Genomic DNA, 54217 nt, shown 5'->3' on the forward strand with positions numbered 1-54217 from the left:
TGGTCAGCCTGCCGGCCGCCTCGTCAGGCGGAACAACCGCCGACGGCAAGTCCGCCCCGATCCAGCTGGCCAGCGCCGTGGTGACGGCTTCGCCCGACAAGCCGGCCCTGGTCGCCGGCGGCATGGGCGGCCCGCTGGGTCCGGTGTCCGAGCCCGCCTCGGCCCCCGCCATGCACCCGGCCAAGACCTCGTCCCCGTCGGGCGACGCGGTCAAGGCTGCTGCAGGATCGGCCGCGAACGGAGCTGCTTCCTGAGCGCGCCCGGCATGTGGTTGCTGGCGAAGCGCATCTGCCGGGCCCGCTTACCGACGAAATAGTGCAGGTCCTTGCCGTGGACGGCGCGCCAGATCACCTCGGCGGCGTCCTCCACGGGATAGACCGGCAGGCCGCCGCTCCGCAGGGTGTCGGCCATGTTCTGGTTGCTGCCCGGCGCCCCGGCGTTGAGGATCGGCGTCTCGACGAACCACGGCATCACGCAGGCGACGCCGACGCCGTACGGCTTCCACTCGACGTCCAGCGCCTCCGACAGGCCCCGCACCGCGAACTTGGTGGCCGAATAGACCGCCAGGCTGGGCGAGCCGTACAGGCCCGCGCAGGACGAGATGTTGATCAGCCGCGAGCCCGGCGTGGCCTTCAGCCAGGGCAGGGCGGCGCGCGCCCCGCTGATCACGCCCTTGATGTTGATGTCCAGCTGCAGGTCGACGTCGACGTCCTCGTGGCTGTCGAACGGCCCGAACCGGGCCACCCCGGCGTTGTTGAGCAGCACGTTCAGCCGGCCGTCGGTCAGCTGGGCGAAGTCGGCCAGGGCCGCGGTCCAGGCCGCGCGGTCGCGCACGTCCAGCCGGAAGGTCGCGCCGTTGTCGGGGCCGATGGCGGCGAGGGCGGCGTTCAGGCCCGTGGTGTCGATGTCGGACAGGCCGACGAACCAGCCCTCGGCGGCGAAGCGCCTGGCGCTGGCCAGGCCGATGCCGCTGGCGGCCCCGGTGACGAAGACGGCCTTGCGGCCCCCTGCCTTCGCCTTGGCGTCGGTGGTCATGACGTCCCTCCCGTTCTTGTTTGTTATCGGTGATCAGACGCCGGGGAGGGCGGCGGGGTCAAGCGTGTGGGCGCGGAACCCCCTCCGGCCCTTCGGGCCGCCTCCCCCAGAGGGGAGAAGCTGGCTCCGCGCGGATGCTTCCCCTCTGGGGGAGCTGTCGCGAAGCGACTGAGGGGGCCGCGCCTGCGCGGACGGGCCTTAGTCCGTCTGGTCGTCGATCTCGGCGTCCGGGCCGTTCTTCTTGATCGACTCGATGGCGTTCTTGGCCGAGGCCTTCGAGGCGTAGCCCTCGGTCCAGAAGATGGTCTCGCTGTTGTAGACGAAATAGGCGACGAACTCGCCCGCCTTGTTCTTCTTGATCTGGAACTTGTGAGCCATGGTCGCTCCCTTGGAACTTTTGCTGTGTCGACGAGCCGACCCGGCAACCTCGCCCCAGCGGCGATGAGCGTCAATCGGTCAAGACTTCCTCCGGTTGCGGGAAGGCATAACTTTTACAAACCTTCACGGATGAGCGGCCCATGACCCCCGACCAACGCCTCGACCAGCTGTCACGCGACCTGCTGGCCACGCCCTACGTCCAGCTGACGGAGGTCAAGCGGAGCGTCATCGACCTGATCGCCGCCGAGGCCCCCACCGGCCTGAACAAGGCGCTGGTCGCCGACGACCGGACCTATTGGGACCGGCTGGCCGACACGGTGGCGGCGATCGGCGGCTCGTGGGCCTTCATCGGCGGCTTTTCCCTGTGCCTGGCCCTGTGGATCGCCCTGAACCTGGGCCTCAGGCCGCTGCACCTGGCCTTCGACCCCTATCCGTTCATCTTCCTCAACCTGATCCTGTCGACCGTGGCCGCGATCCAGGCCCCGGTGATCATGATGAGCCAGAACCGCCAGGCCACGAAAGACCGGCTGAACGCCGAGCACGACTATGTCGTCAACCTGCGCGCCGAGCTGGAGATCATGCGTCTGCACGACAAGCTGGACGCCCTGCGTGAGCAGGAGATGGTCGAGCTCCTGCGCTGCAACACCGAGACGCTGGAGATCCTCAAGACCCAGGTGGCGCGAATGGCGGCGGAGCGGGGCGGCGTGACGACCCCTCTCCCATAGGGGTTTGGGAGAGGGCGAATTTGGCGTTCCGCCGCAGCGCCTGGGGCGGCTGGCCGAACGTCCGCAGGAAAGCGCGGCGCATGCGTTCCGGGTCGCCGAAGCCGGTCTCCAGGGCCACGTCCTCGACCTGCAGGGGCTGGCTGTCGAGCAGGGCGCGGGCGGCCTCGACGCGCAGGCGCTCGATCGCCTTGGCGGGGGTGCTCCCGGTCTCGGCGGCGAACAGTCGGGCGAAGTTGCGCGGGCTCATCGCCGCCCGCTCGGCCAACTGGTCCACGGTCAAGGGCAGGGCCAGGTTCTCGCGCGCCCAGGCCAGCAGGGCGTCGAACCGCCCGCCCTGCATCTCCAGCAGGGCCGAGAACTGCGACTGGCCCCCCGGGCGCCGGTGATAGACCACCAACTGCTGGGCGGTGCGGCGGGCGACGTCCTCGCCCAGGTCCGCGCCGATCATCGCCAGGGCCATGTCGATGCCGGCGGTGATGCCGGCCGAGCTCCACAGCGAACCGTCCTGGACGAAGATCCGGTCGGGCTCCAGCCGAACGGCCGGATAGCGGCGCTGGAAGTCCCGCGACCGCTGCCAGTGCGTCGTGGCCCGACGGCCGTCCAGCAGGCCGGCGGCGGCCAGCACATAGGTTCCCGAACAGACGCTGGCCGTGCGGCGGGCGGTGCGGAACGCGGCGCGGGCGAAGGCCAGGGTCGCCTCGCAGATCGCCGGGGTGCGCGTGCCCTCGCCGCCGGAGACGATCAGGGTGTCCAGCGGCGGGGCCGCGTCGAACGCCTGGGCGGTCATGGCCACGCCCGAGGAGCTGGCCACCGCGCCGGCCTCGCGGGCCAGGACATGCAGGCGATAGGCGCCGGGCACGAACCGGCCGGCGATCTCGAACGCCGCGATCGGCCCGGCCGCGTCCAGCAGCTGGAAGTCCGGGAAGATCAGGAAGCCGATGTCGCGGGTCATGCGCTCCGGGGCCCTTCTTTGGCGGATTTCGAGGGAACTATGTCATTTCAGTCAGACGCTAGGCGCGCGATGCTGCGGCGTCAACAGGAGGCCCGCCCATGCCCAAACCCCCGCCGTTCCACATCGTGTTCGCCCTGTTCCCCGATGTCACCCACCTGGACTTCACCGGCCCGCACCAGATCCTCAGCCGCCTGCCCGGCGCCCGGGTGGTGATCGCCAGCGAGGCGGGCGGCGAGATCGAGGCCGAGGGCCTGGTGTTCGCCCGGGTGGCGCGGCTGGCCGACCTCGAGCGCTGCGACCTGCTGTGCGTGCCCGGCGGCTTCGGCGTGACCCAGGCGATGGCCGACGAGGCCTTCCTGGCCCAGCTCCGGCGGCTGGCGGCCGGGGCGCGCTACGTGACCTCGGTCTGCACCGGCTCGCTGCTGCTGGGCGCGGCCGGCCTGCTGAAGGGCCGGCGGGCGGCCTGCCACTGGGCCTGGCGCGACCAACTGGCCCTGTTCGGCGCGACGCCCGACCCGGCCCGGGTGGCGCGCGACGGCCATGTCTTCACCGGCGGCGGGGTGACGGCGGGCATCGACTTCGCCCTGACCGTCGTGGCCGAGATCGCCGGCGACGAGACGGCCCAGGCCATCCAGCTGGCGGTGGAGTACGCCCCCGACCCGCCGTTCCACGCCGGCCGTCCCGAGACCGCCCCGCCCGCCGTGCTGGAGCGGATCCAGGCGGTCTACGGCCGCGGCATGGACGAACGCCGGGCGGCGGCGCGCAAGGCGGGGGAAGCGCTGCTGGCCCTCTGATTTCCGCTCATCCCGGCGAACGCCGGGACCCAGATGGACTGGCCTTGGGACTGACGCCAGGAGCGCCGAGCCCTTCCAATCCTCCACGCCGCTCGAGGATCTGGGTCCCGGCGTTCGCCGGGATGAGCGGAGGCTGGAGAGCCGCCCCGACTTGATCCCGACGCAAACCTGCCCCAAAACGTTCTGGGTGCTGGAGAAATCGCGCATGCGTCGGATCAAGTCGCTTCTCGTCGTGCTGACCGCGGTCGCCGGGCTGGCGGCCGTTTCGCCGGCCGTGGCCCAGGACGGCTTTACCTACGGCGTCTGGCGCAATCCCAAGAACAGCGTCCATGTCGAGATCAAGCCCTGCGGCGGCGGGCGCGCCTGCGGCTTCGTGGTCTGGGCCAATGACGAGGCCAAGGCCGACGCCAAAAAGGGCGGCACGCCCGACCTGGTCGGCCTGCAGCTGCTGCGCGATTTCAACCTGCAAAAGAACGGCAGCTGGAAGGGCAAGGTGTTCGTGCCCGACCTCAACATGACTTTCAACGGCACGGCCGACTTCCCCGACGCCACCACCATGAAGGCCAAAGGCTGCCTGATCGGCGGCTTCCTGTGCAAGTCGCAGACCTGGCGCCGGGTGGACGTGGCGGCGGGCGCCTCGCCGTCGAGCTGAGGTTCAGGCGGCCCAACGGCTGTCGTCCCGGACAAGCGAAGCGCAGATCCGGGACCGCCGCAAACTCTGAGTTCACGCCCCGGTCCCGGATCTTCGCGCTGCGCGCTTCGTCCGGGATGACAACGGATTTGGTTCAGAGCCGACTAGGCCGGAACCAACACCGGATGATGCCGGTGCATCCCCTTGGCCCTCACCCCACCCGCACGCTGGTCATCGAGATCGCCGCGAAGACGTCGTCGGTGAAGAACGACACCGGCTCGCCCGGCGTCTGGGCGCCCAGCACGTAGAGCAGCGGCAGGTAGTGCTCGGCGCTGTTGATCGCCGCCTCGGCGTCGGGGCCCAGGCCGCGCCAGTCGATCAGCGGCGCGTGGTCGCCGGCCGCGATCAGGGCCTTGGCCGTCTCGTTGAAGCGCGGAGCCCAGTCGGGAGTCTCGCCGGTGCGGAAGTTCACGGCCCGCAGGTTGTGGACGATGTCGCCGCTGCCGATGATCAGCACGCCCTCGTCGCGCAGGGCGGCCAGGCGGCGGCCCGCCTCGTAGTGCCAGCGATCGGGGCGGCCGCGGTCCAGGCTCAGCTGCACCACCGGCACGTCAGCGTCCGGATACATCGGCCGCAGCACGCCCCAGGCCCCGTGGTCCAGCCCTCGGGTCGGATGCTGCACGACGGGATCGGGCGACAGCAGCTCGGCCACGCGCCGGGCCAGGGCCGGGTCGCCGGGCGCGTCGTAGCGCACGTCGAACAGCGCCTGGGGGAAGCCGCCGAAATCGTGGATGGTCTCGGGACGCGCCGAAGCGCTGACCGCGCTGGCCCCGCGCGTCTCCCAGTGGGCGCTGACCATCAGCACCGCCTTGGGGCGCGGCAGCTCGGCCCCCAGGGCCGCCCAAGCGCGGCTCCAGGCGTTGTCCTCGATGGCGTTCATCGGCGAGCCGTGGCCGAGGAACAGGACGGGCAGGCGGGCGGTCATGGGGCGGGGTCCGATTAGATACTGATGGAGTTACAGATGGGGTGTGGGGAAATGTTCTTCAACGGTGAAGCGTCGGTTCGTGTCCCCAAAGCCTGTCATCCCGGACGTAGCGAAGCGGAGATCTGGGACCGCCAGAAGCGCCGCGTTCAGGCGTCGGTCCCGGATCGGCGCGCTGCGCGCTTGTCCGGGATGACAGCGGAAAGGACAGGGCGGCCATTTGGCCACAGCCGGCCGGCCGCGTCGCGACGTCGCGGATTCACGCGCCAAGCGTGCTTTCGCGGGGGGCGCGGCTTTGTTAAGCCACGGACGCTGTGAACGTACCCGTCCTTTCCCCCGTGACGCCCGACGAGGCGACGCCCGCCCCCGTCGACCAGCGCCTGATCCGGATCGCCACGCGCGGCGGCGCGCTGGATCTGCTGCGGCTGCTCGCCTCGCTGCTGATCGTCGTCTACCATTTCGGGGCGGAGGGTCCGATGCGCATCGAGCGCTTCGGCCAGGTGTTCTCGCGCGGCTTCCTGGCGACCGACTTCTTCCTGATGCTGTCGGGCTACGTGCTGGGCCGGGCCTATGGCGCCTCGACCCTGACCGGGCGGATCAGCCACGGCCGCTTCTGGGTGCGCCGGGTGGGACGGGTCTGGCCGGGACACCTGATCGTGCTGGCGATGATGGCCGCCCTGGTGCTGGCGCTGAACGCCTTGGGCACCGACGCCCACAAGCCCTCGCGCTTCGCCTGGGACCAGCTGCCGGTCCAGGCCCTGCTGGTCCACGCCTGGGGCTTCAACAGCGACGGCTGGAACCTGCCCAGCTGGTCGCTGTCGGCCCTGATCGTCTGCTATGCGGTGTTCCCCTGGCTGTGGCGGGCCGTCGACAAGGTGCGCCGTCCCTGGATCCTGCCGATGATCGGGGTGCTGGCCTTCGCGGCCTGCGAGGTGCTGGCCCGGACGGTGTTCGACCACGCCCTGTCGGACCTGCAGTTCCGCTTCGGCGTCGTGCGGGCCCTGCCGCTGTTCATCCTGGGCGTCTGCCTGGCGCGGGCGGTCGAGATGAACTGGCCGTCGGAGCGGGCCGCCAAGGCCCTGCTGGTCGTCGGCTGCGTCGTGCTGTTCGCCATGCAGCCGCTGGACCGCTATGCCCTGCCCGACGAGCTGATCTTCGACGCGCCCTGCCTGGCCGCCATCGCCGCCATCGTGCTGGGCGCGGGCCGGCTGCCGGTCCGCCATCCCCAGGCCTGGATCGAGGAGGGGGCCAAGCTGTCGTTCGCCCTGTTCATCACCCACATCTTCGTGGGGGTGATCTATTGGAGCGCGGTGCACAAGCTGATCGAGACCGTGCCGATCGGCATCGGCTGGCAATGGCTGATGTGGCTGGCCTCGTTCCCGATCGCCATGGGCGCGGCCTACCTGTTCCACACCTATGTCGACCAGCCGCTGCAGGACCGCCTGGCGCCGTGGCTGCGGGGCAAGCGGTAGCCCCACCGTCGTCATCCCGGAAAGCGCGCGGGCCTCAGCCCTGCGCCTTGCCCTCGCCGCGCTGCTTTTCCAGCACGCTGGCCAGGCCCTGCAGGATGGGGGCCTGGAGGGCGGGGTTGTCGGGCGCGCGGTGCAGCAGCTTGATCGAGGCGACGTGCACCTTGACACCGGCCAGGGCCGAGGGGCTCAGGCCGTCGGCCTCGTCCAGCAGGTCGCACAGCGAGCGGGCGGCGACCTGGACGGCCGTGCTGCGCTCGGCGCCGCTGAGGCTGACGATGTCGCCGGACCGGGCGTACAGCGCCTCGATCAGGGCGGCGTCGTCCAGGCCCGAGGCCAGCAGGGCGTCCAGCGCGGCGATGTAGGCGTCGATGCCGGTCAGCGACGGTTCGCGCAGGGTCTCCAGCGTTGCGTCGGCGCGCTTGAGGGCCTCGGCCACGTACATGCCGCCCTTCTGGGTCATCAACTGACCCAGGCGCGGCTTCATGCGGCTTTTCTTGACCTCGCTCATGCGATCGACCTCATCGGCTTGATGAGGGCGTCCAGCTCATCCTGGGACATGTTCTGGCCTCCGGCCTCACCCAGCTCGATGGACTGATCGTCGCGGCGCCGGCCGTCCGGGAACTCCACGGGCGGGCCCAGGTTGCGCCAGCGGCGGTCGGGACCGACATAGGCTTCGCATTCGATGAACAGGCGATCGCCCTTGGCGACCCAGAGAATGCGCTCCAGCATCACCGCCGGCGACACCGGCTTGGTGACGATGAAGTTGGCGCCGCAGTCGCGGGCCTTCTCGACCAGGCTGCGGCGGGTGTGGGAGGTGAGGAGGATCACCGGCGTCATGCGGTTGGCCTCGTCAGCCTCGCGACGCAGCCAGCGGGTCAGGTCGTAGCCGTCCAGGTCCGGCAAGGCGCCGTTGGCCAGGACCAGGTCGAAGCTCTGGTATTTCAGCTCGTCCTGGGCCTCCAGGCCGCCGGCCTTGCGCACGACGTTGCGCAGGCCGAAGCTGGTCAGCACGCCGACGATGATGTCCTGCGACTGGGGGTTATCGTCGACGATCAACGCCCGAGCCTTGTCGAGATTGATGTACTGGCTTGGCTGCAAGACCCCGACACGCTCCGGCCGCCCCGCGACGCGACGGGACCCTCACCCTATAGCTGAACACCGTTAAGAAACCGCTGTCGCGCGAAGGGGCGGGGCGGAGTGTCGCGGGGCGGGATGAGCGGAGTTTTAGAGCTGGATTGCGGGGCGCCTGCCCCTCACACCGCGTCCAGGCCAATGTCCAGGTTGAGGGCCGAGTGGGTCAGGGCGCCGACGCTGATCACGTCGACCCCGGTCTCGGCGATGGCCCGCACGGTGGTCAGGTTGACGCCGCCCGAGGCCTCCAGCACCGCCCGGCCCTTGGCGAGGGCGACGGCGGTCTTCAGGTCGTCGAGGCTGAAATTGTCGAGCATGACCACGTCGGGGCCGTGCTTCAGGGCGTCCTCCAGCTGGTCCAGCCCGTCGACCTCCACCTCGACCTTGACCAGGTGGCCGGCGAAGGCGCGGGCCCGGCGGACGGCCTCGCCCACCCCGCCGCAGGCGGCGACGTGGTTGTCCTTGATCAGGATGGCGTCGTCCAGGCCGAATCGGTGGTTGATCCCGCCGCCGCAGCGCACGGCGTACTTCTCCAGGGCGCGCAGGCCGGGCGTGGTCTTGCGGGTGTCGACGATGGTCGCCTTCGTGCCCTCGACCAGGCGGACATAGGCGCGGGTCAGGGTGGCGACGCCCGACAGCTTGCCCAGCAGGTTCAGGCCCGTGCGCTCGGCGGCCAGCACGGCGCGGGCGTTCCCCTCGGCCCGGGCCAGGATCGCGCCGGGGTGCGCGTCGGCGCCGTCGGGGGTGACGACCTCGAACGACGCCGTCGGGTCGAGGGCGGCCAGGGCCAGGCGGGCGCAGGACAGGCCGGCCACCCGGCCGTCCTGCCGCGCGGCCCAGACCACCGACAGCCGCGCGCCGGCGTCGATGCAGGCCAGGGCGGTGATGTCCCCGGCCCGGCCCAGGTCCTCGGCCAGGGCCATGTCGATGATCGGGCGGACCAGGAGGTCGGGGAGGGGCGTGACGGGCTTGCTCATTCCGCGGCGTAACGGACCGCGCGGCCCGGTTCCTGATCCTGGAGGGTGACGAAGGTGCGTTCCGGCAGGGCCATGGCGGGGAAGTCGGCGCGGAAATGGCCGCCCCGGCTTTCCTGGCGGGCCAGGGCGGCGCGGGCGATCAGCTGGGCGGCGACCAAGGTCGGCGCGAGGCCGTGCGCGGCCTCAAGGGCGTCCAGGACGGCGACCAGACGGGCCAGGCCCTCGGCGTCGCGGATGACCCCGGCGTCGCGGCTCATCGCCTGGCGCAGGGCCTGCAGCGCGGCGTCCGGCAGGTCCGGCGTCGGGGCGGCCGACAGCGGCGATTCACCGCCGATGGCGAGGTCCCGGGCCGCACGGCCGGCCCTGGCCCCGAACACGGCCGCCTCCAGCAGGCTGTTGGAGGCCAGGCGGTTGGCGCCGTGCACGCCCGTGCTGGCGCATTCGCCGGCGGCCAGCAGGCCCGGCAGGCTGGTGCGGCCGTCCAGGTCGGTGGCTGCCCCGCCCATGTGGTAGTGCACGGCCGGGGTCACGGGGATCGGCTGGACGCGCGGGTCGACGCCCGCGCCCATGCAGGCGGCGAACACGGCCGGGAACTCGTGCGGAAAGTGCGCCCCCACGGCGGTCGTCGCGTCCAGGAACGCGCCGCGGCCGGCCGCGCGCTCGGCGTGGATGGCGCGAGCCACCACGTCGCGCGGGGCCAGTTCCTTGGCGGGATGATAGTCGGCCATGAAGGCGCGGCCGTCCTTGTTCCGCAGGATCGCCCCCTCGCCGCGCAGGGCCTCGGTGGCCAGGGGGGCGGGGTCCCTGCCGATGTCGATGGCCGTGGGGTGGAACTGCACGAATTCCGGATCGGCGATCTCGGCGCCGGCCAGGGCGGCCAGGCCCACCCCTTCGCCGCGCACCTGGGCCGGGGTGGTGGTGACGGCGTAGAGGCCGCCCACCCCGCCGGTGGCCAGGATCACGGCGGGGGCGACGATCTCGACCAGCGCGCCGTCGATCTCGGCCAGCACCCCGACGACGCGGCCGGTCGCGTCCTGGAGCAGCCGCCGGGCGCGGGCGTTTTCGCGAATCTCGACGGTCGGCGCGGCGCGGACGGCGGCGATGACCGCGGCCATGATCGCCGCCCCGGCCCCGTCGCCGCCGACCCGGGCCACCCGGGCCTTGGCGTGGGCGGCCTCGAGGCTGAGCACGAACCCGCCGTCGGCCTGGCGGTCGAACGGCGCGCCCAGCATGGCCAGGGCGCGGACCGCGGCGGGCCCTTCGGTGGTCAGCAGTTCGACGGCGGCCGGGTCGCACAGGCCGGCGCCGGCCGCGATGGTGTCGGCGGCGTGCAGGGCGGGGGCGTCCTCGTCCGACAGGGCCGCGGCCATGCCGCCCTGGGCCCAGGCGCTGGAGCAGCCGGTGGCCAGCGGCGTGGGTGACAGCACCAGGGCCTTGCGCGGCGCGGCGGCCAGGGCGGCCGTGAGGCCCGCCAGGCCCGCCCCGACGATCACGGGGCCGTCGAAGGTGATGCGGTCAAGCATGGCTCAACTCCAGGGCCGCGCGATGCCGCTCGGCCGACGCTTCGTCGAAGCAGCAGAAGATTACTTCGGCCGGATTGGCCTCCTGGAAGGCCGCGACGGTGGTCACGGCGATCCGGGCCGCCCGGTCGGCGGGAAAGCGGTAGATCCCGGTCGAGATGGCCGGGAAGGCGATGGTTTCGAAACCCTTGGCGGCCGCGATCTCCAGCGACCGGCGATAGCAGCTGGCCAGCAGTTCGGGCTCGCCCTGGTCGCCGCCGTTCCAGACCGGACCGACGGTGTGGATCACCCAGCGGGCCGGCAGGCGGAAGCCTTCGGTCAGCTTGGCGTCGCCGGTCTTGCAGCCGCCCAGCATCCGCCCCGCCAGGGCCAGCTCCGGCCCGGCCTTGCGATGGATGGCGCCGTCCACGCCGCCGCCGCCCAGCAGGCTGGAGTTGGCGGCGTTGACGATGGCGTCGACGTCCAGGATCGTGATGTCGGCCTGGATGACGCTCATCTGGGCCATGGTCAGATCAGCTCCACGTCCACGTGGTGCCTGGCCTTCACCAGGTCGTAGCGGGCCGGAACCGTCGGCGGCGGCAGGTCGATCATCCGCTGCACGGCCAGCTTGGCGCGCAGGGCCACCGACGGATCCACCGTCACCTCGAACCGGTCGTGGACCAGGGCGTCGTGGATGTTCTGCAGGCTGATCCGCTTCATGTGCGGGCACAGGTTGCAGGGGCCGATGAACTGGGTGCCCGGGCTCTCGGCCTGGACGTTGGAGGCCATCGAGCACTCGGTGATCAGCACCACCTGCTTGGGCTTGCGCAGCGCCACATAGTCGTTCATCGCCGCGGTCGAGCCGGCGAAGTCGGCCGCCTCCAGGATCTCGGCTGGGCACTCCGGGTGGGCCAGGATCTCCGCTTCCGGCCAGGCGAAGCGCATGTCGGCGATGTCCTGGGCGGTGAAGCGCTCGTGCACCTCGCAGCGGCCGGCCCAGGCGATGATCTTCACCGAAGTCTGGCGGGCGACGTTGCGGGCCAGGAACTCGTCGGGGATCAGGATCACCTTGTCGACGCCCCACTCGCGGGCCGCCCACTCCACCACCTGCACGGCGTTGGCGCTGGTGCAGCAGATGTCGGTCTCGGCCTTCACGTCGGCGGTGGTGTTGACATAGGTGACCACCGGCACGCCCGGATGGCGCTGCTTGATCAGCCGCACGTCGGCGCCGGTGATCGAGGAGGCCAGGCTGCAGCCGGCCCGCAGGTCGGGGATCAGCACACGCTTCTCGGGGGCCAGCACCTTGCTGGTCTCGGCCATGAAGTGCACGCCGGCCTGGACGATCACGGCGGCGTCGCACTTGGCCGCCTCGCGGGCCAGGGCCAGGCTGTCGCCGACGAAGTCGCCCACGCCGTGGAAGATCTCGGGCGTCATGTAGTTGTGGGCCAGGATGACGGCGTTCTTCTCGCGCTTCAGCCGGTTGATCTCGGCGATCAGCGGCGCGTGGATTCGCCACTCCAGCGGGGTCACATGATGCTTGACCTTGTCCCAGGTCGCGGCGGTCTGGGCCTCGACGTCGGGCGTGAAGGCGAGGGGCGCCGGAGGGGGCGTGAAACCGTCAGCCACGAAACCGTCAGCCATGTGAACCTCACTTATGCTCAATCTGAGCATTTCAAGGGCCTCAAAAAACGCCGGAAACGGAGGATTTTCCATCTCGGCGTCGCCCCTTATGCTGAAATTGAGCAAAAGGGATGAAAGACATATAGACCCTTCGGGGCCGATTGCAAAGGGAGGGCGTGAAAATCCGTGTTCGGCGGGAGGCGGGGGCGGCCGGAGGCCACGCCCGGCTTGTCACCGGCGCCGCCCCTGGCTCCAGGACAGGCTGCTGGCCTACGCCTTCGCCTTCCCGCCCTTCCTCGCCGTCGCCGTCGCCGTCATCGTCTTGGCGGGCACGTGCTTGTCCCAGGCGTCGGCCATCGCCTGGGCCAGGGCGTCCAGGGCGTAGGGCTTGCGCAGCAGCGGCCAGGGGGTGTCGTGGGCGCGGACCAGTTCCTGGCCGGTGTAGCCCGAGCTGAGCAGGACCGGCAGCTCGGGCCGTTCCTGCGACAGGGTGACGGCCAGGTCGACCCCGCTCTTGCCGCCCGGCATGATCACGTCGGTGATCACCAGGCCCACGGTCGGGTCGTGGCGGGCGATGGCCAGGGCCTCGTCGGCGGTGGCGGCGCGGCTGACCATGTGGCCCAGCTCGTCGATCATCGCCGCGATCAGGTCGCCCACCTCGCCGTCGTCCTCGACCAGCAGCACGTGGGCGGTGGCGCGAGTGGCCGGCGGCCGGACGGCCAGCACCTCGATCGGCGAGAAGGCCTCGCGCACCGGCAGCATCATGGCCACGGTCGTGCCTTGGCCCCGTTCAGACTCGATGCTGACCTCGCCGCCGCTCTGGCGCACGAAGCCGTAGACCTGGGACAGGCCCAGGCCCGTGCCCTTGCCGACCGGCTTGGTGGTGTAGAAAGGCTCGAAGGCCCGCTCCAGGGTCTGGGCGTCCATGCCCTCGCCGGTGTCGCGCACGGCCACGCGCAGATAGCGCCCGGCCGGCAGGTCGCCCAGGGGCTCGGCCAGGTCGACGCCCTGCGAGGCGACGGTGATCCTGCCGCCGGGCGGGGTGGCGTCGCGGGCGTTGACCACCAGGTTCAGCAGGGCCGCCTCGAACTGGCCGGAGTCGGTCAGGGTGGTGCGGCCGCCGGCCTTCAGCTCCAGGACCAGGTCGACGCCTTCCCCGACCGCGCGGCGCAGCAGGCTCTCGCTCTCGGCGATCATCGCGTCGATCCGGCAGATCTCCGGGTTCAGCGGCTGGCGGCGGGCGAAGGCCAGCAGGTGCTGGGTCAGCTTCTCGCCGCGCCGGGCCGCCGACTGGGCCGCGTTCAGCATGCGCTCGCGCCGCTTGTCGTCCTCGGGATTGCGCTGCAGCACGTCCAGGGCGCCGATGATCACGGTCAGCAGGTTGTTGAAGTCGTGCGCCACCCCGCCGGTCAGCTGGCCGATGGCCTCCAGCTTCTGCGACTGGGTCAGGGCGGCCTGGGCGGCGTCGCGCTCGGCCAGGGCCTCCTGCACGCGGTCGGCCAGCAGCTCGTTCAGGCCGGTCAGCTTGGCCTCGGCCTCCTTGGCCTCGGTGACGTCGAAGGCGATGCCGATGAAGCCGATGAACTCGCCGCCCGGCCCCAGGCGCGGCTGCGAGAACGACTTGAGCCAGCGCCACTGGCCGTCGGCCCGGCGGTAGCGGCCCTCCAGGCTGAACGGCCGGCGCGAGGCCTCGCCGGCGATCTGGGCCTTGAGGATGGCGGGCAGGTCGTCGGCGTGCAGGCGCGAGCGCCAGTCCAGCACCAGGGCCTCGTCATAGGTCACGCCCGCGAAGTCGACATAGGCGGCGTTGACGAACACCCGCAGGCCGTCGTCGCCGCTGATCCACATCAGGGCCGGGGCGCTGTCGGCCAGGGCGCGGAAGCGGGCCTCGCTCTCGCGCAGGCTCTCCTCGGCCCGGCGGCGCGTGGTGACCTCGAAATTGACGCCCAGGACGCGCAGGGCGCGGCCAGCCTCGTCGCGCACCACCTCGCCGCGGCCGTGGATCCAGCGTTCGCCGTCCGGGTGGTCGGCCAGCCGGTATTCGACCTCGTAGTGCCCGCCCTTGACCGCCTCGCGCAGCCGGTCCCGGACCAGGGCGCGGTCATCGGGGTGGACCACCTCGACCAGGTTGTCCAGGTCGATCGGGCCCTCCAGCGGCAGGCCCAGGTTCCGGCGCGCGGTGCGCGACAGGTCCAGGACGTTGTTCTGGACGTCCCACTCCCAGGGGCCGACCCCGGCGGAGGTCTGGGTGACCTGCAGGCGGGCTTCGGCCTCGGACTGCCGCCGGCGGGCCTCGGCCAGCTTGACCAGGCTGGCGCGCAGGGCCGCGGCCACGGCGGCGGTGATCAGCGACGACAGCACGAACAGCGCCAGGGCGGCGACCTGGCTGCGGCTCAAGGCCTCGCCCCGCAGGCCGCCCTGCAGCCAGCTGGCGAACAGCACCCCCGCCGCGATCGGCGCTAGGCCCCAGCGCCAGCCGGCGTAGAGGGTGACCAGGATGGTGGCCGGGAAAAAGGTCTGGGTCGCGCCGACCCCGGCGGTCAGGCCCAGCAGCGCCAGCCTCAGGCCGATCGCCGCCAGGATCGCCGCCCCGGTCGCCAGGGCCGCCCGCCAGGCCGGCGGCGGGATCTCCGGGATGAGCCACGCGCTTATCGTGTCGGGCCAGGCGCGGCCGCGAGCTTTCGCGTGCGGTTCTTCAATCTTCATGGGACTCGATGCGCGCATGACGGCTTGCCTGGAGCATGGACACGCTTACCTAGGACGCGCAACACGGGAGATCATGATGGCTGCGCACCTGAACACTGGCTTCACCGCGAAACAGCGCGCCGACGTCGTGGCCGGCCTGAACAGGGTCCTGGCCGACAGCTACGCGCTGTATCTGAAGACCCACGGCTATCACTGGAACGTGCGCGGCGCCAACTTTCAGGCGCTGCACGTGCTGCTGGAAGGCCAGTACACCGAGCAGTGGACGGCGCTGGACGCCATCGCCGAGCGCATCCGGGCCCTGGGCGAACTGGCGCCGATGGGGTATGGCGCGTTCGGTAACCTTTCCAGCATCAAGGACGGCGACGCCGAGAAGGAGTGGGAGGCCATGTTCAGGGAATTGCAGAGCGACAACGAGACCGTGATCGCCACCCTGCGCGACGCCTTCGCGGCCGCCGACGCGGCGGGCGACGAGGCCACCGCCGACCTCTACACCCAGCGCCTGGCCGCCCACGAGAAGCACGCCTGGATGATCCGCTCCACGCTCGGCGGAAAGTGACCGCCCTGAAGCCTCCGTGCCAGCGCTAGGCCGACATTCGGTGCTGAGGGCCGCCGGGACGCTGGTCGTCCTCGGCGGCCTTTGCGCGTGCGCGGCCGGCGAGCTCCCGGTCGGGTCGGACCGAGCGGCCGGTCTGGCGACCGTCGCCGGGTCGCTGTCGGACGCCGGCCTGGCGCGCTACGCCGCCGACATGGATCCGGCCATGCTGGCCCTGGCCCGCCGGCACGATCCCCGGCCGCACAAGGACTATTGGGGCCGGGTGCGGGGCTGGGAGAAGCTGGACCTGCGCGTGATCCCGCGCCTGGGCGACCGGGAGCCGGACTTCGAGGAGGCGAGAGCGATCAACGACTTCAAGGCCGCCTCGCCCCTGGCCGTGGAGCCGTCGCGGCCGTTCGTGCTGTCCGGCGCTCCGTCGGTGCGGAGCCAGGCCCTGCACTGCCTGACCCAGGCGGTCTATTTCGAGGCCGGCTTCGAGCCGGTCGAGGGCCAGCGGGCCGTGGCCCAGACCGTGATCAACAGGATGCGCCATCCCGGCTATCCCAAGTCGATCTGCGGCGTGATCTACGAGGGCGCGGCGCGAGGGACCGGCTGCCAGTTCAGCTTCACCTGCGACGGCTCGCTGCAGCGGGCGATCAGCCCGGCCGTCTGGACCAACGCCGAGATCGTCGCCAAGCGGGCCCTGGCCGGCTTCGTGATGAAGGACATCGGAACCGCCACCCACTACCACGCGGCCTATGTCTATCCGTACTGGGCGCCGACCCTGGTCAAGCTGCGGACGGTGGGCACGCACGTCTTCTATCGCTGGACCGGCCCGTCCGGCGAGCAGGCGGCGTTCCGGGGCCGCTATTCGGGCGACGAGACGGTGTCGGCCGACATCCTGATGGGCGCCGACCCGCGCACCCTGGAGGCGGCCCCGCCGGGATCGCTGGCCGCCCTGGCGGCGGGGGGCGCGGGCCTGATCCCCGTGGCGACCGGCGAGCCGGCCAAGATCGTCAGCCCCGAGGGAGTGGTCGAGATCCTGCCGCCGATGACCGGCGATCCGGCCGCGGCCATGCGCGGCGGCCGTCGCCTGCCGACGCCGGAAGAGATCGAGAAGATCAACAAGGCCCTGGGCGCGCTGGAGGCGCCGGTGGTCGACACCACGGTCAAGCCCGCGGAAACCGCGCCGCCGCCTGCACCGGAACCGCCCAAGCCGAAAGCGCGGCCGCCCAGCCTGGTCAATCGGCTGAACTAGCGGGACCCCCTCAGTCGCTTCGCGACAGCTCCCCCGGAGGGGGAGCATCTGCTCGGCGTAGATCCTCCCCCTTTGGGGGAGGTGGCCCGGAGGGCCGGAGGGGGGTCACCAGACCCCGATCTTCTCCGCCTCGTGGTGGCTGATCGGGTGGTGGGCCTTCCGGTGGTCTTCCTCGGCCAGGAAGCGCACGGCCTCCAGGGCGGCCATGCAGCCCATGCCGGCGGCGGTGACGGCCTGGCGGTAGACGTCGTCGGTGACGTCGCCGGCCGCGTAGACGCCGGCCACGGCGGTCGAGGTCGTGCCCGGCTTGACCTTCAGATAGCCGCCCGGGCCGGTCTCCAGCTGGCCCTTGAACAGCTCAGACGACGGGGCGTGGCCGATGGCGATGAACACGCCGTCGCAGGGGACGGTCTGGGTCTCGCCGGTCTTGACGTTCTTCAGCCGCACGCCGGTGACCCCCATCGGGTCGGAGTCGCCGAGGACCTCGTCGATGGCGCTGTCCCAGATCACCTCGATCTTGGGATGGGCCAGCAGGCGCTCCTGCAGGATCATCTCGGCCCGCAGCTCGTCCTTGCGGTGCACCAGGGTCACCTTGCTGGCGAAGCTGGTCAGGAACAGGGCCTCCTCCACGGCGGTGTTGCCGCCGCCGACCACGACCACTTCCTTGTTGCGGTAGAAGAAGCCGTCGCAGGTGGCGCAGGCGCTGACGCCGAAGCCCTGGAACTTGCTCTCGCTGTCCAGGCCCAGCCACTTGGCCTGGGCGCCGGTGGCGATGATCAGGGTCTCGGCGAACCAGTCCTGGCCGCTGTCGGTGGTGATGTGGAACGGGCGCTTGGAGAGGTCGGCGCTCAGCACGATGTCGCTGACGAACTCGGTTCCGACATGCTCGGCCTGGGCCTTCATCTGGTCCATCAGCCACGGCCCCTGGATGACGTCGGCGAAGCCCGGATAGTTCTCGACGTCGGTGGTGATGGTCAGCTGGCCGCCGGGCTGGATGCCGGCGATCAGCACGGGCTTGAGCAGCGCGCGGGCGGCGTAGATGGCGGCGGTGTAGCCGGCGGGACCCGATCCGATGATCAGGCAGCGGGTGTGGCGGGGTTCGGGAGTCGACATAGGCGCAGATATAGGGCCGATTCCGGTTTGGTGCGATGGGGCGGCGCGGATTCTGGGGATCGGCACGATGATCGGGTTCAAGGGGGCGCCGACAGGGATCCTTGTCGGCCTGGCGTTCGCGGGCCTGGCCTGGTTCATCACGGGCATGGCCAGCGCGGCCCTGATCTTCGGCGTGGTGTTCGGCGGCGTGATCTACGCCGTCACGCGGTATCGGGCGCTCTACGGCAAGCCGGCCGTCGACGGTTTCGGCGGTTCCAGCGACGACATGACCTGGGACGACGACACTAGTTCATGGAGCGCCTCCAGCCCGTCGAGCGACCCGACGTCCGGCGACACCAGCTGCGACGACAGCGGATCCGACAGCGGAAGCTGCGACAGCGGCGGTGGCGGCGGAGACTAGCCGATCTCCCCCTCTGGGGGAGGTGGCCCAGAGGGCCGGAGGGGGCGCGGCGTCGGCCGTGGGAGACCCCCTCAGTCGGCTTCGCCGACAGCTCTCCCAGAGGGGGAGCATCTCAACGCCTCGTCCACGATTTCAGGGTTAATATGGGCCAAAGTCCCACGAGCCCCCGCCCATGACCGCCCCCTATATCGAGATCGCCGGCCGCCGGATCGGCGCCGATCATCCGCCCTATCTGATCTGTGAACTCTCGGGCAATCACAACGGCAGCCTGGAGCGGGCGCTCGAGATGGTCGACGCGGCGGCCGACACCGGCGCCGACGCCATAAAGCTGCAGACCTACACCGCCGACACCATCACGCTGGACGTCGACCGGCCCGAGTTCAAGATCCACGGCGGCCTGTGGGACGGGCGCAGCCTGCATGAGCTCTACCAGGAGGCCCAGACCCCCTACGAGTGGCATGGCCCGATCTTCGAGCGGGCCCGCCGGCGCGGCGTGACCATCTTCTCCAGCCCGTTCGACGAGACCGCCGTCGACCTGCTGGCGGGGCTGGACGCCCCGGCCTACAAGATCGCCTCGTTCGAGGCCGTCGACCTGCCGCTGATCCGCTACGCCGCCCGCCAGGGCAAGCCGCTGATCATCTCGACCGGCATGGCCAACCTGCAGGAGATGCGGACGGCCCTGGACACCGCCCTGGAGGCCGGCGCGGCGGGCGTGCTGCTGCTGCACTGCGTGTCCAGCTATCCGGCCAGCTTCGAGGACGCCAATGTCCGCACCGTGGTCGACATGGCCCAGCGGTTCGGCTGCCCGATCGGCCTGTCGGACCACACCCCGGGCACGGCGGCCTCGGTGGCGGCGGTGTCGCTGGGCGCCTGCGCGGTCGAGAAGCACTTCACCCTGGCCCGGGCCGACGGCGGCCCCGACGCCGCCTTCAGCCTGGAGCCGGCCGAGTTCCGCGCCCTGTGCGACGACACCCGCAACGCCTGGAAGGCCCTGGGCGGCGTCAATTACGACCTGCTGGGCAGCGAGCGCGGCAACCGCCAGTTCCGCCGCTCGCTGTACGTCACCGCCGACGTCGCGGCCGGCGAGCTCCTGACCCGGGCCAATGTCCGCTCGGTCCGCCCGGGCGAGGGCCTGCCCCCCGCCGACTACGAGGCCGTGCTGGGCCGCCCGGCCGCCCGGGCCCTGAAGCGCGGCGAGCCCCTGGCCTGGGACATGGTGGGGTAGGAAGCGTCAGGTTTGGACCTCGACATGCGCCTCTGCGTCCATGGCCAGGAGCAGGCGGCCCGCCGCCTTCAGGGTCATGTTGCGCGGGTCCGACAGCCATTCGTGAATCTGGGACCGTGAGACGCCTAGCGCCGCCGCCAGGTCGGCCTGGCGGAGCCCTTCGGCCGTCTTGAGGTGTTCGAAGCGCGCGACCACGCCGCACCACATCGCCGCCTGCGCCCTGCCGATGGCCTGGGCCTGCTCCTCGGGACCGAAACGCCGCACACGCCGTTCCAATCGGGACTCCGTCGCCAGACGCGGCGTCACGGGCCGACCCGTGACGCCGTTCCGTCAGAACTTGGCGCTTAGCACCAGGCGCACGTCGCGGCCCGGCATCACGACCGAATCCTTGTTGAGCGCCGTGGCGTTGCGGATCGTCTCGTCGGCCAGGTTGTGGCCGACCAGCAGCAGCTGGAGCCCCGGCTTGGCCTTGAACGGCTTCCAACGCACCTGGGCGTCGACGGAGGTATAGCCGTCGGTCGCCGGATCGGCCACGCCGACATGGTCCTGCGAGGACACCGCCAGCACCAGGAAGCTGGCGTCGATGGTCCCGTTGTCCCAGTCCAGGCCGCCGCCGAAGCGTCCGGGCTGGATGCGCGGCACGTCGCCGCCGCCGCCGGTGAACTTGGCGCGGACATAGTCGCCCAGCACCTGGCCCGACAGCTTGCCGCCGCCCACTGCGGTCAGCGGGAAGAAGGCCTTGGCCTCCGCGCCCCAGAAGCTGGCGTCCCGCTGGCCGTAGTTCAGCTCCTTCAGGTCGCCGGCGCCGCCGACTGCGCAGACGCCGTCCTCCTCGCACAGGCGCCCGGTCAGCGCGCCGTAGATGTAGTTGTCGAACCGCGCGCCCCAGACCGAGGCCTCGATGCGGCCTTCCGAGCCGATCTTGTAGCGCGCCGTCGCCTCCAGGGAATTGGCCCGCTCGATCTTCAGGCTCGGGTCGCCGGTCTCGAACGTCGCCGGTCCGTCGTGTGGTCCGATGGCGAAAAGTTCGGTCTGGGCCGGGGCCCGGGCGGCCGAAGCGGCGGTCAGGCCCAGGCGCAGGGCGTCGGACGCTTCGTAGGTGAAACCTGCCGAGACGCTGACCGGCGTGAAGTTGCGCCGCGTCTCGACGCCCGAAGCCGGCGTGCCGTTGATCCGGATCTGTTCCACGCGCGCCGCGCCCTGGAACTGCAGAGGGCCGACCGGCGCCTCCACGAACACGAAGCCTGCGGCGCTCTGGGTGTGCGTCGGCAGCAGATAGTCGGCCCCCTCGCCCAGGGCGCTGAACTTGCGGTCCTGGAACTGGACGCCCAGGGCCGAAGCCGACAGCGGACCCGTCGCGCCGAACAGCGCCTCGGCGCGGCCGTCCCATTCCTTGTTGTTGAACGTCGAGAGGACCACGTTGCCTTCCGGGTCGATCTCGCTGTGGGTGTAGTCGGCGTAGCCGGCGTCGACATTGATGCGTTGCAGGGCGCCCTGGTCGAGCTTGATCGAAGAGCCGAACGCGCCCTTGTCCTGCTTCATGCGGATGAAGGTGTCGTCGGACGGGATGCCGTATTTGGCTTCGTAATGCGTGCCGCTGGCGCCGACGCGGCTGTCGTCGCCGAAGAAGTAGGACGCTCCGCCCGAATAGCCGTTGCCGCGGAACCACGAATTGGGCTGCCGGCCGTCGGGCGTGTCGTAGTCGCTGGCCCGCCGTCCGAAGCCGTCCAGGTGGGCGGCGAAGGGGCCCTGGCCCGCATCGACGCTGAGCGTGCCCTCGCCGGTCCGGGCGCTGGACGAATAGGCGGTGGTGGCCTCGCCCTCGATCCCGTCGACGGGCTTGAGCGGGATGCGGTTGTTGATCACGTTGACCACCCCGCCGATCGCCTGGCTGCCATAGCGCAGGGTGGCCGCGCCGCGCACCACCTCGATGTCCTGGGCGGCCAGCGGATCGATTGGCACGCCGTGGTCGGGGCCGACATCCGAGACGTCCGAACTGGACAGGCCGTTCTCGGCCAGCTTGACGCGCTGGGCGTCCATGCCGCGGATCACCGGGCGGCTGGCGCCGGCGGCGAAGCCGGTGCCTGCGACGCCGGGGACGTTGCGCAGCGCGTCGGCGATGCTGGCGCCGCCATTGCTCAGCACCTGGTCGCGGCTCACCTGCTCGACGATCGTCGCGAAACGGTCCGGATCGCCGCTGAGCGGCGAGGCGGTGACCACCACCTCGGACACGGCGGCATGGCCCAGATCCTGGGCCTGGGCGGCCGAGGCGCAGGCCAGGAGGATCCCGGCGCTGGACGCCGTCAACAACATCGAACGCAGCCGCATAAGGCTCTCCAAAAAAAGCGAACCTCGGCTCTTTATGTTATATCATAACGTACGCCAAGCGGATCGTTGGCGAGGAGGCGTGAAGATCGGCTGGGTGATGCATTTTGGCCATGTCGCCGACGGATTGGATCGGCGACCAGACGAGCCGCGCCTAGCCTGAATCGACATTCAGCTCTTGGGGGGTGGCGAAAATCTCGTCCTTCGACAAGCGCAGGATGAGGTTTTCGATTGACTGGGCCTATCCATGGTCCGCTCTAGAGCATTTTCGAGGGAAGCGGACACCGGTTCGCGTGAAGAAAGTGCGTTAAAACAAAGGCCTAGAGCCGGATTGATGCAATCAGGTCGGGGTTCTAGTCCGGCAGCAACCCCAGCCGCTTCCCCACGATCCGGTCCAGCGTCCGCTTGGGCAGGAGGTCGGCCATCAGCATCTGCATCGGCTGGGGAGTGATCGTGTAGCGGACCTTGGGCCTGGCGACGGTCAGGGCGGCGTGCACCGCCTGGCCGATCCGCTCGGGCGGCAGGCCCGACTTGCCGATCGACAGCATGTAGGCGCGCAGCCGGTCCAGGGCCGGGGCGTAGACGGTGCCGGCGTAGGCGCTGGTGTCGGTCTCGTCGGCCTTGTCCCAGATCGGCGTGGCCACCGCGCCGGGGGCGATCACCACCACGTCGACGCCGAACGGCAAGAGCTCGCGGCGCAAGGATTCCGACAGGCCCTCCAGCCCGAACTTGCTGGTGCAGTAGGGGCCCATGAACGGATTGGCGTTGCGGCCGCCGACCGAGCCAATGTTGACGATCCGTCCCGGGGTTCCGCCGGCCGGCTTGCGGGCCCCGACCAGCGGCGCGAAGGCCTGGGTGGCGATCACCACCCCGGTCAGGTTGACCTCCAGCTGTCGGCGCCATTCGTCGATCGGCAGGTGCAGCAGCGGGCCGGCCACGGCGATGCCGGCGTTGTTGACCAGCCCGGCCAGGGTCCGGCCGCCCAGCGCCGTCTCGACTTGCGCGGCGGCCGCGCGCACGGCGGCCTCGTCGGTGACGTCGAACAGCAGGGGCGTGACGGCCTGGCCGAACGCCGCGGCCAGCCGCTCGGCGTCGGCCGGCTTGCGCACGCTGCCGAACACGTGGAAGCCGCGCTGGGTCAGCACCTGGGCCACGGCCCAGCCGATGCCGGTCGAGGCGCCGGTGACGACGACGGATGGGCTGTTCATGCGCTCGCTCCCCTGGGTCATGGCCAGGATGGGATAGGTGAACGGCGTTATCCAGCCCGTTTCCGCGCGATCACCTCCAGAAAGTGCGCCGCGACCCGCGCCGCCCCGCGCCCGTCGCAGACCGCGGCCGAGGCGGCCGACAGGCGGTCGCGCAGGGACGGGTCGCCCAGCAGGCGGGAGAGCTGGGCCGCGAAGGCCGCCTCGAAGTCCGGATCGGCGACGTCCAGGGTCAGGACCGCGTCGGCCCGAGCCAGGGCCTGGCTGGCCTCGCCCTGGTTGGCGGCCAGCACCAGCAGCAGGGTCGGCAGGGCCAGGACGCAGCGCTCCCAGGTGCTGGAGCCGCCGGCCCCGACGGCCAGGTCGGCTTCCAGGGTCAGGCGCGGCATGTCCTGGCTGTCGATGTGCAGGACCAGGCGGGGGTCGCGGGCGGCCAGGGCGCGCAGGCGCGGCAGGCTGGGCGCGCCCGAGCCCAGCACCACGTCCAGCACGGTCTGGCCCGCGCCGTTCTTTTTCAGGCGCGGCAGGATCAGGTCCACGACCTGGGCAGTGATCCCGCCCACGTCGGTCAGGCCCAGCGACACCAGGATACGCCGCACCGGCGGGGCGCCGGCCCGACGGGCCAGGGCCTCGCGGCGCAGGGCGGCGAAGGCGGGCCGGACGGGGGCGTGGTTGGGACCCAGCAGCAGCTCGACCTGGGCCGGGACCAGGCCGTCATAGTCGGCCGCCGCGCGGGCCGGGCCGGAGTCCAGCACCAGGTCGGCGGCCAGGGGGCGGTCGGCCAGGTCGTCGATGACCAGGGCGGGCCGGCCGGCGGCGATCGCCCGGTGATCGGGGGCGGACAGGCCGTAGTGGTCGATGACCACGGCGTCGTAGGTCCCGGTCGCGTTCGCGGCGGCCTCGACCAGCGCCGCCGGCGTGTCCGCGCCGGTCTCGATCCGCGCGACGCCGGCCCCGAAGGCGTCCAGCAGCGCCGCCGCGGCAGGCGGGGCGACGAAGGCGCAGGTCGCGCCGGCGTCCTCCAGCGCCCGCGCCAGGGTCAGGCTGCGCATCACGTGGCCGCCGCCCACGCGGGGGCCGGCGTCGGCGACGAACAGGATGCGGGGAAAGGGAGTCATGCCGGGCCGCCCCCTTCGGTCCGCTGATGGGAGGGAGGGCGAGCAGGCGTCCTCACAGCCGCCTCACGCCCCCGAACGTCGCCAGGTCCGGGCGCTGTTCCAGCAGTCGCCGCACGTCGGCCGAGGTGAAGGCGCGGTTGGCCGGGTAAAGGGCGTCATAGACCGCCGCCACGAAGGCGTAGTCGGCCGGACCCTCGACGGCCCATCGCACCGCGCCCTGGTCGGGCTGGGCCAGCAGGGCCAGGGACGACCAGCGGACGGGCGGCGGCGGGGCCGCCGGGGCGTCGCCGGCGTGCAGCCGCAACGCCGCGCTCTCGGCGGCCAGCCGGCGCAGGCCGTCGGCGGTGATCACCTCCACCCCCTGGCCGGCCGGAAAGGCCGCGCCGGGCGAGCGGTTGGTGGTGTGGTCGGCGTGCTCGGCCAGGTGCAGCGCGACCGTCGCGTCGATCAGGTCGGGGTCGATCAGCGGGCTGTCGTCGCCGATCCGCACGACGTGGTCGGCCGGATGGGCCGCCAGGGCCCCGGCCAGCCGGGCCAGCTCGTCCTGGGGCGGACCGCGATGGACGGCGATGGCCTCGCGCCGGACCACGGCCTCCAGGACGTCGTCTGCCGGGTCGGTCGTGGTCGAGACCACGATCCGGTCTACGCGCCGGGCCCGCGCCATCCGCTCGATCTGCCGCACGATCATCGGCGCCCGGGCCAGCGGCATCGACGGCCGGCCCGGCAGGCGTTCGGAACCCATGCGGGCCTGGAGGACGGCGAGGATCAAGAACGCGCTTCCCGTAACTCAGGGGGCGGCATGATCGCCCGGTCGGGCGGGCGACGCAACGCGGCCTATTCGCTGGTCAACAGCCGCGCCGCCGTGGCCTTGGGCTGGGCCAGGAGCGCGAGACGACGAGACATGAAACCTCCGGAACCACTCACGGCCAAGCTAGTGGGGGCCGGGGAACGAGGCTAGGGGCCGTGCGCTCGAAGCACCGCCCTATGACGTCCTCGCCGCCCGCGCGTCCATCCGCGCCACCACCTCGGCCGCCGCCCGGCCGGTCTCGTCGACCGGCTCGTAGGTCCAGCCGTGGAAGGCCCCGCCATAGGGGCGGGCCGCGCCCATGCCTTCCAGCTCCTGGTGGAACAGGCGGAACTTCAGGCTCTGGCCGTCCATCTTCAGGATGAACACCGGCTTGCCCGTCGAGGCCGCCTCGGTGGCCATGTTGGTGGAGTCCTCGGTGACCAGGATGTAGTCGGCCGCCGCCAGGAAGGCGAAATAGGGATTGGGTCCCTGGCCGTCCCAGATGATCCCCGGCAGGTGGCGCAGGCGGGCCGTCAGCAGGGCCTGGGCCGGTTCGGGCGTGCGCCGCGAGAAGGTCATCAGCAGGCTGCCGCCCTCCTGCTCCAGCGGCAGCTGGATCTGGTGGGCCATCTCGGCGGCGCGCACCGCCGACAGGTCGAAGGCCTTGGACTTGCCGCCCAGCAGCACCGCCACGCGTGGACGGGGCAGGGCCTCGATCTGGTCCTCGAACTTCTCGTATTCGCTGGCGAGCCGCGCGGCCGTGACCCGGTGCGGCGAGCCGGTGATCGGCAGGACGTTGTCGCCGCTCAGCCGGTCGTGCTTGGGGGGGATCACCAGGTCGAACATGTGGGCCGGGACGCGCGGGTCCTGGATCTGCACAACATAGGTCTTGCCGCCCGACCAGCGCCGGGCGCGGATCGACAGGGGCAGGGTGGCGCGGCCGGCGGCGATCCACAGGTCGGGCCAGGGCGGCTGGATCTCGCTTTCGGGCGTCAGCCAGCGGCGCGGCAGCCAGTTGGCCCACCAGGGCAGGCGGCCGGTGCGGCCGCTCCAGCCCACGCGCTTGACGACGATCTTGGCCGGAACCTGGCGGGCCACGGCCTCGGCCAGGCCCACGGCCTGGGCCTCGATGCCGGCCCGGCCGTCCGAGAGCGCCCAGATGACGATCGGGTCGCGGGCGGGGGCCGCGGGGACGATCGGCGCGGCGGGTTCGGGCGCCGGGGTCTCGGCGGCCTTGCGCGGGGCGGGCTTGGGTCTGGGCGCGGGGACCGAACCAGGCTCGGGCGCCGTCTCGACGACAGGCGCGGCCTCGGCCTCGACAGAACCCGGGCGCGATTTCGGCCGGGCCGCGGCGCGCGGCTTGGGCGCCGCTTCGGCCTTGGCCGAAGCCTCGACCTTGGCCGTCTTCGGGCGCTTGGAGGCCGGCGGCTTGGCGGCCTTCGCGGCGGCGGTCGTCCCGGCCGGCGCCTTGCGCGTCCTGGCGGCCTTCGGCTCCGCCGCTTCGGTGCTCTTCTTTTCAACCACGTCGGTGATCCCGGCCATAGCAAAGCGACGCGCCGGCCAAGCTGGAGCGGCCGGCGCGTCGCACGCCAATGTCCCTGGAATGGGGCTTAAGCTAGACCCACTCGACCTTGAGGATCTCGTAGGCCTTCACGCCGCCGGGCGTGTTGACCTCGACCACCTCGCCGACTTCCTTGCCGATCATGGCGCGCGACAGCGGCGAGCTCAGCGAGATGCGGCCCGACTTCACGTCGGCCTCGTGCTCGCCGACGATCTGGTAGCGAGCCTCCTCCTCGGTGTCCTCGTCGACGACGCTGACCGTCGCGCCGAACTTCACCTGCTTGCCCGACAGTTTCGAGACGTCGATGACCTGGGCCCGGGCGATCTTGTCCTCGATCTCGGCGATGCGGCCTTCGATCCAGCCCTGGCGTTCCTTGGCCGCGTGATACTCGGCGTTTTCCGACAGGTCGCCATGCGACCGCGCCTCGGAAATCGCGGCGATCACCGCCGGCCGTTCGATCGTCTTCAAACGCTTCAGTTCTTCGTCGAGGGTTTGGTAACCCCCGGCGGTCATCGGCACTTTTTCCATTGCGGATTTTAGCTCGGTTCGCCCAAAGGGAGGAAGACTCCCGGACGTTGGCGCGGACGACCGGGGGCTAAGAGGATAGGCGCCGCGCTGGCGATAAGCAAGTGCCCGCCCATAAAGCGAAGCTTGTCCCCATTGGCGGCCAGGATCAAGCGCGCTGGCGGGGGCGTGGTTCCACGGGGCGTTTCGAGTGCGATGCGGCTGGGGACAGGCCCATGGGCCTGTCCCCAATCCGGGCAGGGCGTCCTCAGCTTGCGTAATCGTACGGCCCGCCGCGCTCCAGGGCCGCGCGATAGGCGGGACGGGCGTGGATGCGGTCCAGGAACGCCTTGATCCTCGGGCGCGAGGCGGCCCCGGCCCGGGCGGCGCCGGCCTCCAGCGGGAAGCTCATCATGATGTCGGCGGCGGTGAAGTCCGGGCCGGCGAACCAGGCGCTCTTGCCCAGCTCGGCGTCCCAGTAGTCGATGTGGCTCTTCAGCTGCGGATCGACGAAGCCGCTCTGGGCCTTGGCGGCGACGGCCTTGACCAGGCCCTTCAGCAGGCCGGGCGCGCGGGCCGGCAGGGCGGTGAACACCAGCTTCAGCAGCAGCGGCGTCATGGCCGAGCCCTCGGCGTAGTGCAGCCAGTAGGTCCAGCGCAGGCGTTCCGGCGTTCCGGCGGCCGGGACCAGCCGGCCCTGGCCGTAGGTCTCGACCAGGTATTCGACGATCGCCCCGGTCTCGGCGATGGTCTTGTCGCCGTCGGTGATCCCATCATCTGTAAGAATTGGCGACTTGCCCAGCGGGTGGACGGCCAGCAGCTCCGGCGGGGCCAGCATGGTCCTGGCGTCGCGTTCGTAGCGCCTGACCTCGTAGGGGACGCCCAGCTCCTCCAGCAGCCACAGCACCCGCTGGCTGCGCGAGTTGTTCAGGTGATGGACGACGATCATGGCGGGCTCCCGGGGGCTGGGGCGCACGGTGGCATGGGGGTGGGCGCGTTCGTCAAGGATGAACGGCCGCCCCAGGGGCTTTGCGCGCCGTGACCGCCCGCGCGGGTGGTTCGCGCTACTGGGCCGTCGGCTTCAGGAACAAGGCGGCCACCGCCTTGGCGGCGACCAAGCCCATGCCTTGAGCGACGGCGTAGTCCTTGGTCCCGCACACCATGGACAAGGCCTCCCGGCCCAGCGTGCCGGGCTTTTCCGCCTGAAAGTCCGAGGCGGAGGTGTTCTCGTTGCTGATCACCGCGTCGGTCTCGTCGAAGACGACGATGCGGTCGATCTTCGAGGCCAGGCCCGAGCAGTCGAATTCATAGGCCAGAATCGTATAGGCCTCCTTCGGGTCGAAGCGCCGGTCCCTGCTGAACATCAGGGCGCGCGCCGATCGGATGCGGCCGTCGTCCTTCACGGTCGAGCGATCGATCAGCATGACCGCCTGATCGGTCTTGCCTACGAACCCGTAGTCGGCGCTGGCGGCCGGGCCGGCCGTGGCCAGCAGGCCGGTCGCGGCCAGGCCCAAGATCATGGTCTTTCGTCCCAACGGTCATCCCCCATCGCGCATGGACGCGCTGTCGTGGCGACTGGACGCGCGAGCGTCAAGCGCCGGCCAAGCTTTTGCGCCACATCGCCAGCCCGACCACCAGGGCCGCGACCTGCGCGAACAGGATCAGCGTCAGCCAGGCCGAGAACGGCTGCTTGCGGGTCTTGTGGCGGAACACCGGGCGGGCCAGCAGGGCGCCGGGGCCGCCGCCCAGGGCGGCCAGGGCCAGCAGGGCGCGCTCGGACACGCGCGAGCGCTTGTCGACGGCGGCGGCCTTGTCGAAACCGAAGACCGCGAAGGTCAGGAGGTTCAGCACGGCCAGATAGACGGTCGCGAAGACGATCACGCCGGCGTCTCGACGGGAGGGCCGACCGGGGCCTCCAGCGGCCGCAGGTCCGGCTCGACCCAGCCGCGCCGGGCCGCGACGCTGAACAGCCGCTCGCGCGACCAGAAGCCCAGCGGCCAAGCCTTGTCGCCCATCGGCGTGGCCAGCAGACGGGCGGCGGCCTCGCTGTCGGAGGTTCCGGCCGGCAGGGTCGCGACGAAGGCGCGGATGGCGGCCAGATAGGCCTGGGTGATGGTCTCGTGATAGCCGTTGTGGTCGTCGTTCACCCCGCCGACCGCGACGTTGTAGGTCTGGATGATGCGCGGCATGTCGCGCTCCAGGCCATCGTTCCGTGTACGGACGAGGCGCAGGGTGGCGGTCAGGTGCGCGGCGTGGGTCCACTGGTCCTTGGGCAGGCTGTGGTCGAGCAGGCGGCGGGCCAGGTCGGCGATTTCGGCGTCGGTATAGGGGGTCATGCGGCAAGGCTTAGCCCTTGCCGGGACGGGGCTCAATTGGGGCTGAAGCTGTAGTTCCGTTTTCGAGCCGTTGCGGACTCTTCGAGCGCCGTGCGTGCTTCGAGGCCCGCCTGGAGCGCCGTCGCCAAGGTCAGCTTTCTGGTAGTGACCACAGAGGCGCTTTCGACCCTAAGCGGAAGTTCGGAAGGTCCGTTGCTGATCGCCATGGCAAGGCTCTAAAGTGCAGCAAGGGCGTGCTTTTCAGAGCTGCATTTTTGAGAATTTCAGGCTCATGGAAAATCAGGCGGGCTATCGCAAACCGCTGCTCAGCGTGAGATTTGCCTCCAGACTCTGGCCGTTGCTGGCGATTGCATGGCTGGTTCTGTGGATTTGGTTGATGTCGCGAGCGTCGAGCCTCCCTTGGGTTCAGGCGCTCGCTGCCCCCTTCTACGTAGTGGGCGGAGTTATGCTGCTAAAAGCAGTGTTCAAGTGTCCCGCCTGCGGCGCGGTCACCTTCACGACGTCTGGCAGTATTTGGGGAGGATATATGTGGTTCCGGGTCCCGCGCAGCTGTCCCAAGTGCCATGCGGACTTCACTACAACAGAGTTCAAGCCAGGCCTTGGGCATCGCGCCGACGGCGTCCGATAACCACGGTGGGCTCAACCGAGACATTGAGGGCGTATAAAAAAGGTGCACGTTATTCGAGCTGCACGGCGCGGTTCAGGTGCAGGAAAGACGCCACAATGTTTCGGACTGCCGCTATTAGTCTTCTCGGCTTTGGACTTTTTGCTTCAGCCGGTCAGGCAGCGGACATGTCCACCTGGGAAGCGGCCGTAAGCGCGAACTGCCCAACTCGCCATTTGGAGTGGACGTGTGACGGTTGCTGGGATGATTTCCTGGCCGATTTTGAGAGTACGCTCCCAGAATCTACGCAAAGTCGAATTATTGAGTTAGCTGACTATCGTCGCAAATGTCCGAACGAAGTCGCCGGATTTTCATGTGAAATGTCTGCGCACGTAGATGCGATGAGCAAATTGGGCCTTCTAGAGCGCTTCGTCGTCTATGGATGTGCGCACTATAGCTGCGAGGAAGCAGCGATCTGCACTCGGTCGCCACCTCAAAAAAGATAGGTCCGCAACCCACCTTCTCGGAAATTCCGAAGGTCCGCTTGGCGCAAGCCCCCATCCGCCCCGGATGGGGCCGCGCCTTAAAGCCTTGGTGGATCGGAGCTCTGGCGTCTGGCCGAGTCAAGGACGACGCGCCGCGTCGCCGCGACGCGGCCGCCAGAGGCGGTCCTTGACTCGGCCGGACGCCAGAGCAGGCTCGCCATCGAGGTTTTAAGGCGCGGCCTCGCCGTGGCGGAGGACGTCAGGGCGGAAAGGCCCTCCCTTCCCACGGTGGGAGGATGATCCTCACAGCCGCCCGCGTCGGCCGCCCTTGAGCTTGTCCAGCGCGCGGCGGGTATGTTCGGCTTGGGCGGCCGCTGGGGCGGCCACTGGGGCGGCCACGGGGGCCGCAGGGTCGGCCGTCGGCCGCGAGGCCATGATCATCGCGCTCACGTTCGCCACGCCTTGGGCGGCGTGCAGGCCCGCGGCGGCCGTTTCGGTCAGCGGCGGCTTGCCGCGGGGCGTCGGCACGATCAGGGCGACCTTGCGGGCCATGGCGGCCAGTTCGCCGACGGCTTTCGCCTTGTCGCGGGCCTGGCGGATGACGGCGGGATCGGTGGCGGCCTCGATGGTCTTCCAGGCCGCGTCGAGGGCGGCCATCAGCTTGAGCTGGAAGGCGGCGCACCAGGTGGGGGTGTCTTGAGCTTGGGTCATGCCCCTAGTGTGCGGCCGTCCTGGAGGGTGGGGATCGGAAACATGCGTTTTTGTATAGGGCGTTGGATTCGTTGAGGTCGTCTTCGGCAATTGCGGGGATAGAGCGTAAAATCCTCCCCCTGTGGGGAGGTGGCCCGGAGGGCCGGAGGGGGCGGCACGGCGCTCGCCGGAAGGCCCCCTCAGTCGCTCCGCGACAGCTCCCCCAGAGGGGGAGCAGCCATCGCAGGCCTGTGGATAACTTCACGCGTCGCCCAAACGAAAACCGCCGCGACCGGCCTTTCGGCGGATCGCGGCGGTTCTGTCTTTCGACCCCTCATCCGGCGGCTGCGCCGCCACCTTCTCCCGCAAGGGGAGAAGGGAAGGGACTTACTGGTAGCTCTGCAGCGGCCGCACTTCCAGCGCCTCGGCGGGGGCCGAGGAGATGGCCTGGGCCGCCGCCAGGGCGCCGGCCGAGGTGGTGTAGTAGGGCACCTTCATCATCAGGGCCGTGCGGCGGATCTCGAAGCTGTCCTCCAGGGCCTGCTTGCCCTCGGTGGTGTTGAACACCAGCTGCACGTCGCCGTTCTTCATCACGTCGACGATGTGCGGACGGCCTTCCAGCACCTTCTTGACCAGCTCGACCTCGATGCCCTGCTCGGCCAGGTAGCCGCGGGTGCCGACGGTGGAGATCACCTTGAAGCCAGCCGCCTGCAGCAGGCGCACCGGCTCGACGATCCACGGGCGGTCGCTTTCCTTGACCGAGACGAAGGCGGTGCCGGAGGTCGGCAGGCTGACGCCGCCGCCCAGCTGGCTCTTGGCGAAGGCGCGGGCGAAGGCCGGGGCCAGGGTCGTCTCGCCCTCGCGGATCCAGTCCAGGCCCATGACCTCGCCGGTCGAGCGCATTTCCGGGCCCAGGATGGTGTCGACGCCGGCGAAGCGGGCGAACGGGAACACCGCTTCCTTGACCGCGATGTGGTCGTAGGGGACGTCCTTCAGGCCGAAGCTCGCCAGGGTCTCGCCGGCCATCACCTTGGCGGCGATGGCGGCCACCGGCTGGCCGATGGTCTTGGCCACGAACGGCACGGTGCGCGAGGCGCGCGGATTGACCTCCAGCACATAGATGCGCGGATTGGCCGAGTGCGGCTCCTCGATGGCGAACTGCACGTTCATCAGGCCACGGACGTTCAGGGCCAGGGCCATCTTGACGGTCTGGCGCTTCAGCTCCTCGACCGTGGCGGCCGACAGCGAGAAGGGCGGCATCGAGCAGGCGCTGTCGCCCGAGTGGACGCCGGCTTCCTCGATGTGCTCCAGCACCCCGGCCACGAACACGTCGGTCCCGTCGCACAGAGCGTCGACGTCCACCTCGGTGGCGCGGCTCAGATAGTGGTCCAGCAGGATCGGGTGCTCGAACGAGATCTCGCCGGCGTTGGCGATGTAGCGCTCCAGGTGCTCGTGGTCGCGAATGATCTCCATGCCCCGGCCGCCCAGCACGTAGGACGGACGCATCACGAACGGGAAGCCGATCTTGTCGCCCTCGGCCCGGGCCTCGTCCCAGGTGCGGGCGATGGCGTTCTCGGGCTGGGCGATGTCGAGGCCGTTCAGCAGCTGCTGGAAGCGCTCGCGGTCCTCGGCCAGGTCGATGGCGTCGGGGCTGGTGCCCAGGATCGGGATGCCCGCGTCCTGCAGCGCCTGGGCCAGCTTCAGCGGCGTCTGGCCGCCGAACTGGACGATGACGCCGGCCAGCTGGCCCTTGCTCATCTCGACGTGCAGCAGTTCCAGCACGTCCTCGGCCGTCAGCGGCTCGAAGTACAGGCGGTCGGAGGTGTCGTAGTCGGTCGAGACGGTCTCGGGGTTGCAGTTGACCATGATCGACTCGACGCCGATCTGGTCGAGAGCAAACGCGGCGTGGCAGCAGCAGTAGTCGAACTCGATGCCCTGGCCGATCCGGTTGGGGCCGCCGCCCAGGATCACCGCCTTCTTACGGTCGCTGGGCAGGCTCTCGCACTCGGGAACCTGGCCCAGGGCGCCGGTTTCGTAGGTCGAGTACATGTAGGGGGTGGTGGCCGCGAACTCGCCGGCGCAGCTGTCGATGCGCTTGAACACCGGGCGGACGTCCAGGGCCTGGCGGGCCTTGCGGACGGCGGCCTCGGTCGCGCCGGTCAGCTTGGCCAGGCGGGCGTCGGAGAAGCCCTGGGCCTTCAGCGCGCGGAAGCCTTGCGCGTCGGTCGGCAGGCCGCCGGCCCGGACCCAGCCCTCCTGGCGGATCAGCTCGGCGATCTGGCGCAGGAACCACGGCTCGTAGGAGCAGGCGGCGTTGACCTCCTCGACGGTCAGGCCGTGGCGGAAGGCCTGGGCGATCACCCGCAGGCGGTCGGGGGTGGGGGTGCCCAGAGCGCGGATCACCGCCGCGCGGCCGGTGTCCGGGTCGTCGGCGCCGTGGATCTCGACCTCGTCGAAGCCGGCCAGGCCGGTCTCCAGGCCGCGCAGGGCCTTCTGGACGCTTTCCTTGAAGGTGCGGCCGATGGCCATCACCTCGCCGACCGACTTCATGGCGGTGGTCAGCAGGGGCTCGCTGCCCGGATACTTCTCGAAGGCGAAGCGCGGGATCTTGGTGACCACGTAGTCGATGCTGGGCTCGAACGAGGCCGGGGTCGCGCCACCGGTGATGTCGTTCTTCAGCTCGTCGAGGGTGTAGCCGACGGCCAGGCGGGCGGCGACCTTGGCGATCGGGAAGCCGGTGGCCTTCGAGGCGAGCGCGGAAGAGCGCGACACCCGCGGGTTCATCTCGATCACGACCATTCGGCCGTCCTTCGGATTGACCGCGAACTGGACGTTGGAGCCGCCGGTCTCGACGCCGATCTCGCGCAGCACGGCGATCGAGGCCGCGCGCATCCACTGGTATTCCTTGTCGGTCAGGGTCAGGGCCGGGGCGACGGTGATCGAGTCGCCGGTGTGGACGCCCATCGGGTCGATGTTCTCGATCGAGCAGACGATGATGCAGTTGTCCGCCGTGTCGCGGACCACCTCCATCTCGTACTCCTTCCAGCCCAGGACGCTTTCCTCGATCAGGACTTCCGTCGTGGGCGAGAGGTCCAGGCCGCGGGCGACGATCTCCTCGAACTCCTCGACATTGTAGGCGATGCCGCCGCCGGTGCCGGCCAGGGTGAAGGACGGGCGGATGATCGCGGGCAGGCCGACGAACTCCAGGCCCTCGCGGGCCTCCTCCATCGTGTGGGCGGCCTTGGAGCGGGGGCTTTCCAGGCCCAGCTTGTCCATGGCGTCGCGGAACTTCTGGCGGTCCTCGGCCTTGTCGATGACCTCGGCCTTGGCGCCGATCATCTCGACGCCGAACTTGGCCAGGGTGCCGTTGGCCTCCAGGGCCAGGGCGGTGTTCAGCGCCGTCTGGCCGCCCATGGTCGGCAGCAGGGCGTCGGGCCGCTCCTTCTCAATGATCTTGGCGACCATGTCCGGGGTGATCGGCTCGATATAGGTCGCGTCGGCCACGTCCGGATCGGTCATGATCGTGGCCGGGTTGGAATTGACCAGGATGATCCGGTAGCCCTCGGCGCGCAGGGCCTTGCAGGCCTGGACGCCGGAATAGTCGAACTCGCACGCCTGGCCGATGACGATCGGACCGGCGCCGATGATCAGGATCGAGGAGATGTCTGTTCTTTTGGGCATGGAAAACTCGCGCGCAGAGACACGGTCGCGCACATCCGCGCGCCCGCTGCCGACCATCTTGCAGGTTAAGCCGCCCGTTTAGAGAGGGAGTCGGGTTGGCGCAACCCCGCTTTCGTCAGCCGTGGTTACCTGGCGCGGAGGCCGGAGGGGGATGGCCCTCACTTCGCGCTGATCACCGGCGGCGCGGGCACCACAGGCGGCACGTCCGACGGCCCGTTCGGGTCGTCCGGCAGGGCCCAGGCCCAGCCGGCCTCGGCCCGCTCGCGGCCCATCCGGAACAGGGCCTCGCGGTTCTTGGCGTCGAAGTCCAGGCCCGAGGTGTCGGCGTCGGCGCTGTCGGGGATGGCGCTGTAGAACAGCTGGCCGCCGTTGCGCCGGGCGAAGCCGTAGCTGGCCGCCAGGTGGGTGCGCATCAGGGCCTTGCTCATGGCGTCCCACGAGCGGCCGACGATCGACAGGGCCCCGCCCTTGGTGAAGCCGAAACTGCCGTCGACCTTGCCGTTGACGATCACGAACAACCGTCCCGGCCGCGCCGAATTCTTGGCGGCGGTCCACAGCAGCAGCGACTCGGGGGCCACGAAGAACGGGATGGTGACCCCGCCGTCGACATGCATCTCCGACAGCTGGCGGCCGTTGCCCTCGACCGGGATCAGGGCGGGCGGGAAGACGCCGGGAATGCTGGTCGAGGCGACCAGCACGCGCTTGAACAGGTCCTTGGACGCCTCGCCGCCGCGGCTGGCGATCGCGCCCATGTCCCAGATCACCGTCTGCTCGGTGTCGAGGTTGGTGGTGGCGATCAGCAGGCGGCGGCCGCGCCGGTGCTCGGCGACGATGGCCTGGAGCATGTCGTCGGTGACATAGGCGTCGACCAGCTGGCGCAGGGCCGCGCTGCTGTAGAAGCTGGGGTGGAACAGCACGCCCAGGCCACGCGGCTGAAGGATCCGCCCCGCCGCCTTGCCGGTGTAGGCCTGCGTCAGGCGGTCGTCCCAGCTGGGGCCCAGGAAGGCGAACGGGGCGGTCAGGGCGCCGGTCGAGACGCCGGTGACGATGTCGAACTCGGGCCGCTCGCCGCGCTTGGTCCAGCCGACCAGCACCCCGGCGCCGTAGGCCCCGTTCGAGCCGCCGCCCGACAGGGCCAGCACGTCGAAGGTGCGTTGGGCGACGGCGCGCTTGCGGGCCGGGTCGCCGAACCGGACGGCGGCGTCCTTGTCGCTGGCGTTGAAGCGGATGTCGGCCAGGCCCTTGGGCGGCGGTCCGGCCAGATCGCTGGCCTGGAAGGCCGGGCGCGACAGCGACCCGCAGGCGCACAGGCTCGAGGCGGCCAGGACGAGGGCGAGGAGGCGGGCTGGACGCATGGGGCTGTGGCTCGCTGCCGAAACCTTCGAACCCTGTTACGCGCTGGAGGAAAGCGCGCAAGAAAAATGGGCCGGCGCCAGGCGCCGACCCATTCCAAATCTCGTGAGCGTGAGGCGGTTAGGCCTGCAGTTGGCCCGCCGACATCTTGCCCGAGCGGTTGTCGCGCTCGAGTTCGTAGGTGATCTTCTGACCTTCATCCAGGCCGCGCAGACCGGCGCGTTCAACGGCCGAGATGTGCACGAAGACGTCGGCGCCGCCGTCGTCCGGTTGAATGAAGCCGAAGCCCTTGGTGCCGTTGAACCATTTCACGGTGCCGGTAGCCATAGTGGTAGTCCTTGCAGTCAATATTCGTCGGCGGAATCGTTCCGCGCGACGATCAAATTTCGTTGGGGGTCGGTAGGCGCGTCCGGCGCTCTCGCGAAGGAGAGCATGGAAAAGCAGGCCGAACGTCAGCGAATTTCGATAATCCACCATGAGCCGTCAAACGCCATCCGGCAAGTGAATTCGTGAATCGCCGAGAATCGCGAATAGTTTTGGACCCCGAACGCCGCCTTGAACGTTAAGCTAATTCTCTCGCGCTACTGCGAGAGTTTTTGATTCCCAAGGAGCGCACCATGACCCTGATCGAGCGGATTCCTCTGCTGAACGACCAGGAGCTGGTCACGCTTCTGGCCAACGCCCGTCGCCTGGACATCGTCGGCACGCCGGCCCAGCGTCTGGCGGCGGCGGAAGTCCTGCCCGTGCTGGAGCTGGAAGCCTCCAAGCGCCGCCAGGTGAACCTGGAAGCGGCGACCAAGAAGCGCGGCGCCACCGCCGCCGCCAAGCGCAAGGCCGCGGCCGCCGAAGCGGCCTGACCGGACCGATCTTCGATCCTCTTGGTGGATGGGCGACACCCAAGCCCTCCCCAAGCCGCACCTGAGCCGCAAAGACGCCTTGCCTCCGTCGTTGTTGATAGTCATTCTCAACAATGACGGAGCGCTTCGGAGGCGATCATGGTGTTTCTGACGGCGGGAGCCGGCTGGCTGGCCCTGTTGATGCGGGCGGAGCGGACCCGGGCGGGGCGTGAGCCCGACGCCGAATGGCTGCTGCGGGGTTCCGCCGATCCCGACGCGGTCGAGGACGACGAAGCGCCGTCGCTGGCGGCGGAGTAGGGCGCCTCCGATCAAGAACGTTGTCATCCCGGAAAGCGCGCAGCGCTTGTCCGGGATCCAGGTGAACCGCACCGCATATGCCCAGTCCCCTGGATCCCGGACAGCCTCTGCGAGGCTTCCGGGATGACACCTTTAAGGAGTTCAGGGCCTAAACCAGCGCCTTCCGCGCCGCTTCCCAGTACTGCGCTCCGGTGACCAGGGTCACCGCGGCGGCCAGCCACAGCAGGCCGTGGGTCGCGTAGGTGGCCGGGGTCACCACCGACGGGTCGGTCGGCAGGTGGAAGGCCGACCACGAGGCCAGGATCATCTCGGCCCCGATCGCCACCAGCTGCAGGGTGGTCTTCCACTTGGCCAGCAGGGTGACGGGCAGTTTGACGCCCTTGCCGGCCCCCACCTCGCGCAGGGCGCTGACGGCGAATTCCCGAAACAGGATCAGGCCGGCCGGCAGGATCACCAGCGGGTTGGGACCCAGGGCCATCAGGCCCAGCAGGGCGCCGCAGACCAGGATCTTGTCGCCGATCGGGTCGAGGATCGCGCCCCAGATGCTGACCGCGTCCAGCTTGCGCGCCAGCCAGCCGTCGAAGAAGTCGGTCACCGCCGCCACCACGAACGCCACGAACGCCCAGCGCTCCAGCGACATCCGCTGGTCGACGTCCAGCTGGTCGCTCAGCCATGGCACGCCGCCGGCCGCCGCGGCCAGGGCCACGAACATGAACAGGGCGATGACCAGGCGCGCGGAGGTCAGGATGTTGGGCAGGGCTTTCATGGCGGGGGTTCTAACGCATGAACGCCGCGAAGGGCTACATCCCCACAACCGTCATCCCGGCCCACAACCATCGTCATTCCGGCCTTGCGCCCAGGACCCCTCGGTCGGTCGCGGGTGCGGATAGGTGGTGCGCCATTGCGCTTCACCGTCAGCTGAAACAGGGGTCCCGGGCGCAAGGCCCGGGATGACGGCCGAAAGGGGGAGTGCAGGGCAAGTCCGTCCTTGGGGTTGGCTTGTGTGGAACTGAAGTCATCGTCTGTGCTGCGAAAGCTTCGCTATCGAGGTCGTTTCTGCCTCCGGTCGATTGACGTCGCGCCTTTCGCCCGCCAAGGCAGGGCGCAGTTTGCAGGGGGCGTCATGAGCCGAGATCCGACCGCGACCAATTCCAACCGCCGGGTGCTGACCGCCAGCCTGGTGGGCACGGCGGTCGAGTTCTACGACTTCTACATCTACGCCACGGCCGCCTCGCTCGTGTTCGGGCCGCTGTTCTTCCCATCCAAGTCGGCCAGCCTGCAGCTGATGGCTTCGTACGCCAGCCTGGGCGTGGCGTTCCTGGCCCGGCCGCTGGGGGCGGCGGTGTTCGGCCACTTCGGCGACCGGATCGGCAGGAAGTCGACCCTGGTGGCGTCGCTGATGCTGATGGGCGGCTCGACCCTGGCCATCGCCTTCCTGCCCACCTACGCCATGGCCGGCTGGCTGGCCCCGACCCTGCTGTGCCTGCTGCGGTTCGGCCAGGGCTTCGGCCTGGGCGGCGAGTGGGGCGGGGCGGCGCTGCTGGCCGTCGAGAACGCGCCGCCGGGCTGGAAGGCGCGGTTCGGCATGTTTCCGCAGCTGGGCGCGCCGGTCGGCTTCATCGCCGCCAACGGGCTGTTCCTGCTGCTGGGCCTGGCCCTGACGCCCGAACAGTTCCAGGCCTGGGGCTGGCGCCTGCCGTTCCTGGGCAGCGCCGCCCTGGTGGCCGTGGGCCTGTGGGTGCGGCTGAAGCTGACCGAGACCCCGGCCTTCGCCGCCGCCATCGCCCACGAACCGCCGCCGGCCGTGCCGCTGGGCGAGCTGCTGCGCGACCACTGGAAAGCCACCCTGTGCGGAACCCTGGCGACCATCTGCTGCTTCGCCGTCTACTACCTGATGACCGCCTTCGCCCTGGGCTACGGCGTGACCACCCTGGGCTACGGCCGCACGGCCATGCTGGGCGTGCAGCTGGGGGCGATCCTGTTCATGGCCGCCGGCATCGTCGCGGCCGGCTATTGGGCGGACGCGGCCAATCCGCGCCGGGTGCTGATGGCCGGCTGCGCCATGACCGTGGCCGTCGGCGCCCTGCTGCCGGTGATGATGGGCGCGGGGTCGCTGCCGCCGATCTTCGCTTTCCTGTCGCTGGGCCTGCTGGTCATGGGCTTCGTCTACGGTCCGCTGGGCGCCTTCCTGCCCGACCTGTTCCCGGCCCGGGTGCGCTACACCGGCGCCTCGGCGGCGTTCAATCTCGGCGGCATCCTGGGCGGCGGCCTGGCTCCGATGATCGCCCAGGCCCTGGCCGACAAGGGCGGCCTGGTCCCGGTGGGGATCTACCTGGCCGTGGCGGCGGCGGTGAGCTTCGTGGGGCTGCTGGCGCTGAAGCCGCGCCAATGACGGAATCGGCTAAGCGGGCGGGGATCGTGGGCAAGGTCTTCGCCTGGGTCTTTTTCCTGCTCGTGGCGGGATACTGTGTCTGGTCCACACTCTGGCGTCTGAACCGCGATCACGAAGCCTACAACTGGCGGCCGCCCGCCAACCCCGTGGTCAAGAAGGTCACTGGGCGTTTCACCGAGGCGACCCTGACCAAGAGCTATCGCTACGGTTACCGCTTCGTCCCGGATCGTGGAGAGGCGATGAGCTTCTATTGCGAGGCCGGCGGCCAGGCGGGGTCTGTGGGCGTCTACCAGGACTGCCTGACCAACTATCCCGAAGAGCTAAAGGACCTCCAGATCACCGTGCGTTATTACGAGGCGAAGGTTCATCCTGGATCGAGCTTGCCGAACAAGCTGATCCTGGGCTTGGAGCGGGACGGCGACATCGTATTTCAACGGCCGGTATCGAACACCTATTGAGGCCTGCGAACGCTTGTTTGCCTCGATCGCTCTTCCGCGCCACTCTGCCGCCAACGACAAGATCCCGGGAGGCGCGCCATGAACCCCAACGCCGAGTTCGACGTCATCGTCCACGGGGCCAGCGGCTTCACCGGCCGCCTGGTGGCCGAACATCTCGCCAAGCATCACCCGGACGTCCGCTGGACGATGTCGGGCCGCAGCGCCGACAAGCTGGCCGCCGTGCGGGATGAGATCGGCGCCTCGGCGGACACTCCGCTGATCGTCGCCGACGCCGACGACCCCGCCTCGCTGCGGGCCATGGTCCAGCGGACCAAGGCGGTCTTGACGACCGTCGGCCCCTACCAGCTCTACGGCTCCGACCTGGTGGCCGCCTGCGCCGAGGCGGGGACCGACTATCTGGATCTGTGCGGCGAGCCGGCCTGGATGCGCCAGATGATCGACGCCCACGAGGCGGCGGCCAAGGCCAGCGGGGCGCGGATCCTGTTTTCCTGCGGCTTCGACTCCATTCCGTTCGAGCTGGGCGTCTGGTTCGTGCAGCAGGAGGCGGCCAAGCGGTTCGGCGGGCCCGTCGCCCGCGTGAAGGGCCGGGTGCGGGCCATGCGGGGCACGTTCTCCGGCGGCACGGCGGCCAGCCTGAAGGCCACCCTGGCTGCGGCGGCCCGCGACCCGCAGGTTCTGGAATATCTGAAGGACCCCTTCGCCCTGACCCCCGACTTCGCCGGTCCCAAGCAGCCGCACGGCGCGGCCGTGGCGTTCGACGAAGGCCTGGACCAGTGGACCGCCCCGTTCGTGATGGCGGCGATCAACACCCGCAACGTCCACCGCTCCAACTGGCTGATGGGCCAGCCGTACGGCGCCGACTTCGTCTATGACGAGATGGTGCTGACCGGTCCTGGCGAGGCGGGCGAGGCCGCCGCCCGGGCCGTGACCGCCGCCAACGCGTCGATGGGCGCCGAAGGCGGTCCCAAGCCGGGCGAGGGGCCGAACCTGGAAGAGCGCAAGGCCGGCTTCTACGACCTGCTGTTCGTCGCCCTCGCCCCCGACGGCCGCCAGGTCCGGGCCAGCGTCAAGGGCGACAAGGACCCCGGCTACGGCTCGACCAGCAAGATGATCGCCGAGACGGCCCTGTGCCTGGTCGACACGCCCGAGGTGGCCGGCGGGATCTGGACCCCCGGCGCGGCGTTGCGCGGCAAGCTGGTGGAGCGGCTGCGAGAACGGGCGGGGCTGGCGTTCGCCGTGGAGTAGGGGGGCGGCGCGGCCGTTTTCGACCCAAGTCGGGAGAACTGCGCCGCCGCCCGCCCCGGGGAGAACTCGCGCTTAGGATTTGCCAAGTCGCGCGCCAGCGGCGACGCTCGCCGCATGCTGATCTTCGAATGGATCCTGGCCCTGCTGCTGGGCGCGGTGCTGCTGTCGGGCCTGGCCCGGCGGATCGGGGCGCCCTATCCGGCCCTGCTGGCCCTCGGCGGGGCGGCCGTCGCCCTGGTCCCCGGCGCGCCCCGGCTGGCGCTGGAGCCGGAGCTGATCCTGGCCCTGTTCATCGCCCCGGTGCTGCTGGACGCGGCCTACGACTCGTCCCTGCGCGACCTGAGGGACAACTGGCGGCCGGTGTCGTCGCTGGTGCTGGTCGCCGTGGGCCTGACCACCCTGGGCGTTGCCTGCGTCGCGCGGCTGCTGTTTCCGGACATGCCCTGGCCGGCCGCCATCGCCCTGGGGGCCATCGTCGCCCCGCCCGACGCCGTGGCCGCCCTGGCCGTGCTGCGCGACGTGCGGCCGCCGCACCGGGTGCTGAAGATCCTGGAGGGCGAGAGCCTGCTCAACGACGCCTCGGCCCTGCTGATCTACCGCCTGGCGGTGGGGGCGGTCGGCGGCGGCTTCAGCCTGGTCCAGGCGGCCCCGACCCTGGCCCTGGTGGCGGTGGGCAGCGTGGCGGCCGGCTACGGCCTGGCGCGGGTGACCGGCGTGTTCTTCCACCGCATCACCGACGTGCCCAGTTCGGTGATCGTCCAGTTCGTCTCCACCTTCGGTGTGTGGATCCTGGCCGAGCGCCTGGGCCTGTCGGGGGTGGTGACCATCGTCGTCTACGGTGTGACCGTGGCCTGGCGGCCCGGCGCGCAGCTGTCGGCGCGGCTGCGCATCCCGTCCTTCGCGGTCTGGGAAAGCGTGACGGTGGTGCTGAACGTCCTGGCCTTCACCCTGATCGGCCTGCAGATCCGGCCCATCCTGGAGACCCTGTCGCCGCACGAGCGCCTCGACTATCTGCGCGCCGCCCTGGTGATCCTGGCCACGGTGGTCGCCGTGCGGATCGCCTGGGTGATGACCTACAACACCGGGGTGCGGCTGAAGAACCGCTGGTTCGGCCTGCACCTGGCCCGGCCCAGCATGGCCGCGCCGACCGCGCGGGGCGGGCTGGTGGTCAGCTGGTGCGGCATGCGCGGCATGGTCACCCTGGCCGCCGCCCTGGCCCTGCCCGAGCGCTTTCCCTATCGCGACTTCATCCTGCTGGCCGCCTTCACGGTGGTGATCGGCACCCTGACCGTCCAGGGCCTGACCCTGAAGCCGCTGATGGCGCTGCTGCGCCTGCCCGACGACGATCCGGTGCGCAAGGAGCTGAAACTGGCCCGCGCCAAGGCCGCCAAGGCGGTGCTGGCCGAACTGGAGCGCGAGGATTCGCCGGCCGCCGAAGCGCTGCGCCGCGAATATGACGACGCCCTCAGCCAGACGCGGCAGGGTCGCAACGCCCGCGACTCGGCCGAGAACGCCCTGCGGCGGCGGGCGGTGACGGTGTCGCGCGAGGCCATCGCCGACCTGCGCAAGCGCGGCGAGATCGGCGACGACGCCTACCGGGCGCTGGAGGAGGAGTTCGACTGGCTGGAGCTGTCGGCGCGGGAGTAGGGGTCTTTCTCAGCCCTTCCGGAAAAACGCGTGGATCCGTTCGGCCAGGGGCTGGCTGACGCCGTCGACCTTCATCAGGTCCTCGATCCCGGCCCGGGCCACGCCCTTGGCCGAGCCGAAGGCGTGCAGCAGGGCCTTCTTGCGGCCGGGGCCGACGCCCTCGATCTCGTCGAGCGGGTTCTTCTTCAGGTCCATCGAGCGGCGGGTGCGGTGGGCGCCGATCGCGAAGCGGTGGGCTTCGTCGCGCAGCCGCTGCAGGTAGTAGAGCACCGGCGACTTGGGCTCGAGCATGAACGGCGTCTTGTCCGGCAGGAAGAACCGCTCCAGCCCCGCGTCGCGGTCCGGGCCCTTGGCCACGCCGACGATGGCGATGTCGTCGACGCCCAGGTCGGCCATCACCTCCAGCGCCGCGTCCAGCTGGCCCTTGCCGCCGTCGACCAGCACCAGGTCGGGACGGGCGGAGCTGTCGCCCTCCTCCTCTTCCTTGACCAGGCGGGCGAAACGGCGGCGCAGCACCTCCTTCATCATCCCGTAGTCGTCGCCGGGCGTCAGCTCGGTCGAGCGGATGTTGAACTTGCGGTACTGGCCCTTCATGAAGCCTTCGGGCCCGGCCACGATCATGCCGCCCACGGCGTTGGTGCCCTGGATGTGGCTGTTGTCGTAGACCTCGATCCGCTCGGGCGGGGCCTCCAGGCCGAACGCCTCGCAGACGCCCGCCAGCAGCTTGGTCTGAGCCGAGCCCTCGGCCATCTTCCGGCCCAGGGCTTCCTTGGCGTTGGTCAGGGCGTGGCCGACCAGGTCGGCCTTTTCGCCGCGCTTGGGCGTGCTGATCTCGACCTTGCGGCCGCTCTTCAGGCAGAAGGCCTCGGCCAGCAGGTCGCGGTCGGCCGGCTCCAGATTGGTCAGGATCAGCCGCGGGATCGGCTTGTCGTCGTAGAACTGGCCCAGGAAAGCGGTCAGGATCCGCTGCTCCTCGGTCGCTCCTTCACCCTCTTCCTCCGCGTTGCCGGCGGTCCGGGGGAAATAGGCGCGGTTGCCCCAGTTCTGGCCAGCCCGGAAGAAGAACACCTGCACGCAGGCCTGCCCGCCCTCGACGTGCAGGGCCACGACGTCGGCCTCCTCCACGGTCTCGGGATTGATCTGGCTTTCCTGGGCGACGGCGGCCAGGGCGCGGATGCGGTCGCGCAGGCGGGCGGCGCGCTCGAACTCCAGGTCCTCGGCGGCGGCTTCCATCTGCTGGGCGATCAGGGCCATGACCGCGCGCGACTTGCCGCGCAGGAAGGCCTCGGCCTGGTCGACCAGGGCCTGGTAGTCGTCCTTGCCGATCAGGCCGGTGCACGGGGCGGCGCAGCGCTTGATCTGATGCAGCATGCAGGGCCGCGAGCGGGTCTCGTAGACGCTGTCGCTGCACGAGCGCAGCAGGAAGGCCTTCTGCAGGGTGTTCAGCGTGCGGTTCACCGCCCCGGCGCTGGCGAACGGCCCGAAATAGTCGCCCTTAATCGTGTGGGCTCCGCGGTGCTTGCGCAGTTGCGGCGCGTCATGGTCGCGGCGGATCATGATCTCGGGAAAGCTCTTGTCGTCGCGCAGCAGCACGTTGAAGCGCGGCTTCAGCGACTTGATCAGGTTGATCTCGAGCAGCAGGGCGTCGGCTTCGGTGCGGGTGGTGACGAACTCCATCGACCGCGTCGCGTCGACCATGTGGGCGATGCGGTTGGTGTGGAAGCGGCCCTGGGCGTACTGGACGACCCGCTTCTTCAGGCTCTTGGCCTTGCCGACGTAGAGGACCTCCTCGTTCTCGCCGATCATCCGGTAGACGCCAGGCGCGTCGGGCAGGCGCGAGACCTCGTCCTTGATCAGGGCGGCGCCCTTCAGGGCGTTGGCGGGGGTGTCGGTGGTCGCGTCGGTCACGAGCGACATATAGGCGAGTCTGGCGCGGTCAGCGATCTTCGAGGCTGTGGAAGATGCGCAGGACGATCACCTGCCGGGGCTGCACATCGTATTGGAGCACATAGCCGGCCGAGCCGAAGGGAACGATGAGTTCGCGCAGACCCTCTGGGATCACCCGGCCTCGCTCAGGAATTCGCCCAGAGACCTGTAGGCGGCGACGATGGTCTCGACCGCCTCGCGGGTGACGTGAGGCCCGCGCTCTTCCAGCCACTGCCTGAGGCGGTTCAGGTCGCGTCTCGCCGTCGGCGAGAATTCGACAGTCCTCATTCGCGGATGCGAGGGCGAGGCTCCGGCGGGGGAAGTTCGGCCGTCCCTGTTTGTCGTCAATCTCGTGGGGCTGTATGACCCGCCCCATGACCACGCGCCCGCTCTTCGTCACGCCGCTCTATGAAGCCAGCCTCGCCGGCGAGAAGGGCTTCGAGACCTTCATCGACGACCTGCACGACGCCTGCATCGCCGTCGCCGAGGCCGACGAGGCCGGCCAGGCCTGGGCCGAGAAGAAGGGCTATCTGGGTTACACCTCCTACGCCTCGCTGGACGACCTGGCCCAGCGCGACAGCCTGTTCGCCGACCTCAAGAAGAAGCTCGACAGGCACGCGGCGGCCTTCGCCAAGGCCCTGTGCTTCGACCTGGCCGGCGGCAAGCTGGTGATGGACAGCTTCTGGATCAACATCCTGGAGCCGGGCGGCCAGCACACCGGCCACATCCACCCGCACAGCGTCATCTCCGGCACGGTCTACGTCACCATCCCGCTGGGCGCCTCGGCCCTGAAGTTCGAGGACCCTCGGCTGCCGATGATGATGGCCGCCCCGACCCGCGAGGCCGACGCGCCCGAGGGGCTGCAGCCGTTCGTCTATGTCCAGCCGGAACCGGGCGCGATCCTGATGTGGGAAAGCTGGCTGCGCCACGAGGTGACGCCCAACCAGGCCGAGGAACAGCGGATCAGCCTCAGCTTCAACTACGCCTGGCGGTAAGGGCGCCTTCGGGGTTGCGCCCGATGTCGCCCTTGGTGACGATGGCGGCCCGATCGGGAGGGACGACCGTGAATGCCGAAGTCGCATCCGCCGAGAAGATGAAGAGCCACGAACTACATTGCCTCGCCGACTGCGGCATCGTCATGCCGCCGACCGCTGCGGATTACGTGTCGATCCTTATGCTCTCCGTCGTCATCGCCGCCGCCTGGATCGGCGTGCGTCGGCTGACCCGTCGCCGCAAGCGGACCGACCCCGGCGGCGGTTGAAACCCGCTCGGCGTTCGGCGGGTTCTCCTGGGAACCCAGGAGAACACCCATGCCCCACGCCCATACCCCCGACCATTCAGGCGCGGCGATCACCATGCAGAAGGTCCGCCCGTTCGGCGAGGACAGCCTGGTGCTGACCACGACGGCCACCGACCGCGACGGCCGCCTGGCCGACCGCCACAGCGCCTATCACGATAACCGCTCGCCGCCCCTGGTCTGGACGCCCGTCGAGGGCGCGGCGGCCTACGCCATCATCGTCGAGGATCCCGACGCCCCGCGCGAGCGGCCGTTCGTGCACTGGCTGATATGGAACATCCCCGGCGAGGCCTCCAGCCTGCCCGAAGGCCTGCCGAACGAGGCCAGTCTGGGCCTGGTCGGCGGCGCCACCCAGGGGCGGAACGACAGCGGCTCGGTCGGCTGGTTCGGGCCGCGCCCGCCGGTTGGACACGGCGTGCACCACTATCACTTCCAGATCTTCGCCCTGGTCGAGCGCCTGCCGTTCGACGAGAAGACGCCGCTGGCCGATTTGGTCAACGCGCTGAAGGGCGACGCCCTGGCCTCCGACGACCTGATCGTCACCTACGAGGCGGCGGGGGCGTAGTCGGGCTGGGCCTGGGCGGCTTCAGCCTCCGCCTCGGTTTCCAGCGTCGCCGGTCGCGAACGCCAGTGGCGGTCCAGGCAGAAGGCGGCGATGGCCAGCCACAGCAGGCCCAGGGCCGCGTGGCCGCGCTGCCAGAACCCGACGTCGTTGCCGGTCCGCACGTTCCACACGCCGGTCAGCAGGGCCAGGACCAGCAGCAGGAAGAAGAACCAGCCCAGCGAGAAGCGCGCCAGCCGGCGGTGCTCGGGCCTGCCCCACAGGGCCCAGGCTGTGAACAGCGGGGCGAACTGGATGGCCAGGCCCACGCCGCAGGCGCGGTGCATCGGGTCGGGCCAGTGGAACAGGCCGGCGAAGAGCGCGCCCAGGCCGGTCATCGCCACCCACAGCCCGGCGAAGGCCGAGACCCGGCGCCGGCCGCCGGCGTGCTCCAGGGCCTGGGTGAAGCCGGCCCCGGCCGCGATCCCCGCCAGGCCGGCCAGGATCATGCCGACGTTGAAGATCGCCGGATTGGGCGCGGCCGGGCCGCCCAGTTCGCTGATGAACTGGGCGCCGGGCCGAAAGCCGGGAAACATGTGCTGGGCCACCAGGACGTCGGCCACCATGATCGCCGGGACGACCAGGCCGATCCTCAGCAGGGAACCCACGCTCAACACTCGCCCGGCCTCCGGCTGATTGGACGGGTACAGATCGCGCCGTGCGGGGGCGGGGTCAAGGTTGGATGAGGGGCGCGGCGGTCGGACGCCCGTGCAGCAGCCCCTACTTCTTCCCGAACAGGTTCCCGAAGAAGTCGCCCTTGTTCCAGCTCGGCCGGGCCGGGGCGTCGGCCAGTTCGCGGGCGATCTCGTAGTTGACCAGGGCGAAGCGGGCCCCGGCCTGGTAGTTGATCGGCTGGTTCAGGTCGTCGTTGGGCTTGTGGTACTGGGTGGCCAGGAAGTCCTTGAAGCCCTTCTCGCCGCCGTTCTTGAAGCCGGTCATCAGGAACACCGACGGCACGCCCTGCTCGACGAAGCGGTAGTGGTCCGAGCGGGTGAACAGGCCCTCGTCCGGCAGCGGGTCGGGCGACAGGGCGACGCCGACGCGGCCGGCGGCCCGGGCCACCGCCGGGCCGATCGACGAACGATCGGCTCCGAAGGCCACCACGTCCTGGAAGTCGTACAGCAGGATCGGCATGTCCAGATTGACGTCGGCGGCGATGCCGGCCTTCGGCACGGTCGGATTGTTGGCGAAGTATTCCGAGCCGATCAGGCCCTTCTCTTCGGCGGTGACCGCCAGCAGCACGATCGAGCGCCTGGGCTTGGTCCGGGCCTCCTTGAAGCCGCGCGCCACCTCCAGCAGGGTGGCCACGCCCGAGGCGTTGTCCAGGGCGCCGTTGTTGATCTTGTCGGCGTCCTTGCCGTGAATGCCCAGGTGGTCGAGGTGGGCGGACAAGATGATGGTCTGGGCCTTCAGGGTGGGGTCCGAGCCCTCGATCAGGCCGACGACGTTGCTGCTCCGGCGCTTCTCGATCTCGGTCTTCAGCTGGACGGTGACGTTGGCGGGCAGGGCGAAGCCCTTGACCAGGCCCTCCGGGGTGTCGGCCGCGGCCAGCACCGCGTCCAGGCTGGTCGGGGCGCCCGCGAACAGCTTGGCGCCGCCCTTCAGGCTCAGGCTGGCCAGGCCCGGGGCCTCGGCGCCGCGCACATAGGCCACGCCCTGGGCGTCGTTCCAGGTCATCCGCCATTCCTGGTAGCCGCCGACGCCGCGCGCGAACGGGCGGCGCTTTTCGTAGCTGGTGGTCGGCAAAGTCAGCACGCCGACCGCGCCGCGCCGGGCGGCCTCGGCGCGCTTGACGTTGGTGTTGCTGTAGTGGGCGCGGATCTCGGTCTGCAGGCCGGAGGGGGCGCCGTTCAGCATGACGACGATCTTGCCCTTCACGTCCAGGCCTGCATAGTCGTCGCGCCCGCGCTCCGGGGCGACGACGCCGTAGCCGACGAAGACCAGCGGGGCGGTGACCGAGGTCTCGGCCTGGCGGGCCTGGGCCGAGGGCAGGTAGTCCTCGCCGAAGACCAGGACGCCCGACTTGCCGTCGGCGCCGGTGTAGGACACCCCGCCCTCGTTGGCGGCGCGGAACGCCGTCAGGGGCACCTGCTGCAGGTAGGAGCCGTCGTCGCCGGCCGGCTTCACATGCATCAGCGCGTACTGCGAGGCCACGTAGTTGGCGGCGATGTCGTAGCCGCGCGTGCCGGCCTCCCGGCCCTCCAGCAGGTCGTCGGCCAGGAAGCCCATGTGCGCCTTGATGGCGTCGGCCGACGGCGTGAAGCCGGCGGCCTTGGCCGCCGCGGGCTTGGGCTTGGGCTTGGCGGTCGCGGCGAAGGCGGGCTGGACGGCCAGCAGCAGGGCGACGCCGGCGAGGGCGGCGCGACGGGAGAACGGCATCAAGGCAGGCTCCAGATACGGGGCGAGCCCGCGAAAGCCTGAACCTTGGCCAGACCACGGCGGCTTGTCGAGATTTCGCAACCTGAACGTTTTGTAATCTTCCCCGCAAAAACAACGTCGAAGGACAAGGAATTTCGCGCCCCGACGCGCGCTCACCGCCTTGTGCGGTTAACCGAATAACTTCACCGTCTTTGCTTAAGGCCGATTAACCGATGCGCCCGACATTGGCCTGGCAACCAGGGAGATGGTCGTGCAGGTCCTCAACACCGCCGCCGCCGGCATGTTCGCCGCGGCCGACCGTCTTGGCGCCAGCGCTCGGCGCACCGCCGCCTGGGGTCTGGAGCAGAGCCAGGCCGATCAGAAGGTCGACCTGGCCAACGAGGCCGTCGAACAGGTCTCGGCCAAGACCGATTTCAAGGCCAACGCCGCCGTCGCCAAGACCGCCGACGAGATGGCGGGCGCCCTCCTGGACATGAAGGTCTAGGTCCGGACGTCCGTCCCGTCGGCGCGAGTCGGTCCGGGCTCATCCCGCATTCCCCCCTGCGCGAGCTCGGACCCGCCGCCCTCCGGCCATGCCGGAGGGCGGCCCCTCATTTCCGGGCGTCGAGAGCCGGCTTCCAGCCGGCCGCCCGGGCCTTGGCCTCGCCGGCCGCGTCGAGCGGCGGCCCGGCGATCATCGCGTCGACCGTGGCCAGAATGGCGGCCGGGGTCTCCGAGCCGGCCATGCGATAGTCGCCGGCCGGGCCGGGGCCGGCCGGGCTGACGGCCCGCACGCGCCAGGCGTCCGGGTCTCGGCAGGCCACCCCGGCGATGGGCGAGCGGCCCGCGGCCTGGAACGTCCGGCAATAGACGCCCGAGGCGGTCTTGAACGACAGGTTGACTCGTACCGGGCCCGCGGCCTGGCCCGAGCCCTGGGTGTTCAGCGCCTGGACCAGCGGGCCGGCGGCGATCGGGGCCGGATCGTCCGCCCCGCTCAGGGTCACGGGCGGCGGCGCGGCCAGGCGGCCGATCACCAGGCCGACGACCAGGCAGGCGGCCAGGCCGATCCAGGCGGGAACGCCGCGTCCCGGCAGGCCGGGCGGCTTCGGAAGCCGGGGCTCGCGCGCCCTGGCCTTGTCCTTGAGCCTGGCCTTGCCCTTGGCCCCGGGGAAAGCGATCACCTCGGCCGGCTTGGACGCGACTGGCGGCCTGGCGGCGACCGCCGTGCTCAGGGCCTCGGGCGGCGTCTCGCGCAGGACCCCGGCATGGGCGCCCGACAGCAGCCGGCGCAGGGCGCGCTGGGTCTCGACCCGCAGGGCCAGCTGCGGGTCGGTCGCCATGGCCGCCTCGATCCGGGCCATGTCCTCGGGGGGCAGCTCGCCGTCGACAAAGGCGAAGAGCTCTTCGTCCGGAACGGTCATGGCGGGGCTCCTTGGTCGATCAACGCAGTCTGCAACGTGGCGCGGCCCCGGGCCAGGCGGCTGGTCAGGGTGCCGATGGGCACCTCCAGGCTGTCGGCGGCCTCCTGGTAGGACAGCCCCTCGATCAGCACCAGGGCGACGGCGATGCGCTGGTCCTCGGGCAGGGCGTCCAGGGCGCGCTCCACCGCCGTGGCCTCCAGCCGCGCGTCCAGCGACGGCGCGCTGGGGTCGGCGGCCAGGGCGCCCGCCTCGGGCGGGGCCAGGACGCGGCCCCGGCGCTGGCGGGCGCGGGCTTCGTCGATCCAGGCGTTGCGCATGATCCGGAACATCCAACTGTCCAATCGCGTACCGGGACGCCACTGGTCGCGGCGCAGCAGGGCGCGCTCGACGGTCAGTTGCGTCAGGTCGTCGGCGTCCGCCGGTTCCCAGGCCAGCACCCGCGCCATTCGGCGCAATCGCGGCAGCAGGGTCAGCATCTGCGTCTGGAAGGAATCCAAGGTTCGCCTTCGTCCTATGGAAGAAACGTTTCGTCGGGGACGTTCAATCCCTGAGCCTAAACTTATTTCACGCGCGTCGCGATGCGGCCATTGTGACGTCTCGCTCGTCTGGGAAACCCTGAACCGCCATGAGCCTTCGCGCCCCCCTGATCCTGATCCTGGCCGGCCTGGCGGCGCTGGGCGGCGCGCCGGCCGACGCCCAGCTGCTGCCGTCGCCGTCGTCGGTGGTCGGCCGGACGGGGCTGCCGCTGCCGCAGTTGCCGCTGGCCGACCGCCTGGCCCAGGATGTCGACGGCCTGGCCGACAGCCTGAACCCGGACGCCCTGGCCGCCGCGCGGCTGGACCGGTTGGCCGCCCTGGTCCGGACCCACCCCCGGGCGCTGGAGCTGGACGACCAGGGCCAGCCGGTGGTGCGAGGGGAGGTGCTGGCGGTCTCGCCCACGCCGGAGGCCCTGGCGAAGATCGCGGCGGCGGGCTTCGCCGTCGCCCGCCAGGCGCGGTCCGACGAGCTGGGCCTTTCGCTGGTCACCCTGACCCCGCCCAAGGGCCTCAGCGCCCGGGCGGCGGTCAGGCGGCTGCGCGACCTGGACCCCGGCGGCGACTACGACTTCAACCACGTCTATGCCGACGCCGGACTGGGCGCGGTGGTCGCGGCCTCGGCCGCCGGACCCGCCGTCGCTGGGGAAAGCGCCAAGGCGGGCGCCAAAGGGGGCGCGAGCGGACGGGCGGGGCTGCTGGACGGCGGCGTCGCGGCCGACCAGCCGGTGTTCACCCGCGTGCGGCTGGAGCAGCGCGGCTTTGCGGACGGCGGGGCGCGGCCCAGCGCCCACGGCACGGCCACCGCCTCGCTGATCGCCGCGGAGGGCGTCGGCCAGATCCTGGTCGCCGACGTCTATGGCAAGGGCCCGGCCGGCGGCTCGGCCTCGGCGATCGTCGGGGCCCTGTCCTGGATGGCCCAGGCCCGCGCGCCGGTGATCAACATCAGCCTGGTGGGACCGCCGAACGGGGCGCTGGGCGCGGCGGTCAAGGCGCTGCTGGCCCGAGGCTGCCTGATCGTGGCGGCGGTAGGTAACGACGGTCCGGCCGCGCCGGCCCTCTATCCGGCCTCCTATCCGGGGGTGATCGCGGTGACCGGCGTCGACCGCCGGCGCCGGCTGCTGCCCGAGGCCGGCCGCGCGGCCCATGTCGACTTCGCGGCCTACGGAGCCGAAGTCAGGGCCGCCGCGCCCGGCGGACGTCCGGCCAGCGTGCGCGGCACCTCCTACGCCGCCCCGGTGGTGGCCGGCCGGTTGGCGCGCCTGCTCGACGCCCCCGACCCGGCGGCGGCCCAACGGGCGGTGGCGCGCCTGGCGGCCGAGGCCGTGGACCTGGGCGCGCCGGGCGTCGATCCGGTGTTCGGCAAGGGCTTCGTCGAGGCGGCGGCGAAATAGCCCGTTTCGCGGGCTGCGAAAAAAGTCGCGGGGGTTGGAAGAAAGCGCGGGGACCGGTCGTTGGACGGGTCAGGAGGCGGACGAAGCGCCGCCTCGAGCCATTCCTCAGGAGAAGACCATGCGCAAGATCTCGTTCTTCATGACCGCCACGGCCGCCGCCCTGCTGATGGCGGCTCCCATGGCCCACGCCCAGATCCTCGGCGGCGGGGGCGGCGGCCTCGGGGGCGGCCTGGGCGGCGGTCTCGGCGGCGGCTTGGGCGGGGGGCTCGGCGGCCTGACCGGCCAGGCCGGCGGCGGGCTGACCGGTTCGGGCCAGTTCGGAACCCCTGATATCGGCGGCGTCACCTCGCGCGCCACCGAGGCGACCGGGCGGGTGCGCGACCGGGCCACCGACGCCACCGGCCGGGTGCGCGACCATGCCGACCGGGCGACGCGGCGGGCCCGCGACGCCGCCGGCGACGTCCGGGGCGCGACCGAGGGCGCGGCCCAGGGCGCGGCGAGCAACGCCAGCGCCAACGGTTCGGCTGCGGGATCCGGCTCCGCCTCGGCGGCCGGCCAGTCCCTGACCGGCGCTTTGTCGGGCAGCGGTTCGGGCGGCGGTTCGCTGGCCGCCCCGGACACCAGCGGCTTGACCTCGCGGGTCGCCGGGACCGGCCGCAACGCGGTCGGGACGGCGCGCGACCGGGCGAGCTCGGCCGCCGCGCGGGGGACCAGCGTGGCCCGCAACGCCGCCGGTTCGGCCCGTGACGCCGCCGGTTCCGCCAGCGCGGGCGGTTCGGGCGACGCCGACGCGGCCGGCGGCCTGACCGGCGACGGCCTTTCCGGCTCGCTGACCGGCTCGGGCTCGAGCAACGCTTCGACCAACCGCGGTTCGACCAGCAACAGCGGCTCGCTGGGCCTCAGCGGCTCGGCCTCGCGCCACGGCGCCAGCGCCTCGGCCAACGGCGCCGGCTCGGGCGACGTCAAGGTCGGCAACTGAGCCCGACCGCTCCGTCGGACCATCAAGGCGGCTCCGAAAGGGGCCGCCTTTTTTTGAGGTCGTGCACGAACCCCCTCTGTCGCTTCGCGACAGCTCCCCCAGAGGGGGTGCATCTGCACGGCGTAGATCCTCCTCCTTTGGGGGAGGTGGCCCCGAGGGCCGGAGGGGGCGTCCAGCCGCCCGAACGAAAAACGCCCGCCCCGGTCTCCCGGGACGGGCGTCTGATCTTCGCACCTCCGGAACCCTTACGAGTCCAGGAAGCTCCGCAGCTTACGCGACCGGCTCGGGTGCTTGAGCTTGCGCAGGGCCTTGGCCTCGATCTGGCGGATGCGTTCGCGGGTGACCGAGAACTGCTGGCCGACCTCTTCCAGGGTGTGGTCGGTGTTCATGCCGATGCCGAAGCGCATGCGCAGCACCCGCTCCTCGCGCGGGGTCAGCGAGGCCAGCACGCGAGTGGTGGTCTCCCGCAGGTTGGACTGGATGGCCGCGTCGATCGGCAGGATGGCGTTCTTGTCCTCGATGAAGTCGCCCAGGTGGCTGTCTTCCTCGTCGCCGATCGGCGTTTCGAGGCTGATCGGCTCCTTGGCGATCTTCAGGACCTTGCGCACCTTCTCCAGCGGCATGGCCAGCTTTTCGGCCAGCTCTTCCGGGGTCGGCTCGCGGCCGATCTCGTGCAGCATCTGGCGGCTGGTGCGGACGATCTTGTTGATCGTCTCGATCATGTGCACCGGGA

57 protein-coding genes (2 of these 57 cut by a window edge) are annotated in these 54217 nt (G+C 70.6%); 21 read left to right on the forward strand and 36 right to left on the reverse strand.

The window, feature by feature from the left end; genetic code table 11:
- Nucleotides 1-254, forward strand: partial view of a cell wall hydrolase gene (locus BM066_RS02175; RefSeq protein WP_089924013.1) — the final stretch only. Its footprint begins 886 nt before the window's first position; only the last 254 of its 1140 coding nucleotides appear in the window; its start codon lies off the left edge, out of view; the stop codon is at nt 252-254.
- Here the strand turns inward: BM066_RS02175 and BM066_RS02180 are convergent.
- Both BM066_RS02180 and BM066_RS02185 read right to left on the reverse strand, forming a co-directional pair.
- Nucleotides 211-1035, reverse strand: coding sequence for an SDR family oxidoreductase (locus BM066_RS02180; protein WP_089924016.1), 825 nt, complete (start codon nt 1033-1035; stop codon nt 211-213). The two genes, BM066_RS02175 and BM066_RS02180, sit on opposite strands and share 44 nt — an antisense overlap.
- 198 nt (nt 1036-1233) lie before the next feature.
- Nucleotides 1234-1413 (reverse strand): YegP family protein, encoded by a 180-nt coding sequence (locus BM066_RS02185; RefSeq protein ID WP_035074511.1) that lies wholly within the window; start codon nt 1411-1413, stop codon nt 1234-1236.
- Nucleotides 1414-1553: 140 nt separating this feature from the next.
- On the opposite strand from BM066_RS02185, the gene BM066_RS02190 reads away from it, so the two are divergent.
- Nucleotides 1554-2138, forward strand: a complete 585-nt coding sequence (locus BM066_RS02190; RefSeq protein ID WP_089924019.1) for a DUF1003 domain-containing protein — start codon at nt 1554-1556, stop codon at nt 2136-2138.
- Here the strand turns inward: BM066_RS02190 and BM066_RS02195 are convergent.
- On the reverse strand, nt 2077-3090 hold the full coding sequence (locus BM066_RS02195; protein WP_255367444.1) for a GlxA family transcriptional regulator: 1014 nt from the start codon (nt 3088-3090) through the stop codon (nt 2077-2079). The two genes, BM066_RS02190 and BM066_RS02195, sit on opposite strands and share 62 nt — an antisense overlap.
- Before the next feature lie 98 nt (nt 3091-3188).
- On the opposite strand from BM066_RS02195, the gene BM066_RS02200 reads away from it, so the two are divergent.
- A complete protein-coding gene (locus tag BM066_RS02200; RefSeq protein WP_089924023.1) occupies nt 3189-3884 on the forward strand; it encodes a DJ-1/PfpI family protein in 696 nt (231 codons plus the stop codon).
- Between the two features lie 205 nt (nt 3885-4089).
- Nucleotides 4090-4536 (forward strand): DUF2147 domain-containing protein, encoded by a 447-nt coding sequence (locus BM066_RS02205; RefSeq protein WP_089924026.1) that lies wholly within the window; start codon nt 4090-4092, stop codon nt 4534-4536.
- Between the two features lie 190 nt (nt 4537-4726).
- On the opposite strand, the gene ygiD is transcribed toward BM066_RS02205, so the two are convergent.
- Nucleotides 4727-5500 (reverse strand): 4,5-DOPA-extradiol-dioxygenase, encoded by a 774-nt coding sequence (gene ygiD / locus BM066_RS02210; protein WP_089924029.1) that lies wholly within the window; start codon nt 5498-5500, stop codon nt 4727-4729.
- A 335-nt stretch (nt 5501-5835) separates the two neighbouring features.
- On the opposite strand from ygiD, the gene BM066_RS02220 reads away from it, so the two are divergent.
- Entirely contained in the window at nt 5836-6969 is a 1134-nt protein-coding gene (locus BM066_RS02220; protein WP_255367448.1) for an acyltransferase family protein, read from the forward strand.
- A 34-nt stretch (nt 6970-7003) separates the two neighbouring features.
- Here the strand turns inward: BM066_RS02220 and BM066_RS02225 are convergent, their stop codons facing one another.
- From BM066_RS02225 to BM066_RS02255, 7 genes are all read right to left on the reverse strand, one after another.
- On the reverse strand, nt 7004-7477 hold the full coding sequence (locus BM066_RS02225) for a hypothetical protein (protein WP_089924034.1): 474 nt from the start codon (nt 7475-7477) through the stop codon (nt 7004-7006).
- Entirely contained in the window at nt 7474-8067 is a 594-nt protein-coding gene (locus BM066_RS02230; protein ID WP_089924037.1) for a response regulator, read from the reverse strand. Before BM066_RS02230 ends, BM066_RS02225 begins: the two co-directional genes overlap by 4 nt.
- Nucleotides 8068-8222: 155 nt before the next feature.
- On the reverse strand, nt 8223-9077 hold the full coding sequence (gene nadC / locus BM066_RS02235; protein WP_089924040.1) for a carboxylating nicotinate-nucleotide diphosphorylase: 855 nt from the start codon (nt 9075-9077) through the stop codon (nt 8223-8225).
- Nucleotides 9074-10600: an L-aspartate oxidase gene (locus BM066_RS02240; protein ID WP_089924043.1), complete on the reverse strand. Its 1527-nt coding sequence runs from the start codon at nt 10598-10600 to the stop codon at nt 9074-9076. Before BM066_RS02240 ends, nadC begins: the two co-directional genes overlap by 4 nt.
- Complete coding sequence (locus BM066_RS02245) at nt 10593-11102, reverse strand: O-acetyl-ADP-ribose deacetylase (protein ID WP_089924045.1); 510 nt, start codon at nt 11100-11102, stop codon at nt 10593-10595. The genes BM066_RS02240 and BM066_RS02245 overlap by 8 nt, the downstream gene beginning before the upstream one ends.
- Nucleotides 11103-11104: 2 nt before the next feature.
- On the reverse strand, nt 11105-12202 hold the full coding sequence (gene nadA / locus BM066_RS02250) for a quinolinate synthase NadA (protein ID WP_369823217.1): 1098 nt from the start codon (nt 12200-12202) through the stop codon (nt 11105-11107).
- 264 nt (nt 12203-12466) lie between these two features.
- Entirely contained in the window at nt 12467-14902 is a 2436-nt protein-coding gene (locus BM066_RS02255) for a hybrid sensor histidine kinase/response regulator (RefSeq protein ID WP_089924051.1), read from the reverse strand.
- Between the two features lie 76 nt (nt 14903-14978).
- On the opposite strand from BM066_RS02255, the gene BM066_RS02260 reads away from it, so the two are divergent.
- The gene (locus tag BM066_RS02260) at nt 14979-15458 is read left to right on the forward strand and encodes a Dps family protein (RefSeq protein WP_089924054.1); all 480 of its coding nucleotides are present in this window, start codon (nt 14979-14981) and stop codon (nt 15456-15458) included.
- Nucleotides 15459-15474: 16 nt separating this feature from the next.
- Nucleotides 15475-16692, forward strand: a complete 1218-nt coding sequence (locus tag BM066_RS02265; protein ID WP_089924057.1) for a cell wall hydrolase — start codon at nt 15475-15477, stop codon at nt 16690-16692.
- Nucleotides 16693-16797: 105 nt separating this feature from the next.
- Here the strand turns inward: BM066_RS02265 and trxB are convergent, their stop codons facing one another.
- A complete protein-coding gene (gene trxB / locus BM066_RS02270; RefSeq protein WP_089924060.1) occupies nt 16798-17805 on the reverse strand; it encodes a thioredoxin-disulfide reductase in 1008 nt (335 codons plus the stop codon).
- 67 nt (nt 17806-17872) lie between these two features.
- Here trxB and BM066_RS02275 point away from each other — a divergent pair, with 67 nt between their 5' ends.
- Both BM066_RS02275 and pseI read left to right on the forward strand, forming a co-directional pair.
- The gene (locus BM066_RS02275; RefSeq protein WP_089924063.1) at nt 17873-18205 is read left to right on the forward strand and encodes a hypothetical protein; all 333 of its coding nucleotides are present in this window, start codon (nt 17873-17875) and stop codon (nt 18203-18205) included.
- Between the two features lie 172 nt (nt 18206-18377).
- Nucleotides 18378-19430 (forward strand): pseudaminic acid synthase, encoded by a 1053-nt coding sequence (gene pseI, locus BM066_RS02280; protein WP_089924065.1) that lies wholly within the window; start codon nt 18378-18380, stop codon nt 19428-19430.
- A gap of 6 nt (nt 19431-19436) precedes the next feature.
- Here the strand turns inward: pseI and BM066_RS02285 are convergent, their stop codons facing one another.
- The 15 genes from BM066_RS02285 to BM066_RS02355 form a co-directional block, all read right to left on the reverse strand.
- Entirely contained in the window at nt 19437-19694 is a 258-nt protein-coding gene (locus BM066_RS02285) for a helix-turn-helix domain-containing protein (protein ID WP_089924068.1), read from the reverse strand.
- A gap of 66 nt (nt 19695-19760) precedes the next feature.
- On the reverse strand, nt 19761-21758 hold the full coding sequence (locus BM066_RS02290) for a TonB-dependent receptor (protein WP_089924071.1): 1998 nt from the start codon (nt 21756-21758) through the stop codon (nt 19761-19763).
- A 350-nt stretch (nt 21759-22108) separates the two neighbouring features.
- Nucleotides 22109-22963 (reverse strand): SDR family NAD(P)-dependent oxidoreductase, encoded by an 855-nt coding sequence (locus BM066_RS02295; protein WP_089924139.1) that lies wholly within the window; start codon nt 22961-22963, stop codon nt 22109-22111.
- Between the two features lie 47 nt (nt 22964-23010).
- Nucleotides 23011-24078: a UDP-2,4-diacetamido-2,4,6-trideoxy-beta-L-altropyranose hydrolase gene (gene pseG, locus BM066_RS02300; protein WP_089924074.1), complete on the reverse strand. Its 1068-nt coding sequence runs from the start codon at nt 24076-24078 to the stop codon at nt 23011-23013.
- Between the two features lie 52 nt (nt 24079-24130).
- On the reverse strand, nt 24131-24847 hold the full coding sequence (locus BM066_RS02305; RefSeq protein WP_026176369.1) for a cytidylyltransferase domain-containing protein: 717 nt from the start codon (nt 24845-24847) through the stop codon (nt 24131-24133).
- Nucleotides 24848-25060: 213 nt separating this feature from the next.
- Nucleotides 25061-26062 carry a mitochondrial fission ELM1 family protein gene (locus BM066_RS02310; protein ID WP_089924142.1) on the reverse strand — a complete coding sequence of 334 codons (1002 nt, stop codon included), beginning with the start codon at nt 26060-26062 and terminating at the stop codon, nt 25061-25063.
- A 418-nt stretch (nt 26063-26480) separates the two neighbouring features.
- Nucleotides 26481-26954 (reverse strand): transcription elongation factor GreA, encoded by a 474-nt coding sequence (gene greA, locus BM066_RS02315; RefSeq protein ID WP_018061146.1) that lies wholly within the window; start codon nt 26952-26954, stop codon nt 26481-26483.
- Between the two features lie 244 nt (nt 26955-27198).
- Nucleotides 27199-27879, reverse strand: coding sequence for a glutathione S-transferase family protein (locus BM066_RS02320; protein WP_018061145.1), 681 nt, complete (start codon nt 27877-27879; stop codon nt 27199-27201).
- A gap of 115 nt (nt 27880-27994) precedes the next feature.
- Nucleotides 27995-28450 (reverse strand): surface-adhesin E family protein, encoded by a 456-nt coding sequence (locus BM066_RS02325; protein WP_018061144.1) that lies wholly within the window; start codon nt 28448-28450, stop codon nt 27995-27997.
- A gap of 70 nt (nt 28451-28520) precedes the next feature.
- Nucleotides 28521-28811, reverse strand: a complete 291-nt coding sequence (locus BM066_RS02330) for a DUF1294 domain-containing protein (RefSeq protein ID WP_218150887.1) — start codon at nt 28809-28811, stop codon at nt 28521-28523.
- Complete coding sequence (locus BM066_RS02335; RefSeq protein ID WP_018061168.1) at nt 28808-29266, reverse strand: hypothetical protein; 459 nt, start codon at nt 29264-29266, stop codon at nt 28808-28810. Before BM066_RS02335 ends, BM066_RS02330 begins: the two co-directional genes overlap by 4 nt.
- A 1392-nt stretch (nt 29267-30658) precedes the next feature.
- Nucleotides 30659-31066 (reverse strand): hypothetical protein, encoded by a 408-nt coding sequence (locus BM066_RS02340; protein WP_089924077.1) that lies wholly within the window; start codon nt 31064-31066, stop codon nt 30659-30661.
- Nucleotides 31067-31432: 366 nt separating this feature from the next.
- Nucleotides 31433-34726 (reverse strand): carbamoyl-phosphate synthase large subunit, encoded by a 3294-nt coding sequence (carB, locus tag BM066_RS02345; protein WP_018061799.1) that lies wholly within the window; start codon nt 34724-34726, stop codon nt 31433-31435.
- A gap of 158 nt (nt 34727-34884) precedes the next feature.
- Nucleotides 34885-36081, reverse strand: coding sequence for a patatin-like phospholipase family protein (locus tag BM066_RS02350; RefSeq protein ID WP_018061800.1), 1197 nt, complete (start codon nt 36079-36081; stop codon nt 34885-34887).
- A 118-nt stretch (nt 36082-36199) separates the two neighbouring features.
- The gene (locus BM066_RS02355; protein WP_007666377.1) at nt 36200-36406 is read right to left on the reverse strand and encodes a cold-shock protein; all 207 of its coding nucleotides are present in this window, start codon (nt 36404-36406) and stop codon (nt 36200-36202) included.
- A gap of 290 nt (nt 36407-36696) precedes the next feature.
- On the opposite strand from BM066_RS02355, the gene BM066_RS02360 reads away from it, so the two are divergent.
- Together BM066_RS02360 and BM066_RS26315 are read left to right on the forward strand one after the other, a co-directional pair.
- On the forward strand, nt 36697-36936 hold the full coding sequence (locus BM066_RS02360; protein ID WP_018061801.1) for a hypothetical protein: 240 nt from the start codon (nt 36697-36699) through the stop codon (nt 36934-36936).
- Nucleotides 36937-37074: 138 nt separating this feature from the next.
- The gene (locus BM066_RS26315; RefSeq protein WP_018061802.1) at nt 37075-37233 is read left to right on the forward strand and encodes a hypothetical protein; all 159 of its coding nucleotides are present in this window, start codon (nt 37075-37077) and stop codon (nt 37231-37233) included.
- A gap of 148 nt (nt 37234-37381) precedes the next feature.
- On the opposite strand, the gene pgsA is transcribed toward BM066_RS26315, so the two are convergent.
- A complete protein-coding gene (gene pgsA / locus BM066_RS02365; protein ID WP_018061803.1) occupies nt 37382-37999 on the reverse strand; it encodes a CDP-diacylglycerol--glycerol-3-phosphate 3-phosphatidyltransferase in 618 nt (205 codons plus the stop codon).
- A 357-nt stretch (nt 38000-38356) separates the two neighbouring features.
- On the opposite strand from pgsA, the gene BM066_RS02370 reads away from it, so the two are divergent.
- From BM066_RS02370 to BM066_RS02385, 4 genes are all read left to right on the forward strand, one after another.
- Complete coding sequence (locus BM066_RS02370) at nt 38357-39625, forward strand: MFS transporter (RefSeq protein WP_018061804.1); 1269 nt, start codon at nt 38357-38359, stop codon at nt 39623-39625.
- On the forward strand, nt 39622-40083 hold the full coding sequence (locus BM066_RS02375; RefSeq protein ID WP_018061805.1) for a hypothetical protein: 462 nt from the start codon (nt 39622-39624) through the stop codon (nt 40081-40083). Before BM066_RS02370 ends, BM066_RS02375 begins: the two co-directional genes overlap by 4 nt.
- A gap of 78 nt (nt 40084-40161) precedes the next feature.
- Nucleotides 40162-41328, forward strand: a complete 1167-nt coding sequence (locus BM066_RS02380) for a saccharopine dehydrogenase family protein (protein ID WP_018061806.1) — start codon at nt 40162-40164, stop codon at nt 41326-41328.
- Nucleotides 41329-41442: 114 nt separating this feature from the next.
- Nucleotides 41443-42975: a cation:proton antiporter gene (locus BM066_RS02385; protein ID WP_018061807.1), complete on the forward strand. Its 1533-nt coding sequence runs from the start codon at nt 41443-41445 to the stop codon at nt 42973-42975.
- A 9-nt stretch (nt 42976-42984) separates the two neighbouring features.
- Here BM066_RS02385 and uvrC read toward each other — a convergent pair whose 3' ends face one another.
- The 3 genes from uvrC to BM066_RS26775 are packed head-to-tail and all read right to left on the reverse strand — an operon-like array spanning nt 42985 to nt 45189.
- Nucleotides 42985-44892: an excinuclease ABC subunit UvrC gene (gene uvrC / locus BM066_RS02390; protein WP_018061808.1), complete on the reverse strand. Its 1908-nt coding sequence runs from the start codon at nt 44890-44892 to the stop codon at nt 42985-42987.
- Between the two features lie 19 nt (nt 44893-44911).
- Entirely contained in the window at nt 44912-45037 is a 126-nt protein-coding gene (locus BM066_RS26770) for a hypothetical protein (RefSeq protein ID WP_255367445.1), read from the reverse strand.
- Nucleotides 45034-45189, reverse strand: a complete 156-nt coding sequence (locus BM066_RS26775) for a type II toxin-antitoxin system RelE/ParE family toxin (RefSeq protein WP_255367446.1) — start codon at nt 45187-45189, stop codon at nt 45034-45036. The genes BM066_RS26770 and BM066_RS26775 overlap by 4 nt, the downstream gene beginning before the upstream one ends.
- A gap of 86 nt (nt 45190-45275) precedes the next feature.
- On the opposite strand from BM066_RS26775, the gene BM066_RS02400 reads away from it, so the two are divergent.
- From BM066_RS02400 to BM066_RS02410, 3 genes are all read left to right on the forward strand, one after another.
- Nucleotides 45276-45896 carry a TIGR02466 family protein gene (locus BM066_RS02400; protein WP_018061809.1) on the forward strand — a complete coding sequence of 207 codons (621 nt, stop codon included), beginning with the start codon at nt 45276-45278 and terminating at the stop codon, nt 45894-45896.
- Between the two features lie 68 nt (nt 45897-45964).
- On the forward strand, nt 45965-46162 hold the full coding sequence (locus tag BM066_RS02405; protein ID WP_143093633.1) for a hypothetical protein: 198 nt from the start codon (nt 45965-45967) through the stop codon (nt 46160-46162).
- 49 nt (nt 46163-46211) lie between these two features.
- Nucleotides 46212-46763: a YbhB/YbcL family Raf kinase inhibitor-like protein gene (locus BM066_RS02410; RefSeq protein WP_018061811.1), complete on the forward strand. Its 552-nt coding sequence runs from the start codon at nt 46212-46214 to the stop codon at nt 46761-46763.
- Here the strand turns inward: BM066_RS02410 and BM066_RS02415 are convergent.
- Nucleotides 46742-47416: a DUF998 domain-containing protein gene (locus tag BM066_RS02415; RefSeq protein ID WP_089924080.1), complete on the reverse strand. Its 675-nt coding sequence runs from the start codon at nt 47414-47416 to the stop codon at nt 46742-46744. The two genes, BM066_RS02410 and BM066_RS02415, sit on opposite strands and share 22 nt — an antisense overlap.
- A 103-nt stretch (nt 47417-47519) precedes the next feature.
- Nucleotides 47520-49178 (reverse strand): M20/M25/M40 family metallo-hydrolase, encoded by a 1659-nt coding sequence (locus BM066_RS02420; protein ID WP_018061813.1) that lies wholly within the window; start codon nt 49176-49178, stop codon nt 47520-47522.
- Between the two features lie 244 nt (nt 49179-49422).
- On the opposite strand from BM066_RS02420, the gene BM066_RS02425 reads away from it, so the two are divergent.
- A complete protein-coding gene (locus tag BM066_RS02425) occupies nt 49423-49662 on the forward strand; it encodes a flagellar basal body rod C-terminal domain-containing protein (protein WP_018061814.1) in 240 nt (79 codons plus the stop codon).
- A gap of 106 nt (nt 49663-49768) precedes the next feature.
- On the opposite strand, the gene BM066_RS02430 is transcribed toward BM066_RS02425, so the two are convergent.
- Together BM066_RS02430 and BM066_RS02435 are read right to left on the reverse strand one after the other, a co-directional pair.
- Complete coding sequence (locus BM066_RS02430) at nt 49769-50578, reverse strand: anti-sigma factor (protein ID WP_018061815.1); 810 nt, start codon at nt 50576-50578, stop codon at nt 49769-49771.
- On the reverse strand, nt 50575-51075 hold the full coding sequence (locus BM066_RS02435) for an RNA polymerase sigma factor (protein ID WP_018061816.1): 501 nt from the start codon (nt 51073-51075) through the stop codon (nt 50575-50577). The genes BM066_RS02430 and BM066_RS02435 overlap by 4 nt, the downstream gene beginning before the upstream one ends.
- A gap of 128 nt (nt 51076-51203) precedes the next feature.
- On the opposite strand from BM066_RS02435, the gene BM066_RS02440 reads away from it, so the two are divergent.
- Nucleotides 51204-52505 (forward strand): S8 family serine peptidase, encoded by a 1302-nt coding sequence (locus BM066_RS02440; protein WP_089924084.1) that lies wholly within the window; start codon nt 51204-51206, stop codon nt 52503-52505.
- A 118-nt stretch (nt 52506-52623) separates the two neighbouring features.
- The gene (locus BM066_RS02445; protein ID WP_089924087.1) at nt 52624-53484 is read left to right on the forward strand and encodes a hypothetical protein; all 861 of its coding nucleotides are present in this window, start codon (nt 52624-52626) and stop codon (nt 53482-53484) included.
- A 245-nt stretch (nt 53485-53729) separates the two neighbouring features.
- Here the strand turns inward: BM066_RS02445 and rpoD are convergent, their stop codons facing one another.
- Nucleotides 53730-54217, reverse strand: the 3' end of a protein-coding gene (gene rpoD, locus BM066_RS02450) for an RNA polymerase sigma factor RpoD (protein WP_018061768.1). The gene runs 1471 nt beyond the window's last position; the window shows 488 of its 1959 coding nt (coding positions 1472-1959); its start codon lies off the right edge, out of view — the gene reads right to left on this strand; its stop codon occupies nt 53730-53732.

It is taken from the genome of Caulobacter sp. UNC279MFTsu5.1, assembly GCF_900114015.1.
GTDB lineage: Bacteria > Pseudomonadota > Alphaproteobacteria > Caulobacterales > Caulobacteraceae > Caulobacter.

What these genes read in the sequence shown, in the direction of transcription:
- BM066_RS02180 (WP_089924016.1), bottom strand. Translation starts at nt 1,035, where the DNA reads ATGACCACCGACGCCAAGGCGAAGGCAGGGGGCCGCAAGGCCGTCTTC.
- BM066_RS02185 (WP_035074511.1), bottom strand. Translation starts at nt 1,413, where the DNA reads ATGGCTCACAAGTTCCAGATCAAGAAGAACAAGGCGGGCGAGTTCGTC.
- BM066_RS02190 (WP_089924019.1), top strand. Translation starts at nt 1,554, where the DNA reads ATGACCCCCGACCAACGCCTCGACCAGCTGTCACGCGACCTGCTGGCC.
- BM066_RS02195 (WP_255367444.1), bottom strand. Translation starts at nt 3,090, where the DNA reads ATGACCCGCGACATCGGCTTCCTGATCTTCCCGGACTTCCAGCTGCTG.
- BM066_RS02200 (WP_089924023.1), top strand. Translation starts at nt 3,189, where the DNA reads ATGCCCAAACCCCCGCCGTTCCACATCGTGTTCGCCCTGTTCCCCGAT.
- BM066_RS02205 (WP_089924026.1), top strand. Translation starts at nt 4,090, where the DNA reads ATGCGTCGGATCAAGTCGCTTCTCGTCGTGCTGACCGCGGTCGCCGGG.
- ygiD (WP_089924029.1), bottom strand. Translation starts at nt 5,500, where the DNA reads ATGACCGCCCGCCTGCCCGTCCTGTTCCTCGGCCACGGCTCGCCGATG.
- BM066_RS02225 (WP_089924034.1), bottom strand. Translation starts at nt 7,477, where the DNA reads ATGAGCGAGGTCAAGAAAAGCCGCATGAAGCCGCGCCTGGGTCAGTTG.
- nadC (WP_089924040.1), bottom strand. Translation starts at nt 9,077, where the DNA reads ATGAGCAAGCCCGTCACGCCCCTCCCCGACCTCCTGGTCCGCCCGATC.
- BM066_RS02240 (WP_089924043.1), bottom strand. Translation starts at nt 10,600, where the DNA reads ATGCTTGACCGCATCACCTTCGACGGCCCCGTGATCGTCGGGGCGGGC.
- BM066_RS02245 (WP_089924045.1), bottom strand. Translation starts at nt 11,102, where the DNA reads ATGGCCCAGATGAGCGTCATCCAGGCCGACATCACGATCCTGGACGTC.
- BM066_RS02255 (WP_089924051.1), bottom strand. Translation starts at nt 14,902, where the DNA reads ATGAAGATTGAAGAACCGCACGCGAAAGCTCGCGGCCGCGCCTGGCCC.
- BM066_RS02260 (WP_089924054.1), top strand. Translation starts at nt 14,979, where the DNA reads ATGGCTGCGCACCTGAACACTGGCTTCACCGCGAAACAGCGCGCCGAC.
- trxB (WP_089924060.1), bottom strand. Translation starts at nt 17,805, where the DNA reads ATGTCGACTCCCGAACCCCGCCACACCCGCTGCCTGATCATCGGATCG.
- BM066_RS02275 (WP_089924063.1), top strand. Translation starts at nt 17,873, where the DNA reads ATGATCGGGTTCAAGGGGGCGCCGACAGGGATCCTTGTCGGCCTGGCG.
- pseI (WP_089924065.1), top strand. Translation starts at nt 18,378, where the DNA reads ATGACCGCCCCCTATATCGAGATCGCCGGCCGCCGGATCGGCGCCGAT.
- BM066_RS02290 (WP_089924071.1), bottom strand. Translation starts at nt 21,758, where the DNA reads ATGCGGCTGCGTTCGATGTTGTTGACGGCGTCCAGCGCCGGGATCCTC.
- BM066_RS02295 (WP_089924139.1), bottom strand. Translation starts at nt 22,963, where the DNA reads ATGAACAGCCCATCCGTCGTCGTCACCGGCGCCTCGACCGGCATCGGC.
- pseG (WP_089924074.1), bottom strand. Translation starts at nt 24,078, where the DNA reads ATGACTCCCTTTCCCCGCATCCTGTTCGTCGCCGACGCCGGCCCCCGC.
- greA (WP_018061146.1), bottom strand. Translation starts at nt 26,954, where the DNA reads ATGGAAAAAGTGCCGATGACCGCCGGGGGTTACCAAACCCTCGACGAA.
- BM066_RS02320 (WP_018061145.1), bottom strand. Translation starts at nt 27,879, where the DNA reads ATGATCGTCGTCCATCACCTGAACAACTCGCGCAGCCAGCGGGTGCTG.
- BM066_RS02325 (WP_018061144.1), bottom strand. Translation starts at nt 28,450, where the DNA reads ATGATCTTGGGCCTGGCCGCGACCGGCCTGCTGGCCACGGCCGGCCCG.
- BM066_RS02335 (WP_018061168.1), bottom strand. Translation starts at nt 29,266, where the DNA reads ATGACCCCCTATACCGACGCCGAAATCGCCGACCTGGCCCGCCGCCTG.
- BM066_RS02340 (WP_089924077.1), bottom strand. Translation starts at nt 31,066, where the DNA reads ATGACCCAAGCTCAAGACACCCCCACCTGGTGCGCCGCCTTCCAGCTC.
- carB (WP_018061799.1), bottom strand. Translation starts at nt 34,726, where the DNA reads ATGCCCAAAAGAACAGACATCTCCTCGATCCTGATCATCGGCGCCGGT.
- BM066_RS02350 (WP_018061800.1), bottom strand. Translation starts at nt 36,081, where the DNA reads ATGCGTCCAGCCCGCCTCCTCGCCCTCGTCCTGGCCGCCTCGAGCCTG.
- BM066_RS02355 (WP_007666377.1), bottom strand. Translation starts at nt 36,406, where the DNA reads ATGGCTACCGGCACCGTGAAATGGTTCAACGGCACCAAGGGCTTCGGC.
- BM066_RS02360 (WP_018061801.1), top strand. Translation starts at nt 36,697, where the DNA reads ATGACCCTGATCGAGCGGATTCCTCTGCTGAACGACCAGGAGCTGGTC.
- BM066_RS26315 (WP_018061802.1), top strand. Translation starts at nt 37,075, where the DNA reads ATGGTGTTTCTGACGGCGGGAGCCGGCTGGCTGGCCCTGTTGATGCGG.
- pgsA (WP_018061803.1), bottom strand. Translation starts at nt 37,999, where the DNA reads ATGAAAGCCCTGCCCAACATCCTGACCTCCGCGCGCCTGGTCATCGCC.
- BM066_RS02370 (WP_018061804.1), top strand. Translation starts at nt 38,357, where the DNA reads ATGAGCCGAGATCCGACCGCGACCAATTCCAACCGCCGGGTGCTGACC.
- BM066_RS02375 (WP_018061805.1), top strand. Translation starts at nt 39,622, where the DNA reads ATGACGGAATCGGCTAAGCGGGCGGGGATCGTGGGCAAGGTCTTCGCC.
- BM066_RS02380 (WP_018061806.1), top strand. Translation starts at nt 40,162, where the DNA reads ATGAACCCCAACGCCGAGTTCGACGTCATCGTCCACGGGGCCAGCGGC.
- BM066_RS02385 (WP_018061807.1), top strand. Translation starts at nt 41,443, where the DNA reads ATGCTGATCTTCGAATGGATCCTGGCCCTGCTGCTGGGCGCGGTGCTG.
- uvrC (WP_018061808.1), bottom strand. Translation starts at nt 44,892, where the DNA reads ATGTCGCTCGTGACCGACGCGACCACCGACACCCCCGCCAACGCCCTG.
- BM066_RS26775 (WP_255367446.1), bottom strand. Translation starts at nt 45,189, where the DNA reads ATGAGGACTGTCGAATTCTCGCCGACGGCGAGACGCGACCTGAACCGC.
- BM066_RS02400 (WP_018061809.1), top strand. Translation starts at nt 45,276, where the DNA reads ATGACCACGCGCCCGCTCTTCGTCACGCCGCTCTATGAAGCCAGCCTC.
- BM066_RS02410 (WP_018061811.1), top strand. Translation starts at nt 46,212, where the DNA reads ATGCCCCACGCCCATACCCCCGACCATTCAGGCGCGGCGATCACCATG.
- BM066_RS02420 (WP_018061813.1), bottom strand. Translation starts at nt 49,178, where the DNA reads ATGCCGTTCTCCCGTCGCGCCGCCCTCGCCGGCGTCGCCCTGCTGCTG.
- BM066_RS02425 (WP_018061814.1), top strand. Translation starts at nt 49,423, where the DNA reads ATGGTCGTGCAGGTCCTCAACACCGCCGCCGCCGGCATGTTCGCCGCG.
- BM066_RS02430 (WP_018061815.1), bottom strand. Translation starts at nt 50,578, where the DNA reads ATGACCGTTCCGGACGAAGAGCTCTTCGCCTTTGTCGACGGCGAGCTG.
- BM066_RS02440 (WP_089924084.1), top strand. Translation starts at nt 51,204, where the DNA reads ATGAGCCTTCGCGCCCCCCTGATCCTGATCCTGGCCGGCCTGGCGGCG.
- BM066_RS02445 (WP_089924087.1), top strand. Translation starts at nt 52,624, where the DNA reads ATGCGCAAGATCTCGTTCTTCATGACCGCCACGGCCGCCGCCCTGCTG.